Below are 57,181 nucleotides of genomic sequence, written 5' to 3'. Positions count from 1 at the left end.
GTGGTGCCCATGAACGGCAATTCCATATGCGTGTGCGGATCGATGCCGCCGGGCATCACGTACTGCCCGCCTGCATCGACGATCGTGGCGCCCGCCGGCGCCTCCAGATCCACGCCGATCTGCAGGATCGTGCCGCCGTCTTGCGGGTCCGCACACAACACGTCCGCACGATAGGTGCGCTCCGCGTCGATGATCGTGCCGCCGCGAATCAGGGTTGTCATGTTGCCGCCTCCTTATCAACTGCTGGTTTCGGTGTTACGTAGTTCATCTGCTTCATGAGCCTGCATCATGAGCCGGCTTCATAGGCCGGCGTCACAAGCCTGCTTCATCAGCTGGCTCACGCGCTCGCCACTCGCGCACTCGGTCCCTTGCTGAACTTCATCCACGCGCTATATACGATCGAAGCCAACGCGAGCCCGACAAACCACGCATACGTATAAAGCGTATTGAAGAACGCCGGCACATTCGGAAACGCTGCCGGAAATGCGGTATGCAGGAAGCCCGGCAGATTCGGCAGAACGCCGACCAGCAACGCGACCACCGCGCCGATATTCCAGCCGCCCGTGTAGCTGTACTCGCCGTTTTCGTCGAACAGTTCGCGCGCATCGAGCCGGGTGCCGCGAATCAGGAAGTAGTCGACCATCAGAATGCCCGCCACCGGCCCGAGCAACGCCGAGTAGCCGACCAGCCACGTGAAGATATAGCCTTGCGTGGTAGCGAGAATCTTCCACGGCATCATCACGATGGCGATCGTGGCGGTCATCATGCCGCCCGTGCGATACGAAATACCCTTCGGCCACAGGCTCGAGAAATCGTAGGCAGGGCCGACCAGGTTTGCCGCGAGATTGCAGGACATCGTATCGAGCGTCAGGATGAGCAGCGCGAGGCCGACGCCGATGCCGGTCATGCGGCTCGTCAGATCGATCGGGTCCCAGATCGCCTTGCCGTAGATCACGACGGTGGCCGAGGTCACCACCACGGAAATCACCGAGAGCAGCGCCATCGGCACCGGCAAGCCGATCGACTGGCCGACGACCTGGTCGCGCTGCGATCTGGCAAAGCGCGTGAAGTCCGGAATATTCAGCGCAAGCGTGGCCCAGAAGCCGACCATCGCCGTGAGCCCCGGCCAGAACGTCGCCCAGAAGAGCCCTTCCTTTTTGCCGCCGGCGACGAACTGCGACGGCGCCGACAGCATCGAGCCAAGGCCACCCGCTTTCGAGGTCGCCCACCACACCAGCGCGATACACATCACGATCTTGATCGGCGCGGACCAGCTTTCGAGCCAGCGGATCGAATCGGTGCCGTGCACGATGAAGTAGATCTGCAACGCCCAGAAGACGAGAAAGCACGCGAGCTGCGCGAGCGAGATGTCGAGAAACGGCAGCGCCGCGCCGTGCAGCGCGTTGCCGGTGAGAATGTTCAGCAGCGTATAGATCGCGCTGCCGCCGAGCCACGTCTGAATGCCATACCAGCCGCACGCGACGATCGCCCGCAGCATGGCCGGCAGTTTGGCGCCTTGCGTGCCGAACGACGAACGCACCAGCACCGCATACGGAATGCCGTGCTTCGCGCCCGCATGGCCGATCAGCAGCATCGGCACCAGCACGATCAGATTGCCGAGCAACACGGTCAGCACGGCCTGCCACGGCGACATGCCCTCTTCCGTCAAACCGGCGGCGAGCATGTACGACGCGATGTTCATCACCATCCCCACCCAGAGCGCGGCGAAGTGATACCACTTCCACGTGCGCTGCGCGACACCGGTCGGCGCAAGGTCGTCGTTGTAAAGACTGCTGCTGTGCGCGCCGGCCGCAAAGTGCGGGTCGGCGGGTTGCGCTGTCTGCTTCATCGAAAGATCTCCACTGGATCGTTGAGGCCCGCGCATCTTCTGGTGGTGCGTCAGGCCTTTTGGGGGAAACAAGGGTTCAGTACAACCGCATCATTCTTGTCGGGACTTCCTGTTTCAGGCTGCTTTCGCGGCTGCCGCGTCGGCATGTGCCTGCACGGCAGCGTCCGCCGTTTCCGCGATTTCCGACGTGCCGCTCTCGCCGGTGCTCACGCGCGACGGATTGTTCGGATGCGTGGTCCAGTTCGCATACTCGCCGTTGTCCACGCGCTCCATCGTGATGCATGCTTCGACGGGGCACACGTGCATGCACAGATTGCAGCCGACACATTCGGAGTCCATCACTTCAAAATGCCGGACGCCATCTTTTTCTTTCATGATGGCCTGGTGCGCAGTGTCTTCGCAGGCGATGTGGCACAGGCCGCACTGGATGCACTTGTCCTGATCGATGCGCGCCTTGATGTCGTATTTGAGGTTCAGATACTTCCAGTCGGTGACGTTCGGCACCGCGCGGCCGCGAATGTCGTCGAGCGTCACGTAGCCTTTTTCGTCCATCCAGTTCGACAGGCCGTCGGCGAGATCGGCAACGATCCGGAAACCGTAGTGCATCGCCGCCGTGCAGACCTGGACGCTACCTGCGCCGAGCACCATGAATTCCGCGGCATCGCGCCAGCTCGAAATACCGCCGATGCCGGAGATCGGCAGATTCGGCGTTTCCACGTCGCGCGCGATTTCGGCGACCATGTTCAGCGCGATCGGCTTCACCGCCGGGCCGCAGTAGCCGCCGTGCGTGCCTTTGCCGTCGACCATCGGCAAGGGTGACATCGCGTCGAGGTCGACGGCGACGATCGAATTGATCGTGTTGATCAGCGACACGCCGTCCGCGCCGCCTTTATAGGCCGCACGCGAACCGAGGCGAATGTCGCTGATATTCGGCGTGAGCTTCACGAGGCACGGCAGCTTCGTGCCTTCCTTGACCCAGCGTGTGACCATCTCGACATACTCGGGCACCTGCCCGACCGCCGCGCCCATGCCGCGTTCGCTCATGCCGTGCGGGCAGCCGAAATTCAGCTCGACGGCATCCGCGCCGGTGTCTTCGACGAGCGGCAGGATCCATTTCCAGTCGCGCTCGTTGCACGGCACCATCAGCGAGACGATCAGTGCCCGATCCGGCCAGTCGCGTTTGACTTGCGTGATTTCACGCAGGTTGATGTCGAGCGGACGGTCGGTGATCAGTTCGATGTTGTTCAGCCCGGCTATGCGCTGACCGTTCCATTGCACCGCGCCGTAGCGCGAGCTGACGTTCACCACATGCGGATCGAGACCCAGCGTTTTCCACACCACGCCGCCCCAGCCCGCTTCGAACGCGCGGTTCACGTTATAGGCTTTGTCGGTCGGCGGCGCGGAAGCGAGCCAGAAAGGGTTCGGCGACGTAATGCCGGCAATCGTACAGCGCAGATCGGCCATGTTCGGCTCCTTGGGGACTGCTGTTTTTAGTCTGGGTTCGGCGGCGAGCTGGTTGGCCCTTTCTTGAACCAACCAGGCGCCGGGCAAATGGCCAACTAAGCGGCTTTGACGGCCGTGCGGGCGAACAAAGCGTCGATCGCGGCGGCGGCGACCTTGCCGTCCTGCACCGCTTGCACCGTGAGATCGACGGCACCGGTCGCCGCGCAATCGCCGCCTGCCCACACATCCGGCAACGAGGTTTGCCCGTTGGCATCGACCGCGATGCGGTTGCCGTCCAATGTCAAAAGCTCGCGCTCGATGCCGACCGGCACCAGCGTCTGGCCGATCGCCTTGAGCACCATGTCGGCTTCAATCACGAAACGCTCCTGATTGCCCTCGCCCGACGTGCGTTCGAATTCGACGCCCGTTACCACGCCGCCAACGCCCAGCAAGCGCGTCGGTTTCGCATGCGTAATGAGCGTGACGCCGTTGGTCTGCGCGAATTCACGCTCGGCCCACGTCGCGCTCATCGATTCGACGCCGCGCCTATACACGATCGCCACCGACGTCGCGCCCAGCTTGCGGCTCTGCACCGCCGCATCTACGGCCGTATTGCCGCCGCCGATCACGACGACGCGCCGGCCCACCGGCACCGTGCCGACATCCGTTGCGGTGCGCACCTGTTCGATGAAATCCACTGCGTTCATCACGCCGCTCAGGTCCTCGCCTTCCATGGCCAACGCGCGCACGCCGGTGAGGCCGATCGCGAGAAACACCGCGTCATGTTCGTGGCGCAACGTGTCGAGGCTCACGTCACGTCCTAACGCCACGCCGTTCCTGATTTCGATGCCACCGACCGAGCACAGCCATTGCACTTCGCGCTGCGCAAAATCATCCACGGTCTTATAAGCGGCGATGCCGTATTCGTTGAGACCACCGGCTTTTTCGTGAGCGTCATACACGGTCACGGCGTGGCCTGCCAGCGCGAGGCGATGCGCGCAAGCAAGCCCCGCCGGCCCCGCGCCGACCACGGCGACATGCCGGCCCGTTTCGGCCGCACGCTTGAACAGCACCTCGCCGCGCGCCATCGCCCAATCGGTCGCATGACGCTGCAGCGCGCCGATCGCCACCGGCTTCGCGTCCTGATGGTTGCGCACGCAAGCGCCTTCGCAAAGAATCTCGGTCGGGCAAACGCGCGCGCACATGCCGCCCATTGGATTGGCCGACAGAATGTCGACGGCCGCGCCTTTCAGATTGCCGTTGCCGATCTTGCGAATGAAGCCTGGAATGTCGATTTGCGTCGGACACGCCTGCACGCAGGGCGCGTCGTAACAGTAGTGACAGCGGCTCGCCGCCGCGGCCGCGGCGCTCGCGTCGAGCAACGGCGCGATGTCGGCGAACTCGCACGAGAGCTGATCGGGCGACAGGCGCTGAGCGGCAATGTCGCCGGTTTGCTTGATGGCCATACACGTTCCTTCTTCGATATGAGGACGTAGCCGTACCTGCCGGCTGCGCGGACGCGGAGCCGGGACGGCGTGTTTTATGGGCACTACGGGTGAGGCTGGTTAGTCGGCAGCGACCACTGAAGCGTTATGAAACCGGCTCGCACGCGCGCTCCAGCATCGCATGCAGCAACACGTTGGCGCCCGCTTCGATCCATTCGAAGGTGGCGTCCTCGATCTCGTTGTGACTGATCCCGTCGATGCAAGGCACGAACACCATCGAAGTCGGCGCGACCTGCGACAGATAACAGGCGTCGTGTCCCGCACCGGAAACCATGTTGCGATGCGGATAGCCGAAACGTTCGGCTGCGGCGCGCACGGACTTCACGCAGGCTTCGTCGAAAGCGACCGGTGCGTAGTAAAAGATCTGCTCGAGTTCGGTTTCCAGACCGATGCCGCCTGCAATCTTTGCCACGCCTTCGCGCAACGCCGCATCCATCTTCGCGAGCACCGCATCGTCCGGATGACGGAAATCGACGGTGAAAAACACGCGGCCCGGAATCACGTTGCGCGAGTTCGGATAGACCTGCATCATGCCGACCGTCGCGCAGCCGAACGGCGCGTTGTCGAGGCCGATGCGGTTGACCAGATCGACCACGCGCGCGGCACCGAGCAACGCGTCGCGACGGCGCGGCATCGGCGTCGGACCCGCGTGCGCTTCCTGCCCCGTGAGCGTGATTTCGTACCAGCGCTGACCTTGCGCATCGGTCACGACGCCAATGGTCTTCTGCTCCGCTTCGAGAATCGGCCCTTGTTCGATGTGCAATTCGAACGCCGCATGTAGCGGACGCCCCCCGCACGGCAGATCGCCCGCATAGCCGATGCGCCTGAGTTCCTCGCCGATCGTCTTGCCGTCCACGTCCTTGCGCGAGAGGCCGTAGTCCAGCGTGAAGACGCCCGCGAATACGCCTGAAGCAACCATCGCCGGCGCGAAGCGCGAGCCTTCCTCGTTGGTCCAGATCACCACCTCGACCGGATGCTCGGTCTCGATGCCGTGATCGTTCAGGCTGCGGATCACTTCGAGCCCGCCCAGCACGCCGTAAATGCCGTCGAAGCGGCCGCCGGTCGGCTGGGAATCCGCGTGCGAACCGGTCATCACCGGCCAGGCATCAGCGTTGCGCCCGGCGCGGCGCATGAACACATTGCCCATCTGATCGACCGAGACCGTGCAACCCGCCTCCTTCGCCCAACTGACGATCAGATCGCGCCCTTCCTTGTCGAGATCGGTGAGCGCAAGGCGGCAGACACCGCCTTTCGGCGTCGCGCCGATCTTCGCCATCGTCATCAGACTGTCCCACAGCCGCTTGCCGTCGACCTTGATCGACGTAGCGGGTTGCGCGCCCCCGAAGGGCACTTCCTTCGGGGCGTGCTTCAGCGCTTCGGATACCGCGTCCATTCGTCTCGCTCCTTTCGGTGAACCGACATGAAACTGGTGCATCGGCGGCGGGTTTTGGGGCGTGGCCGCACGGCGGCGGTGCACATTCGATGCCTTCGATCGCCTCTTATACAGAGGGCAAACCCTGGGGCAACGCCCGCCCTCTCAATCCTGTCCAGTTGGACAGGTTGTAGACGATTAAACCCGCTAAATCAATGCATTTCGTACGGTAGGAAACATAGCGAGAAGCGTGCCATTGCGTTGCAGCATAAGTTTATCGGGCGCCGCGAATGCTTGTGTCCATCCGCGCCCAAACGACTAGAATGAAGCGCGACGCGGCACACATGCCGCTCAAGGCGAACCTGAGAGACGACGACGTGGCTGCCGACATCACCGAAAACGACGAAATAAACGAAGAAACCCGCGCACCTTTGCGGCGGCGCAAGGCGCACATTCGCGAGTCGAACGAAGCGCATCTGCTGGCCTGCGCCGAAGCGGTTTTCGCGGAGCGGGGACTCGACGGCACCAGCACCGCAATGATCGCGGAACGTGCAGGCTTACCGAAAGCCAACCTGCATTACTACTTCCCGACCAAGCTCGCGCTGTATCGGCGCGTGCTCGAAGATCTGTTCGAAGACTGGCATCGCGCCGCCGATACGTTCGAATGCAGCGACGATCCCGTCGAAGCGATCGGCGGGTACGTGCGCGCGAAAATGGAATTGTCGCGCCGCCGGCCGCTCGGCTCGAAGGTATGGGCGAGCGAGATCATTCACGGCGCGGAGCATATGCAGGACATCCTCACCGGGCGCGTGAAGCCGTGGCTCGACAGCCGCGTGACAGTCATCGACAGCTGGATCGCGCGTGGCCTGCTGGCGCCCGTGGACGCGCAAACGCTCATGTACATGATCTGGGCGACCACCCAGCATTACGCCGACTTCGACGCGCAGATTCGCGCGCTCAAGGGAAAGCGCGCGCTGTCGCAGAAGGCGTTCGAGGCGACGACCGAGGAAGTCGTGCAGTTGGTGATCCGGGCGTGCGGGGCGGTGTCGCCGGCGCAACGCGAAGACGGCGCCGACGCGGCAAGATAAAAAATGGCCGCGCTGCTTTCGGGAAGCAGCGCGGCCATTGCGCTATTGCGTTGTTTCGATGAAGGCGTGGCGCCTCAATACGTCTCCAGATGCAAGCGCCCTTCCCGCTTCAGCTTCATCCACAGCGCGTCCCAATCCATCTGGTGCTGCTCGCCGATTTCCTTGAGCGCCTGCAACACGCCGTCTTCCATGCCCTTCAAACCACACACGTAGATGTGCGTGTTGTCGTCCTTGAGCATGTGCGCGACGTCGACCGCGCGTTCGCGCATCGCGTCCTGCACATAACGCTTGGGCTGCCCCACCGTCCTCGAAAACGCCAGAGTGGTATCGATGAAGTCTTTCGGCAGATTCGTCAGCGGGCCAAAGTACGGCAGTTCCTCTTTCGTGCGCGCGCCGAAAAACAGCATCAGCTTGCCGGTTGCGCCTTTCAGACGCCGCCGCCGGCGATACTCGGTCATCGCGCGCATCGGCGCTGAACCGGTGCCCGTGCAAATCATCAGCAGATGCGAGCCAGGATGATTCGGCATCAGGAAGGTGCCGCCGAACGGGCCGATCACCTTGACCACGTCGCCCTTCTTCAGGTCGCACAGATAGTTCGAGCACACGCCGTCGATGGCGTCGCCATGCTCCTGGCTCACGCGCTTCACGGTCAGTGAGACGTTGTTGTAGCCAGGCCGCTCGCCGTCGCGCGGGCTCGCAATCGAATACTGCCGCGCGTGATGCACGCGGCCGTCGGCGGTCGAACCCGGCGGCAGAATGCCGATCGATTGACCCTCCAGCACCGGAAACGGCATCGAGCCGAAATCGAGCACGATGTGATGAATGTCGCTATCGGTCGAGCTGTCGGTGAGCCGGTAGTTGCCGACCACCGTTGCCGTGGTCGGGTCCTTATGCGTGTAGAGGTTCACATACGGCTTCGCGGCGGACCACGGCGGCACGACCGAACCGCGTACGGTATCGACTTCGATGCCGCTCGCCTGCGCAGACGTGTCGCCGGAATCCCCCGCCTCATCCGCGGCGGGCACGGCCATCGTATTCTGCTCGGGCAACACGTCCCATGTGAACTGCTCCTCGATCGAATACGCATCGGCCTTCAACACGGTGCGCCAGTTGTCGATCGCGCCGGTCGGACACGGCGGCACGCACGCCATGCAGCCGTTGCAGATATCCGCCTTGACCACATAGTTGTTCTCGTCGTGCGTGATCGCGTCGACCGGGCAAGTCTCTTCGCAGGTATTGCAGCGAATGCAGATTTCCGGATCGATCAGATGCTGCCTGAGAACCTCGATCGAGACTGGGCCGTTCATGACTTCCTCCACCTTATATTCGTGCGAATACGACGCTGCACGTCGAGGCACGGTGCTCAGTTAAAGCGCACGTATTCGAAATCGATCGGCTGACGATTCACACCCATCGCCGGCGGTGCGATCCAGTTCGCGAACTTGCCGGGCTCCGTGACGCGGCCCATCAGCGAGGCGACAAACGCGCGGTCTTCCGGGGTCGCGAGCCACTTCGCTTCGTTGGCGGCCCATTCCGTCTCGCTGATGACGCGGCCGTCCGGCGACACGCGCGTGCCCGCAAACGTACCGATCTGCCGGTTGAATGCTTTATGCGGCACCGTCATGCGGAAATCGATGCCGGCCTTTTCGAGCACCTTGTTCCAGCGCCCGACGCCCGCCACCGAGTCCTTGATGTAATCGTCGCGCAGCACTTCGTTCATCGCGTTGAGCATCGGCACTTCGCGCTCGACGAGCTTGCCGTCCTGCACGTCGAGCAGCTTGTAGCTCTGGCCGTTCAGTTGATGATCGTCGTCGCGCTTGCCTTCTTCGTAGCGGCCCTTCAGGCCCGAGCTGTAGAACGTGGCGGCATTGGACGAATGATCGGCGCCGAACAGGTCGATCGTCACCGAGTAGTGGAAGTTCAGGTAGCGCTGGATGGTCGGCAGATCGATCACACCTGCCGCGCGAATCTTGCTGACGTCGTCCGTGCCCAGTTCGTTCATCACCTGCGCGGTGCGCTGGATCACGCGCGACACACCCGATTCGCCGACGAACATGTGATGCGCTTCTTCGGTCAGCATGAATTTGGTGGTGCGCGCGAGCGGATCGAAACCCGACTCGGCAAGCGCCGACAACTGGAATTTTCCGTCGCGATCGGTGAAGTACGTGAACATGTAAAACGCGAGCCAGTCCGGCGTTTTCTCGTTGAATGCTCCAAGAATGCGCGGATTGTCTTCGTCGCCCGAACGGCGGCCGAGCAATGCCTCGGCCTCCTCGCGGCCGTCGCGGCCGAAGTAGCGATGCAGCAGATACACCATCGCCCACAAATGGCGCCCTTCTTCCACGTTCACCTGGAACAGGTTGCGCAGGTCGTACATCGAAGGCGCGGTCAGGCCGAGGTGCCGCTGCTGCTCGACCGAGGCCGGCTCCGTATCGCCTTGCGTGACGATAATGCGGCGCAGATTCGCGCGATGCTCGCCGGGCACGTCCTGCCATGCGGCCTCGCCCTTGTGCTCGCCGAAGTGAATCTTGCGGTCCTGCTCGCCGGGCGTGAGGAAAATGCCCCAGCGATAGTCCGGCATCTTCACATGATCGAAATGCGCCCAGCCGCCCGCATCGACGCTCACCGCGGTGCGCAGATACACGTCATAGCCGTGCGAGCCTTCCGGGCCCATATCGCCCCACCACGACAGAAAATTCGGCTGCCATTGTTCGAGCGCGCGTTGCAGCGCGCGGTCGTCGGCGAGATTGACGTTGTTCGGAATCTTTTCGCTGTAGTTGATCGTTGACATGGTCGGTTCCTTGGTCGGTTCCCGTACGGGAAACAGCAGTGCTTAAGATGAGAGGCGCGTATCGGGCAGCTGGCGTTGCGTCGCGTTGATCAGGTCCTAATGCGCATCAAGCGCGCATCAATCGCTTATCAATCGCTTATAAAGCGCTTATCAAACGCGCGAGACGTCGAATTGCGCCTTGCTGCCCTTGCCGTACACCTTGAGCGCGCCCTTCTCGCCCACTGCGTTCGGCCGGTTGAAGATCCAGTTCTGCCAGGCGGTGAGACGGCCGAAGATGCGCGTCTCCATCGTTTCCGGCCCGTTGAAGCGCAGATTCGCTTCGAGACCGGTCAACGCATCCGGCGACATCGCCGCGCGCTCTTCGAGCGCGATACGGATTTCGTCGGCCCAATCGATATCGTCGGGCGACGCGGTCACGAGACCCAGACGTTCGGCTTCGACCGGTTTGATCGCCTGACCGATCTTCGAGCGCACGGCGTCGAGCGGGCCGGCTTCTTCATAGAAGCGGCGCGCCAGACGCGATTGGTGCGTCACCATCGGATAGAGGCCGAAATTGACTTCCGAGAGCGTGATCGCCGGCTCTTCGTCTTCATTGCCCGGCAGCGCGGCCATGTAAGTGCGGTCGGCGGCGAACGCGAGTTCCGCGAACGTACCCGCAAAGCACGAACCCGGCTCGATCAGCGCGAACAGCGAGCGCGACGACACGTCGATGCGCGCCAGCGTGCGGCGCAACAGGCCGATCGTCTCGCGCACGAACCAGTGGCTCTTGTGTTGCATTAGCGCGGCATCCGCGGCGAGCACGTTGCGCGCATCGCCTTCGGTCTTGATGACCCACGTGCCGACCTCGAGCTCGTTGGTGCGCATCGACAGGATCGCGTCGTCCAGTTCGCGGGCGAATTGCAGCGGCCACCAGTTCGCGCCTGCAGCGACGATTGCGTCGATGTCAGCAGGTTGTTCCGCTTGCGGCGCTTTGGCGGTCAACGTTGCGATGCGCCTGGCACGATCGATCGTGACATCGAGCGTTTTGTAGGTGAGGCCGTCTTCGCGATCGGTGCGCTCGACCCGCGTCAGCATTACGCCCTGCGCATCCGACGGACGGTCGCTTTGCGCGGCAAGTTCGAGTGCGCGTGCCTGGATCGCCTGATCGAACTGGTTCGGCTTCACGACTTCATCCACCAGACGCCATTCTTTCGCGCGTTCGCCGCGAATCCCTTCGACCACCGTGCAGAAAATGTCGGCACGGTCGTGGCGCACGTGGCGCTTGTCGGTCACGCGCGTCAGGCCGCCCGTACCAGGCAGCACGCCAAGCAGCGGCACTTCCGGCAACGACACCGACGACGAGCGGTCATCGACCAGATAGATTTCGTCGCAAGCCAGCGCAAGCTCATAACCACCGCCGGCGCACGCGCCGTTCACGGCAGCGAGAAACTTCAGACCGGAATGACGCGACGAGTCTTCCAGACCGTTGCGCGTCTCGTTGGTGAACTTGCAGAAATTGACCTTCCACGCGTGGGTCGACAGACCCAGCATGAAGATGTTGGCGCCCGAGCAGAACACGCGGTCCTTCAGGCTCGTCAGCACGACCGTCCTGACTTCGGGATGCTCGAAACGGATGCGCTGTATCGCGTCATGCAGTTCGATATCGACGCCGAGGTCATACGAATTCAACTTCAGCTTGTAGCCGTCGCGAATCCCGCCGTCCTCGGCGATATCGATGCCGAGCGTCGCGACGGGACCATTGAAAGTCAGCTTCCAGTGCTTGTACTGCGAGGGATCGGTGCGGTAATCGACCGGCGCGATAGCGGTTGCTGCTGTGGGCATGGGGCGTCTCCTGACTGCACGAAGCAAAGCTTGTTTTTTGAACAATAGTGCATCGTCACACCCATGTAAAGCACTTTAGTGCATATTTGCTAGTAAACCCTGAGGCGCGACTGCACTTCAGCTTGCCCGGCCGTCGTCCGGCGTTTCGGCTGCGAGCCTTGCCGCAAGCCGGTCGCGCAATTGCAGGTAGGCGTCGGCGAGGGTTTTCTCGCTGGTGTCGAAGGCCATGTCGGCGCGGCCATATAGCTCGCTACGCCCCGCCAGGATGCGTTTCAGGTCGTCCATCGCCTCCTTGTTACCCGACATCGGCCGCAAGTCGCCCTGCGCGATCACCCGGCGCATATGCTCTTCCGGCGTGGCTTGCAACCACACCGTGAAGCAGTGCGAGAGCAGCGCGTTGAAGGTGCCCGACTCCGACACCAGCCCGCCCGGCGACGCGATCACCGCACGCTCGTGCTCGTGAATCACCGCCTCGAGCGCGCGGTGCTCGTAGCGCCGATAAGCGCTCGCGCCATAGAGCGAATGAATCTCCGACGGCGGACAGCCCGCGAGTTGCTCGATCACGCGCGTCAGCTCGACGAACGGCACCTTGCGCTCCTGCGCCAGCATCCTGCCGAAGGTGGATTTACCCGCGCCGCGCAGGCCGATCAACGCAATCCGGTCCTTGCGATGCGGGTCGCGCGGCGCCTGCGCGAACATCTCGGCCAGCGCCATGCGGGCCCGCTGCAACGCCGCCTGATCGCGTCCTTGCAGCAGTTCGCGGATCAGCAGCCACTCGACGGAAGCGGTAGTCTCGTCGCCGATCACTTCGGCCAGCGGGCAGTTCAGCGTCGCCGCGATCTGCCGCAGCACCAGCACCGACGCATTGCCCATCCCCGATTCCAGATTCGCCAGATGGCGCTCCGACAAGCCGGTCTCGCTCGCCAGCGTCTTGCGGGTCATGCCACGGCGCGCGCGCAGCAGGCGCACGCGTTCGCCCATCGCTGTCAGAAACGGATCGCGTTCCTCGCGCTCGCCGCCGCGCTCGGCCCCGCTGTCAGCCCGGCCCGCGCGGCTTGCGTCTTCACCGGCCGGCTCGTCCAGCGGCGCGGGAGTGTAATTTTGATTCATGTTTAACTACCTCTTGACTGCGGTATATGTACTATAGTGCTTGACACGTACAGGGTGAACGGTTAATTTTCGCCAAATATTGATCCAATAACAAACGCCGTCGCGATTTTCCGGCGGCGCAACGGAGACGGCGTTCGAACACGCATGAACTAAGGTGCGTGAGCGCGCTTATCTGGAGGTCTCATGTCCCCACATGATTTCCAACGCCTGATTGCGGGCGTGACAGAGCAACTCGCCGGCCGGCCGCTCGACAGCGCACTGGCCACATGGCTGAACGACGCCTATCCGGCCGACGGCGCAACCTTCCGCGAACTCGCGCAGGCCTGCCGCACGGGCGTCGCCGAAGGCTGGCTGTGCAACCGCGAAGGCGGCGGCATCCGCTATGGCCGCATCTTCAAGGCGCTGCCGGACACCCACGGCTTTTCCGTCGACGTGGTCGACATGAAGGATATTGCCGGTCCGCATCACGTTCATCCGCACGGCGAGATCGATCTGATCATGCCGCTCACCGAAGGCGCCACCTTCGACGGTCATCCGGCCGGCTGGTGCGTGTACGGCCCCGGCAGCGCGCATCGTCCGACCGTCGCGAACGGTCAGGCGCTGGTGCTGTATCTGCTGCCGCAAGGCGCGATCGAATTCACTTCCGCCTGACTCCCGCGAGATCCGCACCATGACCGAACTATTGAAGAACTATGTTGCCGGCCAATGGGTCGAGGGCAGCGGCGAAGGCGTTACGCTGACCGATCCGGTGACCGGCGAAGCACTGGTGCGTGTCTCGAGCCAGGGCCTCGACCTCGCACAAGCATTCGATTTCGCCCGCGAAACAGGGGGCGCCGCGCTGCGTGCGCTGACCTACTCCGCACGCGCCGCCCGCCTCGCCGAAATCGTCAAGCTGCTGCAGACGAGGCGCGACGACTACTACGCGATCGCCACCGCCAACTCCGGCACCACGCGCAACGATTCGGCGGTCGATATCGACGGCGCAATTTTTACGCTGTCGTACTACGCGAAACTCGGCGCGTCGCTCGGCGACGTGCATGCATTGCGCGACGGCCACGCCGTCTCGTTGAGCAAGGACCAAACCTTCAGCGTGCAACACGTGCTCACGCCGACGCGCGGCGTGGCGCTCTTTATCAACGCCTTCAATTTCCCCTCGTGGGGCTTGTGGGAGAAAGCGGCGCCTGCGTTGCTGTCCGGCGTGCCGGTCATCATCAAGCCCGCCACGGCAACCGCGTGGCTCACCCAGCGCATGGTCGCCGATGTGGTCGACGCGGGCATTCTGCCGACCGGCGCGTTGTCGGTGATCTGCGGCGCATCGGCGGGTCTGCTCGATCAGGTGCGGGCCTTCGATGTGGTGTCCTTCACCGGTTCCGCCGACACCGCTGCGACGCTGCGCGCCCATCCGGCATTCGTGCGGCGCGGCGCGCGTCTGAATGTCGAAGCGGACAGTCTGAACAGCGCGATTCTCTGCGCCGATGCAACGCCCGATACGCCGGCGTTCGAACTCTTCATCAAGGAAGTAGTACGCGAAATGACCGTCAAGTCCGGTCAGAAATGCACGGCGATCCGACGCGCGTTCGTACCGGAAGCCGCGCTCGAGGCGGTGCTCGACGCACTCAAAGCGAAACTCGCGAAGATCACCGTCGGCAATCCGCGCAACGAAGCCGTGCGCATGGGTTCGCTCGTGAGCCGCGAGCAATACGGGAACGTGCTAGCCGGCATCGCCGCACTGCGCGAGGAAGCGGTGCTCGCCTATGACGGCTCGGCTGTACCGCTCATCGATGCGGACGCAACGATCGCGGCTTGCGTCGCGCCGCATCTGTTCGTCGTCCACGATCCGGACAGCGCGACGCTGCTGCACGAGGTCGAGGTGTTCGGACCGGTGGCGACCGTCGCGCCCTACCGGGTCGCAAACGCCGACGCAAACGCCCTGCCGGAAGCCCACGCCGTCGCACTCGCGCGACGTGGCCAGGGTTCGCTCGTCGCCTCGATCTATTCGAACGACGACGCCCGTCTCGGCCGGCTCGCACTGGAACTCGCCGGTTCGCACGGTCGCGTGCATGCCATCTCGCCAGCCGTCCAGCAGAGCCAGACCGGCCACGGCAACGTGATGCCGATGTCGCTGCATGGCGGCCCGGGACGCGCGGGCGGCGGCGAAGAACTGGGCGGGATTCGCGCACTGGGCTTCTATCACCGGCGCTCGGCCGTTCAGGCATCGAGCGCGGCAATCGACGCCCTGACGCAGACGACGAATTTGCCCCCGGTGTAACAGCACGAGGTGCACCCAGGCGTGCAAGCAAGCATCGAGCGGATCATGAGCACATAACAGCCGGACCGCCCTCACCCGATGGAGGAGACATATGGAAGCCCTGCTGGAACCCGCTGCGAGTCAGCCCGCCGCGACGGTCGAGCCGCCGCCCGCGCAATTCAATTTCGCGGCCTATCTGTTTCACCTGAACGAAACGCGCGCGGCGAAGACGGCGTATATCGACGACGCCGGCACCATCACCTATGGCGAACTGGAAGAGCGTGCCCGGCGCTTCGCGAGTGCGCTGCGCACACTCGGCGTGCATCCGGAAGAACGCGTGCTGCTGGTGATGCTCGATACCGTCGAGTTGCCGATCGCCTTTCTCGGTGCGCTCCATGCGGGCGTCGTGCCGGTGGTGGCGAACACGCTGCTCACCGCCGCCGATTACGTCTACATGCTCACGCATAGCCACGCGCGCGCCGTGATCGCATCCGGCGCGCTGCTGCCGGCCGTCACCCAGGCGCTGGCTAGCGCCGAACATGACGGCTGCCAGCTGATCGTCTCGCAGCCGCCCGAAGGCCAGGCTGTTGCGGCGCCGCTGCTGAACGATCTGCTCGACGCCGCCACGCCCGCCGCCAAACCGGCCGCGAGCGGTGCCGACGACATCGCGTTCTGGCTGTATTCGTCGGGCTCGACCGGTAAGCCGAAGGGCACGGTGCACACCCATTCGAATCTGTACTGGACCGCCGAGTTGTATGCGAAGCCGATTCTCGGCATCGTGGAAAGCGACGTGGTGTTTTCCGCAGCCAAGCTGTTCTTTGCCTATGGTCTCGGCAACGGCCTGACGTTCCCGCTTTCGGTCGGCGCAACCGCGGTGCTGATGGCCGAGCGCCCCACCGCGGACGCCATTTTCACGCGCCTCGTCAAACATCGGCCGACCGTGTTCTACGGCGTGCCGACCCTGTACGCGAGCATGCTGGTGTCGCCCAATCTGCCCGCGCGCGCCGATGTCGCACTGCGCGTGTGCACGTCGGCCGGCGAAGCGTTGCCGCGCGAAATCGGCGAGCGCTTTACCGCGCACTTCGGCTGCGAAATTCTCGACGGCATCGGCTCGACCGAGATGCTGCATATCTTCCTGTCGAATCGCGCGGGCGCTGTCGAATACGGCACCACGGGACGGCCCGTGCCCGGCTACGAAGTCGAGCTGCGCGACGACGCGGGCCACCTCGTGCCCGATGGCGAAGTCGGCGATCTGTATATCAAGGGGCCAAGCGCCGCGCTGATGTACTGGAGCAATCGCGAGAAGTCGCGCGCCACCTTTCTCGGCGAATGGATTCGCAGCGGCGACAAGTATTGCCGCCTGGCGAACGGCTGCTATGTGTACGCGGGCCGCAGCGACGACATGCTGAAGGTGAGCGGCCAGTATGTGTCGCCGGTCGAAGTGGAGATGGTGCTGGTGCAGCACGACGCGGTACTGGAAGCGGCAGTGGTCGGCGTGGACCATGGCGGGCTTGTCAAGACGCGCGCGTTCGTCGTGTTGAAGCGCGAATTCGCGCCGTCTGAGATACTCGCGGACGAGTTGAAAGCCTTCGTCAAGGAACGGCTCGCGCCGCACAAGTACCCACGCGATATCGTATTCATCGACGACTTGCCCAAGACCGCCACCGGCAAGATTCAACGCTTCAAACTGCGCGAACAGTCCTAAGGTGATCCATGCAGAACCCCGCAACCGCAACCACGGAGAGCGACTTCGCCGAACTTCCCGCTACGGCGGCACATGGGCCTTTGCGCATCGAATATTGCTGGGTGAATGAGGCAGCCGGCGAGACGCCCGGCCATGCGCCGCTCGCCCTGTTCCTGCACGAAGGACTCGGTTCGCTTGCCATGTGGCGCGACTGGCCGCAGCGTTTGTGCGAGCGGCTCGGCATGCGTGGGCTGGTGTATTCGCGCCCCGGTTATGGAGGCTCGACGCCGCGTGCGCATCATGTGAAGTGGCCCGTCGATTTCATGACGGCGCAAGCGCGCGATATCCTGCCCGCTCTGCTCGATGCGCTCGCCATCGATATGGAGGAGCGCAAGCGCATGTGGGTGATCGGCCATAGCGACGGCGGCTCGATCGCGCTGCTGTACGCGGCGCTGTTTCCGGATGCATTGGCGGGCGCGGTGGCTATTGCGCCGCACGTATTCGTCGAAGACATTTCTGTGGAAAGCATCGCTCAAACCAAGGAGTTGTACGAGACCACCGATCTGCGCCGCAAGCTCAGCCGTTATCACGCCGACGTCGACTCGGCGTTCTACGGCTGGAACGATATCTGGTTGAATCCGGCGTTCAGGGCGTGGAACATCACCGGGGAACTGGCGGGTATCCGCAAGCCATTACTCGCGGTACAAGGCGATGACGACAACTACGGCACGATGGCGCAGATCGATACGATCGCCGAGCGCGTGCCGCATGCTGAACTGGTCAAACTCGATGCTTGCGGGCACTCCCCGCACCGCGATGCGCCGGATGCGTTGAACGAGGCGATAGCGGCGTTCGTTGCGAAACGGCGTTAGCTGCTGCTGCCCGACCCACGGGCAGCAGCACCCTCTCACCGCACCTTCACAAAAGTTACACGGGTAAGCGATTATTCTTCTGATCGCTGACCTGGGCACATGGATGTCCTCGCGCACCGTCCCCCGTGCCGGAGACATTCCATGTCCGTCTTGTCGAAGCCTGTTGCCGCATCACGTCGCAAACGTTTCGCAGGCGCGCTGATTGCCGCGTCCTTCTGCGCGCTGATCGGCGCATGCAGCAACGACGACAAGGCGCCCGGCACCAGCACCGCGAGTTCCAGCAGCACCGCCGATCAGAGCGGCAACACCGCGCAGGTCTTGTCGGCGAACCCGTCTTCCGCCTCACCCGCAGCACCCGCACTCACGATTCAAACCCCAGCGCGGCTTGCAGCAGGCGCCGACACCGCTCTGTCGGCCGCCGCGTCGGCGCCACTCGCCACACCCGTCATCCACACCGTAGATTGAGTTCCGTGACCCTCGCGACGCGCAGCTCACGCCAGGGCTGCGCGTTTCGTTCCTCTCCAGTGAAGATCGAAAGCCAACACCATGACCTCAAAAAATCGCCGTGATTTTCTGCGCTCCGCCGCGCATGCCGCCGGTTCCGTCACCGCGTTGAGCATGCTGCCGCTGGGCATCCGCAATGCGCTCGCGATCCCCGCCAACAACCAGACCGGCAGCATCCTCGACGTCGAACACATCGTCGTGCTGATGCAGGAAAACCGCTCGTTCGATCATTACTTCGGCACGCTCAAGGGTGTGCGCGGTTTCGGCGATACGCGCGCGATCAAGCTGCCCAACGGCAAGCCCGTGTGGTATCAGCCGCTCGCCGCGGATCTCGGCTACGTGCTGCCGTTCCGTCCGAGCGCGCCGAACCTCGGCCTGCAATTCCTGCAAGACCTCGCACACGACTGGAACAGCACGCACGCCGCGTGGAACGGCGGCCGCTACGATCAATGGGTGCCCGCCAAGAGCGCCACGACGATGGCCTACCTCACGCGCGACGACATCCCGTTTCACTATCAGCTCGCCGACGCCTTCACGATTTGCGACGCCTACCACTGCTCGCTGATGGGCCCGACCGATCCGAACCGCTACTACATGTGGAGCGGCTGGGTCGGCAACGACGGCAGCGGCGGCGGTCCGGTGATCGACAACTCCGAGCTCGGCTACGGCTGGTCGACCTATCCGGAAGTGCTGCAGAACGCGGGCATTTCGTGGAAGATCTACCAGGACGCCGGCACCGGGCTCGACGCGAACGGCTCGTGGGGCTGGACGCAAAACGCGTACATCGGCAACTACGGCGATAACTCGCTGCTCTACTTCAACCAGTACCGCAACGCGCAGCCGGGCAATCCGCTGTATGACAACGCCCGCACCGGCACGAACGCGGCCAGGGGCGACGGCTACTTCGACATTCTCAAGCGCGACGTGCAGAACAACGCACTGCCGCAAGTCTCGTGGATCGTCGCGCCGGAAGCGTATTCCGAGCATCCGAACTGGCCCGCCAACTACGGCGCGTGGTACATCGACCAGGTCTTGCAGGTTCTCACCTCCAATCCCGCGGTGTGGAGCAAGACGGTGCTGTTGATCAACTACGACGAGAACGACGGCTTCTTCGATCACATGGCGCCGCCGTTCGCGCCGGCGTCGAGTGCGAACGGTCTGTCGACGGTCGACACCAGCAATGAAATCTATCCGGGCAACGCGAAGACGGCCGCCGGCCCGTACGGTCTCGGCCCGCGCGTGCCGATGCTGGTCGTCTCGCCGTGGTCGAAAGGCGGCTACGTGTGTTCGGAAGTGTTCGACCATACGTCGGTGATCCGCTTCATCGAAAAGCGCTTCGGCCAGCAGCACAATCTCGGCGAATCGAACATCACCCCGTGGCGCCGCGCCGTGTGCGGCGACCTGATGTCGGCGTTCAACTTCAGCAACCCGAACGACGCCTTCCCGACGCTGCCGAGCACGAGCGCCTATGTACCGCCCGATCAGAATCGCCACCCTGACTATGTTCCGCTGCCGCCGGCCGTCCAGGCCGTGCCCAGGCAGGAACCCGGCGTGCGCCCGGCTCGCGCGCTGCCGTACGAACTGTTCGTGCGGGTGCACGGCGAGGGCGCGGCCGGCAAGCTGGCAATGCGTTTCGTCAACACGGGCCGCGCCGGCGCGGTGTTTCTCGTTTATACGGCGTTTAGCCTCGACGCGCCGCGCACCTATACGGTCGAAGCGGGCAAACGACTTCAGGACCAGTTGCCGCTGAATCCCGACGGCTCGTACGATTTCACCGTGTACGGTCCGAACGGCTTTCTGCGGCGCTTCTCGGGCACGCCGATTGCCAGAAGCTGGTGGAACGGGGGCGATATCGCACGGCCCGAAGTCGCCGAAGGCTACGACGTCGCGAACGGGAATCTGCAACTGCGTCTCGCGAATGTGGGCAGCGAGCGTTGCCAGTTCACCATCGTCAACGCGTATGACCCGCAAAACGTGATGAGGCACGCGGTGCGCGGCGGCGATACCGAACAGCTGTACCTCGATCTGCGCAACGCGCATGGCTGGTATGACCTGGCGATCACGGTCGATACCGATCCCACCTTCGCACGACGCCTTGCCGGACACGTGGAAACCGGCAACAGCAGCATGAGCGATCCGGCGCTCGGCGCTTGAGCTTGAGCTTGAGCTTGAGCTTGAGCTTGAGCTTGAGCTTGAGCTTGGGCTTGGGCTTGGGCTTGGGCTTGAGCTTGAGCTTGAGTTAAACGCCTTGCCGGCACCAACGGTCGCTGCGATAAAAACGCAGCGGCCGTTTTTTCGCCCCTCATGCGCTTGCGAGCGTCCGCCTCAGGCCGCCACAGCCGCGCTCATCGAAGCGCGTTGCCGCTCCTTCTCGCGAATCGCCTGCACGATGAACCCGGCATCGCGCGCGACGCCGGAGAAGCGCCCCGAGCCCCACGTGTGCAGCCACGGCAAGCCGACGAAATACAAGCCGTCGATCGGCGTAATGCCGCGCGTATGCGCCGGATAGCCGCGGCCGTTGAACACCGGCGCGTCGAGCCAGCTGAAGTCCGGCGTAAAGCCGATGCACCAGATGATCGCCGAGATACCGCTCGCGTCGAGATCGAGCGCCGTACGTTCCTCGGCCGGTTGCCAGACCCGTTGATAGACGCCGCCCGCGGGCGCGTCGATTCCATGCCTGTCGATGAAGCCGTCGATGCTCGCGTTGATCCGGTTATACGTGTCGTCCGCGGCGTCGAGACTCGCGGCAAGCGTCGGCGCAAAGCGCAGTTGAGCGTCGCGCAGATCGTCGAGCCGGCCGTACAACTCCATGCCTTCGCTGGCGAACTTGCGCAGATCGATATCGCGCCCGCCGTCGCGTCCGGTCACATAGTGATTGGTGTTGTCGCGCACGCCTTCACGCAGCGGATGCTTTTCGACCGGCATGTCGTAGTACTGCATGTCGGCGAGCCAGTCGACCACATCGCGGCCCCGATAGAAACGCGCGCAGCGCGGCGCCTCGCCCACCGCGAGGATCACCTTGCGTCCGGCGAGATGCAGGTCCTCCGCGATCTGCGCGCCGGATTGCCCGGTGCCGACCACCAGTACCGCGCCGTCCGGCAACGCGTCGGGATTGCGGTACGCGGACGATTGCAGTTGCGCGATCCGCGCGGGCAAACGCTCTGCGAGGCGCGGTACGATCGGCGTGTGATAACCGCCCGAGGCGACCACCACGTGATCCGCGGTGAAATCGCCTCGGGTCGTCGCGATCGTATAGGTGCCGTCGTCGCGCTGCTTCACGCGTTTGACTTCCGTATGTTCGATGACCGGCGCAGCGACATGCGCGATGAAACCATCGAGGTACTCGACGATTTCATCCTTCTTCATGAAACCGTGCGGATCGTCGCCACGGTACGGGTAGTCCGGCAAATCGCACTGCCAGTTCGGCGTCACGAGACAGAACGCGTCCCAGCGTTGCTGACGCCACGTGTGCGTCACCGTGTTCTTCTCCACAACCAGATGGTCGATACCCGCCTGCTTGAGGTAGTAGCTGACCGACAGGCCCGCCTGCCCGCCGCCGACGATGAGCACGCGATAGTGCCCGTCCGTGCTCGCGTGAGGTGTTGGATTCGACATGATGCGTCCTCTGTAAAGGTAAGCGTTCAGCTGAATTCGAGAACCTTGACGGTCGCCTCGGGCCGGTCGCGAAACCGCTCGGCGTCGCGCTCGATCTGCGCGAGCTGATCCAGCGCCGCCGAACAGGCAAAGCCGTATTTTTCGCGCACCCGCTCCGACGCGATGCCTAACGCCTGCCTCGAACGTTCGACGAAATCGTCCAGCGCATAGGCCTCGCCAGGCTTGAAGAAATCGCCGATGACAAGCGACGGCGAATAACAGTTCGCTTCGTCGCCATCGGGCCATTGAATCCGAAAATGCATCACAGGCATTGCCAATCCCCAATCAATAAAAAATCACATAGCCGAAGCTGGGAAACGCGGTGAGCCAGCGCTCCAGCGGCACATCAGCGGGTTTCGGAATCCGCTCGAGATCGATCCGCGCGCCGCCTTGCGAGCACTCGAGCAACATCAAAGCGGTGCCGAGCGTGCCGGCCATGCTGATATCCTTCGCGGTGTCGCAGAGCCCGCTTTCGGCCAATTGCGGCAGGAGTTCGAGATCGGCTCTCAAACGCTCACCGGGTGCCTCCACCGACGCGTTCCAGAACGGATAAGGTTCTTCGAAGCGGCCGCGCAAATCGACCGCCATCATCAGGCGGTCGCCGGGCTTCGCATTGAAACTCGACAACAACGCCTTTGCGCGCCCCACAATCGATACCGCCAATTGCGCCGCATCGCTGCGCGTGTTCGTATGACCGCCGACGATCGGCACGCCATAAGCCATCGAAGCCGCCGCCATGCCGGCCAGAACGTCATGCGCCGCTTCGATGCCCTGACTCCATAGCGCGTCGACCACCGCCAACGGCCTGCCGCCCATCGCGTAGATATCGCTGACGTTGACCATCACGCTGCTGTAGCCGGCGAACCACGGCATCGCACTCACGAAATCGCTGACCATGCCCTCGATCGCGAACAGCAGATAGCCGTCGCCGTCGGCGAGCGCCGCGCAATCGTCGCCGAGGGCGACGGCCTGAGCGAGATCGCGCGTGCCGCCCGGCAAACGCCGCGCCAGCGAGCCGACGACATCGACGATATCGGTCTTATGCCGAAACCCTCGGCTCTCGCGCAAGCCGGCGACCAGATCGGCCACGCTCATGCCGCGCTCCGCGCCGCAACCCGGGCGACAGGAGCGGCGTGCGTGACAAAGCCGCTATATGGGCTCACGCACGGCGGATACCGGTCCAGTTGCGCCTGCATCAAATGATGCGGCCGTCCGAGCAGCATTTCTTCGGCGAGCACATCCCAATGCATCGCGCGAAAGAGCGGTACATTCTGGCTCTGCACGTGCGCGAGAAATGTCTCGCAACCGAGCGCATGCGCGCTGCTCACCGCAAGCCGGATCAGCGTCGCACCGATCTTGCCGTGGCGGCGAAACGCGGCATGCACGGCAAGCCGCGAGCCGAACCACACGCTGCCTTCGTCACGATGAATCCGCACCGTGCCGACCACCTGCTCCGGCATGCCGGCCACGCAACTCACCGCCACCAGTTGTTGCGCGTGTTCGTCGATAGCATCACGATCGTCGCCGACGAAAATGCCCTGCTCGATGCAGAACACCACGCGCCGCAGCTGGTACGCTTCGCCGGCTTCCCAATCGAGCGTCGTCCACTTGATGCGGAATTCGCTGGGCGCGTAAGGCATGGCGTCAACTTCGCCGTCCAGTGCAGCGCCCGCAATCGCTTCGCCGAACATGATCACTCCTCGTACGATGACAGCGACGAACACGCGCCGCATTTGCCGCAGCCCGCCTTGATATCGCTCGAACGCAGCGCGGCGGCATTGAGCATCGCGCCGAGCGGTTGCAGTACCGCTTTCATGAATTCGGGCGTCGGCGCCGGATGGTCCTCGAGCGGCGTGCCGCTGATCGGCACGAAGGGCACCACGAACGGATAGACGCCGAGTTCGATCAGCTCGCGCGACATCGCGAGAATCGCCTCCGCGCTGTCGCCCAGGCCCGCGAGTATGTAAGTGCTGACCTGGCCACGTCCGAACACGGCAACCGCCGCCTTGAACGCTTCCATGTAGCGCGACAGCGGCACGCTCGCCTTGCCCGGCATGATGCGTTCGCGCAATGCGGGCGTCACCACTTCGAGATGCATGCCGAGCGTATCGATGCCGCTCGCTTTCATGCGTGCGAACCAGCGGTCGTCGTCGGGCGGCTCGCATTGCGCCTGGATCGGCAGATCGACCGCGGCCTTGATCGCGAAAGCGCTTTCACACAGAATCTGCGCGCCGCGATCGGACGTGGGCGGTGTGCCGGTCGTCAGCACCATGTGCTTGACGCCGTCGAGCAGCACCGCCGCGCGCGCCACTTCAGCAAGCTGCTCCGGCGTCTTGCGCGCGATCGTGCGGCCCGCCGCCAGCGACTGGCCGATCGCGCAGAACTTGCAGCTCTTGCGGCGGCTCTCGTAGCGGATGCAGGTTTGCAGCACGGTCGTGGCGAGCACGTCCGCGCTATGCAATGCGGCGATGGGCGAATACGGCACGCCGTCGAGCGTCTGCATGCGATAGAAACGCGGGGCTTTCGGAAAGCTGATGGTGGCAATCGGAATCGCGCCGCGCAGCAACGCGCTCGTGCCGTTCGCGTCCGGCGTCTGCGCGACGAACGGCGAGTGCCAGGCCGTGCTCGTATGCACCGGCACCATGATCGTCACGCCGTCCACCGTCACCGCCTTGTGATCCGACGGCCCGGCGCCGCCGCGCCGGCTGGCGGCGCCCGCATCCGGCGCGACGAGGCGCAGACCCGCCGACTGCAATTCAGTCATCAATTGCCGGCTCGCTGCCGACAACGTCTCGCTGGAGTTCATCGCGCCATCCCACGGTTGAGTTGAAATCGGTGTTCGAAGCAGTCGACCACACCGGCATCGGCGCCACGGTTTCCGCCGGCCGCCGGTTGATCGCGAGGCTCAGCAATTCGGGTCGCGCGTAGTGGCCGACCGAATCCATCATGCGTTTGCGTTTGGTGATCAGGCTCATGTCGAGATCGGCGATCACCATGCCCTCGCCCTCGCGCAGCGGTTCAGCCAGATGCTGTCCTTCCGGCGACACGATCGCGGTATGGCAGCCGCCGCGCAGCGCCTTTTGCAGACCAGGATCCGCCGTGACCGACGCAATCTGCGCTTCGCTCAGCCAGCCCGTTGCATTGACCACGAAGCAGCCCGACTCCAACGCGTGATGCCGGATCGTCACCTCGATCTGCTCAGCGAAGATCGGCCCCACCAGCGAGCCGGGAAACTGGCTGCAATGAATCTCTTCGTGCTGCGTCATTAATGCATAGCGGGCGAGCGGGTTGTAATGCTCCCAGCAGGCCAGCGCGCCTACCCGCGCCACCGCCGTGCGCGCCACTTTCAAACCGGCCGCGTCGCCCTGGCCCCAGATCATCCGCTCATGAAACGTCGGCGTGATCTTGCGGCGCTTGAGCAACAGCTGGCCATCCACGTCGAAGATCAGTTGCGTGTTGTAGAGGCTGCCGTGATCGCGCTCGTTGACACCGAGCACCACCACCATCCGATGCAAACGCGCCCGTTCGGCCACCGCTTGCGTCACGGGACCCGGCACGACCACGGCCTCCTCATAGAGCTTCATGTGATCGGCGCCGGAGACGACCGGCGGCCGCACGAAAGAAAAGTACGGGTAATACGGCACGAAGGTTTCGGGGAACACGATCAGTTGCACGCCTTCGCGCGCCGCCTGCTCGATGGCCTCGCACACCTTGTCGAGGGTGCCGCCGCTGCGTTCGAAGTCCGGTGCGATCTGGACCGCCGCGGCACGCACGATGCGTTTGTCGGACATAGTGGTCACCCGTATCCCGTCAAACCGTCCACGTGTGGATGATCAGCGCGTTGTCCTTGCGATGAAGCAGCTGGATGTCGAGCACGTCGAGCGGACTGATCGGCCGGATGCCTTCGATGAGCGACGCTTCGCCGTGCCCGTACAGCGCTTGCAGCGCGAAACGGCATGCGTACACCTTGCCGCCCTCTTCCATGAACTTCACCAGTTGCTTGTTGAAGTTCAGATGGCCGGGGAACGCCTCGTCGCCGAGCGTCGGAAAGCCGCGTTGCAGACCGAGCGTGACACCCGGCCCGTACAGCAGCACCGAAGTCTCGAAGCCCTTGCGTTGCAGGCGCGTGGCTTGCAGCAGATTGACGAAGCCGATCGACCCTTCGAAGGCGACCGTGTGAAACGTGACGAGCGCCTTTTCGCCCGGTTCCGCTTTCACGTCTTCGAAGACTTTCTCTTCGTAGTCGACAAGGTAATCGCCTTTCTGATGCAGCGGTTTGTTGACGGCTGGCATGACACTCTCCGATCAGGTTTGCTAAGTAAAAGATGACGCGCCGTTCAGGCTGTGCGCGCTTCTTCCAATGCAACGCCCGTGCCATTGATCGGCCACACCAATGCGATCAATCAGCAATCAATTCCGCCTCGATTCGGAGTGCGACTCGAAAATTTTTTTGGCGCGAAGTTTGCGTGGAGCCTCGCCGTGTCGAACAACAACGCCCGGCAGCGCGTTATCGCACCAGCCGGGTGCGGTTTGACGCAGCGAACGTGTCGGCGTGGTGCACTCATTCACCACGGACGATCAATCCGATCATTGACCGACGAAATATGCGATCAACTTTCACCACCTTCATCCGAAGCCGCCAATGAGCAGCCCGACACACCACTGGATCAAACGGCTCGCCGATATCCGCAAGCCGGCCTACCTCGCCATTCCCGATCTGATCGAGGAGGATCTCGCCACCGGCCGTCTGCGTCCGCGCGACCGTCTGCCGGGACTACGCGACCTCGCACTGGAACTCGCGCTGAACTACACCACCGTGGCGCGCGCGTATGCCGAAGCGAAAAAGCGCGGCCTGCTCGATTCGCGCGCCGGCAGCGGCACGTTCGTGCGCGGCCGTACGGCCACCCTGCCGTTGGCCGGCGGCAGCAGCATCGAGATGTCGATGAACACGCCACCCGAGCCGCCCGACTACGCCGCGCGTTTGCGCGACTCGGCGGCGAGGCTGATGACCGACAGCGATCCGTATCAGTTGCTGCGTTACCAGGACTTCGGCGGCTCGCCCGCGGACAAGGAGGCGGGCGCCGCATGGCTGAAACGCCGCGTGCCGCATTGCGACGCGCAGAATGTGCTGGTGTGCCCCGGCATCCATAGCGCGCTGGTGGCGCTCGTCTCGCAACTGGCGCGGCCCGGCGCCACGATCTGCCTCGACACGCTCGCGTACCCCGGCATCAAGGCGATCGCCGCGCAACTCGGCGTGCGTCTGCAAGCCTTGCCGCGCGACGACGAAGGCCCGCTCGCGCACGCCTTCGAAGCGCTCTGCAAGACCGACAAGCCGAGCGCGTTCTATTGCAACCCCACGCTGCAAAACCCGAGCACGCTGACGCTCACGCATAAGCGGCGCGAAGCGCTCGCCGACGTCGCGCTGCGCTATAGCATCCCGATCATCGAAGACGACGCCTACGCGATGCTGCCGCAAAGCGCGCCCGACGCGCTCGCGAGCTTCGCGCCCGAACTCACCTACTACGTGACGGGTTTGTCGAAAAGTCTCGGCGCCGGCTTGCGGGTGGCGCATCTGCATGCGCCGACGCCGCGCCAGACACAGCGTCTGGCCGGCGCGTTGCGCGCAACGACAGTGATGGCGAGCCCGTTCACCGTCACGCTCGCGACGCAATGGCTCACCGACGGCACCGCGCTCGATATGCTCAACGCGATCCGCGCCGAATCGCGCGCACGCCAGGCGATTGCGTCGCGCCTGCTCGAAGCGTGGCCTTACGAAGCGAATCCGGACGGCTTTCATCTATGGTTGCCGGTGCAGGTCGAAAGCGGCTGGAGCGCCTCCGAACTCGCGTTGCAACTGCGCAATCAGGGCATCGCCGCGGTCGCGGGCGCGGCATTTTCGACCGACGGCAATCCGCCCAACGCGATGCGTGTGTGTCTGGGCGGCTCGAAGACGCGCGACGAATGCGAAGAGGCGCTGCGCATCGTGGGCGAAACGCTCGACCATCCGCATCATCTGCATTCGCCGGTGATGTGAAATGATCTGACGCTCACGCGCGGCGAGCGTTATCGTCAGACGAATACAGCGCTTACCGCTGCTTTTTGCGGCTTGTTGCGACTTATTGCCCGTTCACGCGGTCGTCCATGTATGCGCCTTTGCAAGCGCTGCTTCAGCGCCCATTGAATATCCCGCTTCAAGCGAAAAACCTTCGAGCGAAGGTTCGGGCGCCGTGCGTGGCTTGCGCGGCGCTTACGACTCGAAGTCGAGTCCGCCGATCAGCGCCACGGCGTCAGCCTGCGTATGCGAGAGAAAATCCAGTTGGCGCGCATGACGCCATGCGTCGAGCTTGCGCGGCAGCGCCGCCAGGTAGCCGGCAAAGCGCGCCTGCCCTCCCGCCCCCATCAGCCGCTCGATCTCGTCGCTGTCCCACGTCAAATACAGGTTCAGCGGATGAGGATAGTGGCCCAGCGGTTCGAGCGGCGCAGCGTGAATGCGCAGGCGCGTCGGATGTCCATGCCCGCCGTAGGGCAGCACTTCGGTGTGCACGGTCGTGGCGAAACAGGCGGCAATGGCCTCGGCGATCCGAGGTGCGAACTGTTGATCGAAGCGGGCGGCACTCTCTGGACTCATCGATGTCTCCGGCGTTGCGCATCATGTGCGAAATAGGCAGTGTACCGGCGGTGCAGGATCGACGGCAGCCGGTCCTTCATCCTGCGCGTTTGTTCCGGGCAGCCCGACTCGCGCGCCACCGAAGCAGCCACCCGACGAGAGCCGCGAACGCGGCGGTCGCTGCATAGCCGGCGACCCGAATGGCGTCTTCGCTGGGCAGGCGGGAGATCAGTACGACGACAACGGCTAGCGCAAGCAGCGCTAGCAATCCGACCATCAATTTCATCGCCCTCTTCACCCCGAATGTTTTGAAGGACTACCCCGCACCGCCGCAGAGAACGGCACCACGACGACAGGCAACCCAAGCATACCTGTGGGCAACCCACACGGTGCAGTCGGGGAAACCAGACACGGCACCTCCGGGCTCAGGCGCTCAGGTGATCAACCGCGCCCACTCCCTCTCGCCTGCTCCAGCACAAACTCGATAAACGTCGAAGCGGCCCGGGTGTGATGCCGATTCGGCATGTACAGCATGTACATATGCGTTCCAAAGATACTGAGCCGCCACTCATCGAGCGCAGTCACCACATCGCCGCGGCGAAGATCCTCCTGCACCACGTAATCGGGCACGAGCCCCACACCCAGTCCCGCCAGCACAGCCTGGCGCAAAAACAAAAAATTCTCGGAAATGATCGTCGGCTCCAGCAGCACTTCATGCCGCTCGTCGCGCAGATAGGCTGCAACGCGCAGCTGTTTGCCGACCACCGCCGCGGTAATCAGCGGCGCGGTGCGCAGATCGTCGAGCTTGCCGGGCATGCCATGCCGCTCAGCAAAGGCCGGTGACGCACAGGCGACGTAGCTCACCGAACCCATATCGCGAGCCACAAGATTCTGCGGCGGCTCCGACATGACCCGCACCGCGATATCGACCTCGTCGCGCATCAAGTCTTCGACGCGATTCTCGAACATCACGTCCAGCACGATGCCCGGATAGAGACGCTTGAACGCAATCAGCCAGTCCGCCATCACCAGTTGCCCGTAACCGCTCGGCACGCTCAACCGCACCCGCCCCTGCAAGCTTTGCCCAAGCGTCGTGACCGACTCGTGCGCGGCGAGCAGCGCGTTCTGGATCGTGCGGCCGTGTTCGTACAGTTGCAGACCGATTTCGGTCGGCTCGACCCGGCGTGTCGTGCGCCTCACCAGCTGCAAGCCGATCGAGCGCTCGAGCTGGTTCAGGTGATAGCTCACGTTCGCGCGGCTCATCTTCAGCCGCCGCGCGGCTTCGCTGAGATTGCCCGCGTCGAGGATATCCACCAGCAAGGTCAGCGAATTGACGTCCATGGCGACACCTTTGTCAAAATTATTTTGACAGTCTGTCAACCGCCCATGTAATTGTCAATAAACCTTGTCCACCCGACAATCGCGACATTCAGAGAATCCGCCGGACCGGCATGCCTCGATCACAGTCAGGAGACGAAACCATGAACCTCAACCCTTCGGCCGACGTCGTGACGCGCGAATTGCGCGGCAAGGTGCTGCTGGTGACGATCGACCATGCGCCCGTCAACGCGCTTGGCGCCGATGTGCGGCGCGGCCTGCTCGCCGCGATCGAAGCCGCGGACGCCGAGCCGGCCGTCGAGGCGGTGCTGATCGTCGGCGCCGGCCGCAACTTCGTCGCCGGCGCGGATATTCGCGAGTTCGGCAAAGCGCCGGTTCCGCCTTCGCTGCCGGACGTGTGCAACCGCATCGAAACGTGCGCCAAGCCGGTCGTGGCGGCGATTCACGGCGCTGCGCTCGGCGGCGGCCTGGAAGTGGCGCTGGCGGCACATTACCGACTGGCCGTCGACGGTGCGAAGCTCGGCTTGCCGGAAGTGCAGCTCGGTCTGCTGCCCGGCGCGGGCGGCACGCAACGCACGCCGCGTCTGATCGGCGCGCAGGCCGCGCTCGATCTGATATTGAGCGGCCGCCACGCCGGCGCGAAGGAGGCGCACGCGTTGGGTCTCGTCGACCGGCTCGGCAGCAGCGGCGACGTTCTTGCCGAGGGCCTTGCCTACGCGCACGAACTGCTGGCCGCGCACGCGCCGGTGCGCCGCACGCGCGACGCCGCCGCGCTGAGCGATCGCGCAGCGAACCTCGCCGCGGTCGCTGCGGCGCGGGCGGAAACGGTGAAGAAAGCGCGCGGCCTGTTCTCGCCGATGAAGATCGTCGAGGCGGTGGAAGCCGCCGTCGACCAGCCGTTCGAAGACGGCCTGCGGCTCGAGCGCAAGCTCTTTCTGCAATGCCTCGACAGCCCGCAGCGCGCGGGGCTGATCCACGCGTTCTTTGCCGAACGCGAGGTGCTCAAGGCGCCGGAAACACGCGACGCGAAACCGCGCGCGCTCGGCAAGATCGGCGTGGTCGGCGGCGGCACGATGGGCGCGGGCATCGCGGTCGCGGTGCTCGACGCGGGGCTGCCGGTGACGATGATCGAACGCGACGACGCATCGCTCGCGCGCGGCCGTGCGCACATCGAAAAGGTCTACGACGGCCTGATCGCCAAAGGCCGCATGAGCGCCGCCGCGAAAACGGACGTGATGACGCGCTGGAGCGGCAGCATTTCGTACGACGCGCTCGCCGACGCCGATCTGGTGATCGAAGCGGTATTCGAAGACATGTCGGTCAAGCAGGCGGTGTTCGCCGAACTCGACCGCGTCTGCAAGGCGGGCGCGGTACTCGCGACCAACACCTCGTATCTCGACATCGACGCGCTCGCGGCGAGCGTTGCGCGTCCGGCCGACGTGATCGGCCTGCACTTCTTCTCCCCCGCCAACCTCATGAAGCTGCTGGAGGTGGTGGTGCCGAAGCAGGTCAGCGCGGACGTGGTCGCCACCGCGTTCGAACTCGCGAAGAAGCTGAAGAAGACGCCGGTGCGCGCGGGCGTGTGCGACGGGTTCATCGGCAATCGCGTGCTCGCGGTGTATCGCGCCGCCGCCGATGCCATGATGGAAGACGGCGCATCGCCCTATCAGATCGATGCGGCCGTGCGCGCTTTCGGCTTTCCGATGGGACCGTTCCAGGTGGTCGATCTGGCCGGCGGCGACATCGGCTGGGCCACGCGCAAGCGGCGCGCCGCCACGCGTCATCCGCAAGCTCGCTACGTGCAGATCGCCGACCGTCTTTGCGAACGCGGCTGGTTCGGCCAGAAGACGGGACGCGGTTTTTATCTGTATCCCGAAGGATCCCGCAGCGGCATGCCCGACCCCGAAGTCGAGGCGATCATCGAGACCGAGCGCAAACGCGCCGGCATCACACCGCGCAACTTCACCGACGAAGAAATCATCCGCCGCTATATGGCCGCGATGATCAACGAAGGCGCCAACGTCGTGCATGAAGGCATCGCGCTACGGCCGCTCGATGTGGATGTCACCTTCCTGTACGGCTACGGCTTTCCGCGTTACCGCGGCGGTCCGATGCACTATGCCGACATGACAGGTCTGCCGACGATCCTCGCCGATATCCGCGAGTTCGCCAAAGAAGACCCGCTGTTCTGGCAGCCGTCGCCGTTGCTGGTGGAGCTGGTCGAACGCGGCGCCGATTTCGCGAGCCTCAATCAGACGGTTTGAAACGGCGCGTCTGACAGCACATCGACAGGCTGCGACGCGCTCGCCGCCTGTCTGCCCAATCTCTACGGAAGAACCCGCTATGGATCTGAACTTCACTCCTGAGGAAGAAGCCTTCCGCGCCGAAGTCCTCGGCTTTCTGCGTGACAAGCTCCCGCAGCGTCTCGCCGACAAGGTGCACGGCGGCCGGCGCCTGACGCGCGCCGACATGGCCGAGTGGCACGCGATCCTCAACGCACGAGGCTGGCTAGCCAATCATTGGCCGAAAGAGTACGGCGGCCCCGGCTGGAACGCAGTGCAGAAATTCATCTTCGAGAACGAATGTGCATTGGCGGGTGCGCCGCGGGTCGTGCCGTTCGGCGTCAACATGCTGGGTCCGGTGCTGATCAAATACGGCAACGAAGCGCAAAAGCGCCACTGGCTGCCGCGCATTCTCGACGGCTCCGACTGGTGGTGTCAGGGTTACTCGGAACCCGGCGCGGGCTCCGACCTTGCCTCGGTGAAAACCACCGCCTTGCGCGGCATCGATGCGCAAGGCGAGCACTACATCGTCAACGGCCAGAAGACGTGGACCACGCTCGGTCACTACGCGAACATGATCTTCTGTCTGGTCCGCACCGCTACCGATGTGCGCAAGCAGGAAGGCATCAGCTTCCTGCTGATCGACATGAATACGCCCGGCGTCGAAGTACGGCCGATCATCACGCTCGATGGCGAGCATGAAGTCAACGAAGTGTTCTTGACCGATGTGCGCGTGCCGGCTGAGAACCTCGTCGGCGAAGAGAACAAGGGTTGGACCTACGGCAAATACCTGCTCACGTATGAGCGCACCAATATCGCGGGAGTCGGCTTCTCGGTCGCCGCGCTCAATCGGCTGCGCATGATCGCCGCGAAACAACTGCGCAATGGCCGGCCGCTCGCGGAAGATCCGCAGTTCGCGGCTCGCATGGCGCGCGTCGAGATCGACCTGGAGAACATGAAGACCACCAATCTGCGTGTGATCGCAGCGGTGGCCGGCGGCGGCGTGCCCGGCGCGGAGAGTTCGATGTTGAAGATTCGCGGCACCGAGATCCGCCAGGAAATCTCGTCGCTCACGCGGCGCGCGATGGGACCCTACGCGCAGCCCTTCATCGAGGAAGCCTTGCACGACGGATATGAAGGCACGCCGGTCGGCCCGGATGAAGCCGCAAGCGCCGCTTCCTTGTATTTCAACAATCGCAAGCTGTCGATCTTCGGCGGCTCGAACGAAATCCAGAAGAACATCATTTCCAAAATGATCCTGGGACTGTAAGAAGGCGCAATCCATGAATTTCCAGCACACCGAAGACCGCCGCATGCTGGCGGATACGCTCAATCGCTTCATCAGCGAGCAATACGGCTTCGAGACGCGCGACAGGATCGCGCGTTCGGCGGAAGGGTTCAGCGCCGAACTGTGGAATCGCTTCGCCGAACTCGGCATGATCGGCGCGTTGTTCGGTGAGACGCAGGGTGGCTTTGGCGGCGGCGGCTTCGATATCGCCGTGGTGTTCGAGAGCCTGGGCCGCGGTCTCGTGGTCGAGCCGTTTCTCGACACGCTGATCGTCGGACAGGCCATTGCACGCAGCGGCAACGAGATGCAGAAAGCGACGCTTGCCGGATTGATCGACGGCTCGCGGCTCGTCGCGCTGGCGCATGGCGAACCCGATAGCCACTACGAACTTGCGCGCGTGACGACGCGTGCCGCGCGCAGCGGCGACGCATGGCGGCTGAACGGCGCGAAGGCGGTGGTTCAGCAAGGCGAGAGCGCCGGGTCGTATCTGGTCTCGGCGCGCACGCACGGCGCGGACGATGCTGAAGACGGCATCACGTTGTTTCTCGTGCCTCGCGACGCAGCGGGCGTGAACGCGCGCGGCTATCGCAAGATCGATGGCGGCCGCGCCGCGGAAGTCACGTTCGACGACGTCGCACTCGATGACGACTGCTTGCTCGGCGCGGCCGGCGATGGTTTTGCGACGCTCGAATACGGCATTGGCTGCGGCGTGCTCGCGCTGTGTTCCGAGGCAGTCGGCGCGATGGATGTCGCGAAGGACGCTACGCTCGAGTATCTGCGCACCCGTCTGCAGTTCGGCGTGCCGATCGGCAGCTTCCAGGCCTTGCAGCACCGGATGGCGGATCTGTTGCTCGAGATCGAGCAGGCTCGCTCGGCGGTCATCAATGCCGCTGCGGCGCTCGAGGGTGAGCGCAAAGTGCGGGAAAGGGCGCTCTCAGCGGCCAAATACAGCATCGGGCGGATTGGCGCGCGGGTTGCCGAGGAGTGCATTCAGTTGCACGGCGGCATCGGCATGACCTGGGAATTGCCGCTTGCCCATTATGCGAAGAGGTTGGTGATGATCGATCATCAGCTTGGGGACGAAGATCATCATCTGGAACGGTATGTCTCGCTTGGGCGCGGTTGAAGTACGCCGGCGGTAGTGGCACACAGACCCGCAGCGCCGTCGAACCAAGGCCGTCAAGCCGGCACCCTTCGCCTCAAACTCGCGCCGACATGCTCATCGGGCAAATACGCGCGCCCACGCCCGAACAATTTTTCGCGCAGCGTCCCTTCGGCGTAAGCCGTCTTGTAAGCGCCTCGTTCCTGCAACTCGGGGATCACCAGATCGATGAAATCGCTATAGCATTCCGGCATCACAGTGCGGGCCAGATTGAATCCGTCGATATCGGTTTGCTCGATCCAGCCGATCAACTCATCGGCAACCTGAGCGGGTGTGCCGACAATTGCCGGATAGCGGCCGCCCAATTGCAATTCTTCGCGCAGGATCTGCGCGACAGTGCGCTCCTTGCCCGCGCCGGTGAGATTCTTCATCACTGATTCGATCGCGTTGTTCTTTGCGTAGCGAATCGGCTCGTCGGGCGCGTAGCGGGAAAAATCGATGCCGCTCGAACTGGCATAGTGCGCAAGGCCCGCTTCCGGGCTCGCATAGCGCGCGTATTCCGCGTACTTCTCACGCGCTGCTTTTTCGGTCGGCGCCACGATGACGGACAAGCCCATGAAGAACTTGATGTCCTCGGGATTGCGGCCTTCGTTACGCACTGCCGCGCGTACGTCGGCCACCAGTTGCCTCAGCGCGGCCGGTTTCTGCTGCGAAACGAACACGCACTCCGCATGGCGCGCCGCAAACTGCTGGCCGCGCCCCGACGAGCCCGCCTGAAAAAGAACCGGCGTGCGTTGCGGCGACGGCTCGGACAGGTGATAGCCGTCGACGTTGTAATACTGCCCGCGATGGTCGATCCGATGCACCCTGGCAGGATCCGCATAGATCCGGGACTCGCGGTCGGCGCGCACCGCGCCCTCCTCCCAGCTGCCTTCCCACAGCTTGTAGGTCACTTCCAGGAATTCGTCGGCGCGATCGTAGCGCTCGTCATGCGCGATCTGCTGATCGAGACCCATCGCCCGGGCCGCGCTTTCGAGGTAACCGGTGACCACGTTCCAGCCGATCCGGCCGCCGCTCAGATGATCGAGCGTGGAGAAGCGGCGCGCGAGCAGATACGGCAGGTCATAAGTCAGATTGACGGTTACGCCGAAGCCGAGATGCTGTGTGACGGCCGCCATCGCCGATACGGTCAGCAAGGGATCGTTGACCGGCAGCTGGATCGCTTCCTTCAGCGGCAGTTCGACCGAATGCCGATACACGTCGTACACGCCGACGATATCCGCGATGAACAGGCCGTCGAACAGGCCGCGTTCGAGCAGCTTCGCGAGATCGGTCCAGTACGACAGCTTCTTGTAGTCCACCGAACGGTCGCGTGGATGAGTCCACAATCCGTGATTGATATGGCCCACGCAATTCATGTTGAACGCGTTCAGCAGAATCTGTTTCGTCATGACGATATGTTCCGAAGTGGGCTGTGAGCCGCGGGAGACTCAGGTCGGGTCGCTCGGCGCCGCATCGCCGGCCTTGACCGGCGCCCATGCATCGTGCGGCGACCGGCCGCCTGCATAGGACAAGCCGGCTTGGTCCGCACGGGTGCGCGCCGCCTCGAGCAGCGCGTGGGTGAGGCGTTGCTCGAGTTCAGGCGTCAAGACGTCTCCTTCGATATCGCGCGAGCCAGTGCGCGCAGGTTCCGGCTATCCGCTCACGCCACCGCCGCCACCGCCTTTAGCCATCGGGAGTCACTATGAGAGAGATGTGGCCGAACCCGAACCAATTAATTGTCATTTCTTAAGAAGTGTCGGTTCGGCCGATGGCGCGTGGGCCTTTACCCTCAGGCCGGCTTGTCACGCACTCGACGCGGCGTCGCGCGCCTGGCTGTCATTCAGGCGGGATGTCGAGCGGCACGACGAACATGCCGGCGGTGTAATCCATATGAAAATAACCGCTGCGCGCGTACGCGGCGATGCGCTCCAATTGCTCAGGCGAATGACGGCCGTGCGCCGCCACTGCCGTCGCTTCATGCGAGAGCCCTTGTGTGGTGGGTTCATGCGTTTTCCAATGCTTCAGCACGGTACGTGCCGGATGTCGAAAACCGTCCCAGATAAGCGCCGCTGCGTTTGCCATGATGCGACTCCATTGATTCGATGCTCTGTTAAATAATCTAGCTATTCGAATCGAGGAGTGCAAAGAAGCTTTTGTGGATTGCTTTAGGGCGCTTTAGGGCGGGTTGATCCGACCCTGATCCTGATGGATGCACCGTCACGCCGCAACTATGCGTTGCTGGCGTGCCGCCAGCGGGCGACGGCATGAAGTGGCTACTAGATTAGGCGGCCCCCGCTGGTGTCGCTTGTCGCCTGCTGTGGTGCTGCCGATCATAGCTGCAGCCCGCGTGCAATTGACCGCAATCGCGCGGACGCGTGCAGCGTCAGTTTGGGAAGGCAATCAAGCAGGTTGGCGGCGGTTATCGCGATTCAATGTAATCAGCATATAGAACGGCAAAGCGCTTTATATTGCCCGTTGATTTATCTGATAATTTGCGCTCCTACGTTTCTCGCTTTAATGAGATAACGGCTTCTACAGTCAGACAAGGAACGCTTATGCCGTGGTCATATCAGCAAAGCACGGGAAACCTTTCGTTTAATGGTGAATTCGTTGAACGCGGTTACTCCGGCGCTGCGACAGGCAAAAACAATCCAGCCATGCAGACGGTTCCGAACATCGGGCCAATCCCACGCGGGAATTATCAGATTGGCGAGCCCCATACCTCTCCTCACACGGGAACCTACACACTCAATCTAACGCCGACTGCTGGCACCAATACATTTGGGCGAAGTGCTTTCAGGATTCACGGCGATAGCCTGCACCACCCGGGTACAGCGTCTGAGGGCTGCGTTATCATGGGCGCTCAAACTCGTCATCGCATATGGGCGAGCGGTGATCGTCGGCTAGAGGTCATTCAATGAAGCGCGCATTCGGTTTCACATTCGTATTCGCCTTGGCCTGCGTCTGCTCGACAGCAATTGCAGGCACAGCACAATCAGTCCCTTCCGTTTTGGCCAGACAACTTGACGATAAAGGCGCAAAGGCGACGGTAAGCAGCATGTCAGAGTCAGAATGGGACAGCGTGCTCACCCATATCGACTCCGGTAACGCTGCATGGGTCGCACTTGTACCCAAGCTGGCAGCAGGGACGGACGGCGGAAATTCGGAAGACCTAGGAATTGGATTGGCCTACGCGCTTCCCAAAAATCCCAAGGCGGTTCTGCAGGCCATCGACCCCGACAACGGGCCGGTGCTGGGCGTCAGTCGCGTTTGCTCCGCGCCCTTCATCGAAGACACTGTTAAAGATATTCCCGCGTACATCAAGCGCGCCAAAGTGGCTCTAAGCAAAGTCCGCGACCCTTCGTTGCAGGACGTTAAAAAGGCTTGTCTGGCCGAACTGGCAAAGCCGTAAACTGAATGCGCCGCCTCGGTGGCTGTGCAATTGATCGCATTGGGACGGCGCAACGCCGTCCCCCAATGCGTCACCACTCTTTTGGGACGTTAGCGTTAATCCAGTCCCACGCGGGTTGTGGAAGCCACCCTGCGGCCGGCCCCTTGGCGGGCATGATCAGCAGCCGGTCTGTGTCAAATGTCAAAGGAAGCAGTTTCTGTTGAAGCTCCGCGTTCACCGTCAACGCTGACGGCGAACTGATGACGCATATCGAGCATTACAGGAAGCGCATTCAGGATCAAACCGGCGTACGCCTGTCGTTGAGCCAAGCGACTGCCGGCATTCTGCGCCATGGACTTGAAGCGATAAACGCAGAGGAACGATTCACCCCGGCATACCCTCTGCTCCAAGGGGCGTCGCAGCGGGCAAACTGCGATAACTCGGGCGTCCCCCGGTTGGCCCTGTTTGCCGAGGGGTGCTGTGACGGGTAAATCACACTGATTCGGCTCTCGTTCGCGCTGGCCCCGACGCCGGAAGTATCGGGACACTCACCATCACTCTGCTGCGATGCGATCCGCGAACGCGCCAAAGTACGGCGTCAACGCCGCTCGAATCCGCTTCACGTCTGAGCCAGCGACGAGGCGCATTACCAGTTGGGGCAATTCCTTGTTACCAAGGCCGAATACTGCCCCGATCTGCGACGCCAGTGACTTTCGGTTGTAGTAACGGAGCACGGCTCGATAGTCCTCCTGCCCCGTTGCAGTTGCGAAGGTCGCCTCGCTCTCCTTATAGAGCGAGGAAACATCGATCCCGGATACCAAATCAGTCAACGACTGGGCGATAGCAGCTTCGCCTTTGGCCTTGTCGTTGAATAGGTTCAGCCGAAACTTTACTTCTGCAGAAACACGCATCGAAACTTGGCCTTCAAATTCTGAGCCGAGTCTGTCAAAAACAACCTTCGACGCAGCGGCCAAATCAACTTGAGCGTCGCGGGCTAAGCGCTCGCTACAGAGCGCCAAGATTTCCGGCACGCAAAAAAGGTTTTCGACTTCGGCAACGTCGAGCACGAAGACCCCACTCTTTTCAAGTGACGCAATCTCCACATCGCCGCGCCGATCGCGATCGACAATCCCAACAACTTCGAGATGATGGAACTGCGGGTGAGAACGAAGCGCTCGGACACCCTCGATAACACTAGAGCAACTACCGCGAGGCATAACCAAATAGCCCGGCAGCATGGCTCGGTAAAGTGCCACGTCGAAACTACCGTTCTCACCCTCGACAAACGCGACAGGTTTGCGACTTCCAAGCACCTCTATAACCAAATCCTCTGGCAAAGCTGCCGAAGGTTCGAGGACTTCCCAGTCCCACGCGTTACCATTGAACGACTTGAGCCATACCTTTGTCGCGGAAACTTGGGACGCCGCAAAATCGACGTCATGGGTGATATAGACGAACGCGCAATCTTCGCGAAGCTTCTCCACCGCCGCCCAAAGTGGCGCTTGGACGGACTTGTGGAGGTGAAGTTCAGGTTCGTCGACGACGATAATTCCGTCCTTTGGAGCGGCAAGACACTGCCCGATTAGATAGAGAGCAACCCGCTCTCCATCGCTCATCTGGGACGCAGAGTAACGTGTGTCGTCATCCGCAGTCGTCGCGTGCAGCTCGGCAGCGCCCACGTCCAATTTACGATGCGGATAGATAGCTTCCCATGTGCGCTTCAGCTTCAGGAGCTTCGTGTCTGGAGGCGGTAGATAGCCTTGATGGATTCGCACGGCTTCAACGTATCTCGTTGCTTCCTCTGAACTGCTAGAAAAAGTTGAGCAACTTGCCGAAGTCGGCGAGTGGATAGATAGCGCCTTTGCCGCCCCAGCGCGTGACCATTTTGTGAGTCTCTTGCTGCACTTCCTCTATATCACTGTAGCCGTACAAGAGGTCTGACTCGGCCCTCGAAGTAGAGATGATCACGGAATTGTCCGGCATCACAAGTGACTTCTGTGCCGAAATGCGAAACGTCGTCATGCGCTGCGGGGAGTAGAGGTCCAGCCAAGTGCCAAGCCGAGTCTTTCCTGAGCCGTTCGCCCCGACAAGCACAATGCTCTGCTCAACTTCGATCTGAGCACAAGCTTCGGCGGGCGCGTGCGAGTTATGGACGGCGAAATGTGGTGCTGGGAATGTGAGAAGGTGGCTCATAACCGTGATCGGGAATGTATGAACAAATCCGCACAACGATAGCCCCGCGGGTATAAAGGCTCACGTGGCACCAAAGACTTGAGACGAGATTTGAGAAACTTCAGTTACACCTGGATGATGCAGGGAAAAAATCGTTTTCAGGCACAGTTCGGGCACGGCAACTGAAAAAAGAAAAAGGCCTTACAAGCATTGCTTGTAAGGCCTTGATTTCTTTGGTCGGGGCGAGAGGATTTGAACCTCCGACCACCTGCACCCCATGCAGGTACGCTACCAGGCTGCGCTACGCCCCGAACAGCACAAAATTATAACAGACACTTCATTCGATTAGAACCGCTTCGCGCTAACAAAGCGAACTAGTGGCTCAACAAATCGATCACCTGCAGCAACTCTTTGCGTAACTGGTCGACATCGACCGCGGCCGTTGATGCTGCCGGCGCCGCTACGCCCTCGCCTTCCTCGATCGCCTCAGCCGATTCGCCATGCGCCCCCCCGCCGGGTGATTCAAGCCGATTGCGTGCTCCGTTGATCGTGAAGCCCTGCTCATACAGCAACTCACGAATCCGCCGGATCAACAGCACCTCGTGGTGCTGGTAATAGCGGCGATTGCCGCGCCGCTTGACCGGCCTCAACTGCGTGAACTCCTGTTCCCAATAGCGCAGCACATGCGGTTTCACACCGCACAGTTCGCTGACCTCACCAATCGTGAAGTAGCGCTTCGCCGGAATCGGAGGCAAGACGACTTTTTCGATCGTCGCTGTCATCGTCAGTTAGCCGTCGTGGTGGGTTGCGCAGGAGCGCGCCGATCGATCAGCGCGCGAAGCTCGCTTCAGCGCCGTTCTCGACCAGCGCTTTCAGCTTTTGACTTGCATGGAACGTCACGACGCGGCGCGCGGCGATTGGAATCGCCTCGCCGGTCTTCGGATTTCTGCCGGGACGCTGGGGTTTGTCGCGCAACTGAAAGTTGCCGAACCCCGACAGCTTCACGCTATCGCCACTCTCCAGCGCATCGCGGATCACCTCGAAGAACGCTTCGACCATGTCTTTGGCTTCCCGCTTGTTGAGTCCGACATTGTCGAACAACAACTCGGCAAGTTCCGCCTTGGTGAGCGTCGGCGTTTCGCTGGAAACGGCGGCGGGTGATGTCGGAATATCGCGAATCATGGCGCTGCGTTGCGCCGTAAGAAGGGCTTCGAAATCACTCGAGTTCATTTCATTCATATCTATCAAATGGCGCGCCAAGCAGAAACGAAGGTTGCGAAAAAATGCCGTGCAAGTGTTAAATGCGGGTTATCCACGCAACCGTGCGCCATATACTCGAGCCAGACGTTCCACCAGAGTTTGAATGGCCAAATCGACCGTTTCATCCTGAAGGGTTCCGCCAGTATCTTGCAAGGTCACACGGAACGCAAGGCTTTTCTCATGCGCAGCCAGACCACCGGAAGTGTTTGATTTTGGACGGAATTCGTCAAAAAGCGCAACCCTCTGAACAGTCTTGCAGGCCTCCTCGGACTGGGCTTTTTGCAGCTCGTCCAACAGCGCCTGAACCTCGATTTTCTGATCGACGACCACAGCAATATCGCGGCGCACCGGCGGGAATTTAGACACTTCCGTCGGTGTCGGCAATACCCGCTGCATTAATGCTTCCGCTTCGATTTCAAAAAGAATCGGCGCATGCGGCAAATCATATTTCTGCATCCAGCGAGGATGCAATTCGCCAATCCAGCCGACCACGCGCCCATCCAGCTCAATGCGCCCGCTGCGGCCCGGATGCAGCGCCGGATGCTCCGCCTTCACGAAACGCGCCACCGCCGGCGCCAGCAGCGCTTCCAGATCGCCCTTCACATCGAAGTAGTCGACCGTGCGGGTTTGCGCGCCCCACTGCTCGTCGAGCGCGGGACCATAGGCGAGCGCTCCGATCATCTTCGGCTGCGCGAAACCTTCGACCGTCAGTTCGCCCGCCTTGATCGACGGATCATTCAGGAAGACGCGACCGGCTTCGAACACGCGCACGCGATCGGCCGCGCGGCGGTTCAGATTCATGCGCAGCACGTCGAGCAGACTGCCGAACAACGTGGTGCGCATCACCGAATACTGACTCGCGATCGGATTCAGCAGACGTACAGGCTTGTCATTGCCCGCGAAGTCCTGCTCCCACTCGGCATCGACGAAACTGAAATTGACCGTTTCCGCGTAATCACGCGCAGCGAGCGTGTGACGAATCACGTGGATCGAGCGCTGGGTTTCGTTGGTCGCGCGCATTTCGCTGGTCGCAACGGGCGGGCGCGCCGGAATCTTTTCGAAGCCGTAGATGCGCGCGACTTCCTCGATCAGGTCTTCTTCGATTTCGATGTCGAAGCGGTACGACGGTGGCATCACCGAGAACGTATCGCCATCGCGTTCGAACGTGAGGCCGAGGCGCGTGAAGATCTGCGCGATTTCGTCCGCATCGATCCGAATGCCGATGATGCGGTTCGCACGCGCGACACGCATCTTCACCGGCGCGCGTTGCGGCACATTGACAGTTTGATCGTCGACCGGGCCGGCTTCGCCGCCGCAGATATCGAGGATCAGTTGCGTGATGCGCTCGATATGCTCGACGGTGGTCGCATAGTCGACGCCGCGCTCGAAGCGATGCCCTGCATCGGTCGAGAAGTTGTACTTGCGCGAACGGCCACGAATGCTGTCGGGCCACCAGAACGCGGCTTCGAGATAGATGTTGGTGGTGTCGAGCGTGACGGCGGTGCTGTCGCCGCCCATGATGCCCGCAAGGCTCTCGATGTGCTGCTCGTCCGCGATCACCCCGACGGTTTCATCGAGTTCGACGGTGTTGCCGTTCAGCAGCTTGAGCGTTTCGCCTTTGCGGCCCCAGCGCACGTCCATGCCGCCGTGGATCTTGTCGAGATCGAACACGTGCGACGGGCGGCCGAGTTCGAGCATCACATAGTTCGAGATATCGACGAGCGCGGAAATGCTGCGCTGACCCGAACGCTCCAGACGCTGAACCATCCATTGCGGCGACTTCGCGCGCGCGTTCACGCCGCGAATCACGCGGCCCGAAAAACGGCCGCACAGATCGGGCGCCGAGATTTTGACGGGCAACGTTTCGTCGAGCTTGACGGGCGCCGGCTTGATTTCGAGTGGACGCAGCGAAGCGCCCGTGATCGCCGAGGTTTCACGCGCCACGCCGAACACCGACAGGCAGTCCGCCTTGTTCGGCGTCAGCTTGATTTCGAAAATCGTGTCGTCGAGATTGAGCGTCTCGCGGATGTCCTGGCCGATCGGCGTATCTTCCGGGAGGATCATCAGCCCGCTATGATCTTCCGACAGCTTCAGTTCGCGCGCCGAGCACAGCATCCCCTGGCTTTCCACGCCGCGCAGCTTCGAGAGCTTGATCGCGAACGGCGCGCCGCCCTCTTCGGCCGGCGGTAGTTGCGCGCCGACCAGCGCAACCGGTACCTTGATGCCCGGCGCGACGTTCGGCGCCCCGCATACGATGTTCAGCGCCGCGCCCGTGCCGGCGTCGACCTGACACACATTGAGCTTGTCCGCGTCCGGGTGCTTGACGACTTCCAGCACCTGGCCCACGACGATCTTCGAGGTCGGCGGCGCGGCCGGCCGCAGGTCTTCGACTTCGAGACCCGCCATCGTCAACGCGTGCGACAGTTCATCGGTCGTCAGTTGCGGGTCGACAAAGGTTCTCAGCCAGGATTCCGGGAATTGCATGGTTCTGTGTACGTTCTCAGGTTAGGTCCACGTCCGGCGGTGCTTGATACTCTTGATTCGCCAGGCACTGCCGGGGACGCTGCTGGCGGCACTGCGTACAGCGCCGCGCTCTATGCTTGTCGCGTTCGTACGCGCCGGTTCACGCGAATTGACGCAGGAACCGCAGGTCGTTTTCGAAGAACAGGCGCAGGTCTTGCACGCCGTAACGCAACATCGTGAGCCGTTCGAGACCGCTGCCGAAGGCAAAGCCGATGTAGCGCTCGGGGTCGAGGCCCATGTTGCGGATCACCGTGGGGTGAACCTGCCCGGAACCCGAAATTTCGAGCCACTTGCCGGCGTTCTTGCCCGTTTCGAACAGCATGTCGATCTCGGCCGACGGTTCGGTAAACGGAAAGTACGACGGACGGAAGCGCACCTGAATATCGTCGCGCTCGAAGAATTTCTTGAGGAAATCGGTATAGACGCCCTTCAGATCCGCGAAGCTGATGTTCTCGTCGATCCACAGGCCTTCAACCTGGTTGAACATCGGCGAATGGGTCGCATCGCTGTCCACACGATACGTGCGGCCCGGCACGATCACCTTGATCGGCGGCGTGTTGGTACGCGCATAGCGCACCTGCATCGGGCTGGTATGCGTGCGCAGCAGCAGCTGGCGGCCGTCGGCATCTTTGCCGTCGACGTAGAAAGTGTCCTGCATCGAACGCGCCGGATGATTTTCCGGGCTGTTCAGCGAGGTGAAGTTGTACCAGTCGGTTTCGATCTCGGGGCCGTCGGCCACGTCGAATCCGATCGTACGGAAAATCTGTTCGACGCGCTCCCATGTACGCATCACCGGGTGCAGGCTGCCTGCACCGGCGCCGCGGCCGGGCAGCGTGACGTCGATCGCTTCAGCGGCGAGGCGCTGGTTCAGCAACGCGTCGGCCAGCGCCTGACGGCGGGCCGTCAACGCGGCTTCCACTTGTTGCTTGACGAGGTTGATCCGTGCGCCTTCGGTCTTGCGCGTTTCGGGATCGAGTTTGCCAAGGCCCTTCAACAGCTCGGTCAGCGCACCCGATTTGCCGAGAAAGCGTGCTTTCTCGTTCTCGAGGGTGGTGACGTCGGAGGCTTCTGCGAAGGCTTTTTGCGCGTCGGCGACAATCTGGTCCAGATCCATTGATCCCATCATTTCAACGTCAGTGTTCAATCGAAGCAAAACTGGTTCTACCAACAAAAACGGGGCTCGGTGAGGAGCCCCGTTATTGCTGCAGCGTCACCGAGACTACCGGATGTTCGCTGCAACGAACCACGCAGTACTAGTTGCCAAATGCGCAATCAGGCTGCAACGGCGGCTTTCACCTGCTGAACGATCGCAGCAAAAGCGGCCTTGTCGAACACAGCCATGTCGGCCAGCACCTTGCGGTCGAGTTCGATCGAAGCCTTCTTCAGGCCGTTGATGAACACGCTGTACGTCATGTCGTGCTGACGCACCGCCGCGTTGATACGCGTGATCCACAATGCACGGAACACACGCTTCTTGTTGCGGCGATCGCGGTAGGCGTATTGGCCTGCGCGCATGACCGCCTGCTTGGCGATGCGATAGACGTTATTGCGACGGCCGCGGTAACCCTTGGCCAGCTTGATGATTTTCTTGTGACGGGCCCGTGCGGTAACCCCACGTTTTACTCGAGGCATGTTTCGCTCCTATGAGTTTCAGTTAAGGGTTAAGCGAACGGCAGCATTGCGCGTACGGAGTTCAGATCGGAATCATGAACTGCCGTCGAACCGCGCAGATGGCGTTTGTTCTTGGTGGTCTTCTTGGTAAGAATGTGGCGCTTGAAGGCTTGACCGCGCTTGACGGTACCACCCGGACGCACCACGAAGCGCTTTGCAGCACTCTTCTTGGTCTTCATCTTAGGCATGACGAACAACTCCATTATTAGATGGATATGGGTGTGCGGTCGGCCTGATGGCCACAACCCGCCCTTCGAAACCCACTCCACTTGGTATGCAGACCGCCGATACCGCCGACGGCCGCTTTTCAGGAACGATGCCCATTTGCATAAGCGCCGCTCCGAAACCTGCCGATGCTGGACCGGACACCCGGCGCAACATCGTGTGAATCCTGTACAACGAATCTTGCACAACTGAAGCGCGCGCCACATGGCGCGCAGCCACTTACTTCTTTTTCTTCGGAGCGAGCACCATGATCATCTGGCGCCCTTCCATTTTCGGCATCTGTTCGACCTGACCGACTTCGTCCAGGTCCGTGCGCAGGCGCTCGAGCATGCGCATACCGATTTCCTGGTGAGCCATTTCGCGGCCACGGAAACGCAACGTGATTTTCGTCTTGTCGCCGTCTTCCAGGAAGCGGACGAGGTTGCGCAGCTTGACGTTGTAATCGCCGTCATCGGTACCCGGGCGGAATTTGACTTCCTTCACCTGGATGACCTTCTGCTTGAGCTTGGCCTCGTGCTGCTTCTTCGCTTCCTGGTACTTGAACTTGCCGTAGTCCATCAAACGGCAAACCGGCGGGACCGCCTGCGGAGCGATTTCTACGAGATCCACGTCCTGCTGCTCAGACAAACGGAATGCATCAGCAAGTTTCACGATGCCGAGCGGTTCGTTCTCGACTCCGACCAGACGCACCTCGGGTGCAGTAATTTCACCGTTGATGCGGTGCGCAGACTTATCAGTAGCGATGTTACGTTTCCTCTAAAAATTAAAAAAACGAGCCGCGCTGCCAAGTGGCTCAGTTGAACGACTGCACGTCCTGACGCAGACGCTCAATGAAGGCGTCGACAGGCATCACGCCCAGATCGACACCACCACGGGCACGCACGGCTACCGTTTGGGCATCACGCTCTTTGTCGCCGACCACAAGGAGATACGGCACCTTTTCCAGCGTGTGCTCGCGTATTTTATAGCTAATCTTCTCGTTGCGCAAATCAGCCTCCACTCTAACCCCTTGTTTTTGCAACGATTGAGCTAGAGACTGTGCATATTCGGCCTGACTTTCCGCGATATTCATCACCACAACCTGCATCGGCGCGAGCCATGAAGGCATTGCACCAGCATGGTGCTCAATCAGAATACCGAGAAAACGCTCCATTGATCCGACGATTGCCCGGTGCAGCATGATCGGCCGCCGGCGGCCGTTGTCTTCAGCCACGTATTCGGCGCCCAGACGCTCCGGCAGCACCATATCGAGCTGCAACGTGCCGCATTGCCAGGAACGGCCCAGCGCGTCCTTGATGTGGTACTCGACCTTCGGACCGTAGAACGCGCCTTCGCCCTGCAACTCTTCCCAGATCACGCCGCAGGCGGTCAGCGCTTCGCGCAGACCCTGCTCCGCACGATCCCACGTTTCGTCCGTGCCGGCGCGCGCATCCGGGCGCAGAGACAGCTTGATGTCGATGTCGTCGAAGCCGAAGTCCTTGTAAACGCTCATCGCAAGCGTGTTGAACGCGATCGATTCGCTGATGAACTGGTCTTCGGTACAGAAAATGTGTGCGTCGTCCTGCACGAAGCCGCGCACGCGCATCAGGCCATGCAGCGCGCCCGACGATTCATTGCGATGGCACGAGCCGAATTCCGCGTAACGCAGCGGCAGATCGCGATACGAGCGCAGACCGTGATTGAACACCTGCACATGCCCCGGACAGTTCATCGGCTTGATCGCGTAGTCGCGCTTTTCCGATTCCGTCGTGAACATGTTTTCACGATAGTTCTGCCAATGACCCGACGCCTCCCACAGCGAGCGGTCCATGATCATCGGCGTCTTGATTTCGAGGTAGCCCGCATCGTTCACGCGGCGGCGCATGTACTGCTCGACCTGCTGCCACAGCGTCCAGCCGCGCGGGTGCCAGAACACCATGCCCGGCGACTCGTCCTGCATGTGGAACAGGTCGAGTTGCTTGCCGAGCTTGCGGTGATCGCGCTTCTCCGCTTCTTCAAGCATGTGCAGATACGCTTCCTGGTCTTCCTTCTTCGTCCAGGCCGTACCGTAGATGCGCTGCAGCTGTTCGTTCTTCGAATCGCCACGCCAGTAGGCGCCTGCCACCTTCATCAGTTTGAAGACCTTCAGCTTGCCGGTGGACGGCACGTGCGGGCCGCGGCACAGATCGGTGAAGCCGCCATGCGAGTACAGCTTGATTTCGTCCATGGCGGGGATCGATTCGATGATCTCGGCCTTGTACTTCTCGCCGATGCTCTTGAAGTAGTCCACCGCTTCGCCGCGCGACACTACACGACGCGAGACCGGCTCGTCTTTCTTCGCGAGTTCCTGCATGCGCTTCTCGATCTTCTCCAGATCTTCCGGCGTGAAGGGACGGCTGTACGCGAAGTCGTAGTAAAAGCCGTTGTCGATCACGGGACCGATCGTAACCTGCGCTTCCGGGTACAGATCCTTCACCGCGTACGCGAGCAAGTGCGCCGTAGAGTGACGAATGATGTCGAGACCGTCTGCATCTTTTTCGGTGACGATGGCGAGCGCCACGTCGCGATCGATCAGCGTCGACGTATCGACGAGCTCTCCGTCGATCTTGCCGCCAAGCGCGGCTTTCGCGAGGCCGGGGCCGATCGACGCGGCCACTTCGGCGACGGTCACCGGATGCTCGTACTGTCGAACAGAACCGTCAGGCAGACGTATCGAAACCATTGTGTTCTCCGTGGTGCCGACCGGCGGCGGCACATACAACCATCAAATAAGCCAAAAAAAATGCGGCCCCGCTTTCGAGGGGCCGCATTCACATTTTCTGCAAACTACATTGGCGAACTTGGTCCTCGACTAGCGTCGCTCCGAAGTGGTTTCGGTCAACGTTCGCGGTGTCATAACCGTATTCGCCTTTTTTGCGCCGAGGCGCTTACTGCAGCTTGCGAAACCCCGGAACAACCGGAATTTCTCTTTCGTTGGTAGGCTCGATTGGACTCGAACCAACGACCCCCACCATGTCAAGGTGGTGCTCTAACCAGCTGAGCTACGAGCCTGAAGAAACGAGATTATATGGAGCCCCACACCGCTTGGCAAGTACTTTTATGCATCGACTTTAAATTTCTACTCGCACGCTCAAGCGTGCCGGCGAATGCCTGCTCACATCCGCCCGCCTCCCCCGCGCGTCAATTCTTGCGCGAAGCGCGCATCACGCCCGTCACTTCGCCGAGCAGCGTGCACGCGCGCTGAATCTGCGCGGCACTCGACACCTCGACAGTGAACTGCATGAACGCGGCATTGCGACGCGTCTGCGTCTTCACGCCGATCACGTTCATCTTTTCGCGCGCGAACACTTCGGAGATATCGCGCAGCAGACCTTGCCGATCCGTTGCTTCGATGCTGAGGTCGACGGGATAGACGGACTGGCCGCGGCCGCTCATCACGTCCGCGGACCACGCGGTTTGCAGCACGCGCTCCGGCGCACGTTCAGCCATGCGCAGGAAAGTCGGGCAATCGCTGCGATGAATCGACATGCCCTTGCCACGCGTGACAAAGCCGCTGATCTCATCGGGCGGTGCAGGCCGGCAGCAGCGCGCCAATTGCGTCAGCAAGGCGTCGACGCCGACCACCAGCACGCCCGTGGAAGCCCCGCGCGCGACGCTCGCGCCGCTGCTGCGCTTCTCGAACTGCTCCGGCGCTTCGACAACAGGCTCGGGCGGCGGCGCATCGTGCAGCGCCTGCTCGACGAGCCGCAGACTGAACTCTTCCTTGCCGACCACAGAGAAAAGATCGTCGGTGGTCTTGAAGCCCAGTTTCGCGGCAAGCTGATCGAGATTGACCGATGTCTTGCCCTCGCGCTGCAAGGTTTTTTCGACCATCGCCCGGCCGCTCGCGATGTGCTCCTGCACTTCGACCGCATTGAACCACGCGCGCACTTTCTGCCGTGCCCGCGGACTCTGCAGATAACCCAGCTGCGGGTTGAGCCAGTCGCGCGAAGGACCACCCTCTTTCACCGCGACGATCTCGACCGTCTGACCGTTTTGCAACGGCGTATTGAGCGGCACCATCGTGCCGTCGACACGCGCGCCTCGGCAACGATGCCCGAGTTCGCTATGCAGGTGATACGCGAAGTCCACTGGCGTGGCGCCGTGCGGCAACGGAATCACGCGCGCCTGCGGCGTGAGCACGTAGATGTGGTCGTCGTCGAGCGTGGCCTGGCGCAGTTGCTCCCACGGCTGCGCGGCGCGCTTCTCGCCGTGCTCGCCTTCGGATACTTCGTCTTTCCACGCGAGCAGCTGACGCAGCCATGCAATCTTCTCGTCGTACTTCTCATTGGCGCTGAACTGGCCGCCGTAGCCGCGCGTGCCCGCTTCCTTGTAGCGCCAGTGCGCCGCCACGCCGTACTCGGCGAACTGATGCATTTCATGCGTGCGGATCTGCACTTCGAACGCGCGGCCGTCGTCGCCGATCACGACCGTGTGCAAGGATTTATAGCCGTTCGGCTTGGGCCGCGAGATGTAGTCATCGAATTCTTTCGGCACCGGCTGCCACAGGTTGTGCACGATGCCGAGCACGGTGTAGCAATCCTTGATGTCCGGCACGATCACGCGAAACGCACGCACGTCGTACAGCTCGGCGAAGTCCAGCTCCTTGCCGCGCATCTTGCGCCAGATGCTGTAGATATGTTTTGGCCGGCCGCTCACTTCCGCGCGAATATGCGCGGCAGCCAGCTCCTGCTGCAAGCGCTCGATTGCCTGCGCAACATAGCTTTCGCGCTCGACACGCTTCTCGTCGAGCAGCTTGGCGATACGCTTGTAGGTGGCAGGTTCTTCGAAGCGGAACGCGAGGTCTTCGAGCTCCCACTTCAGTTGCCAGATACCGAGACGATTGGCGAGCGGCGCATAAATATCGAGCGTCTCGCGTGCCACGTCCGGCGACGGCGTCACTTTCGCCGCCGCGTAATAACGCAGCGATTGCAGCCGCGACGCGAGCCGGATCAGCACCACGCGAATGTCTTGCGCGAACGCGAGCAGCATCTTGCGCAGCGCCTCGACCTGCTGGCGGCGCGCCGCTTGCGCGTCACGCCCGGCTTCGGGAATGGCATTCTGCGCGGCGCGCAAGCTCACTGTGCCGAGGCGCAGCAACTTGCGCACGTCGCCGACAAGTTGCGCAACCTCTTCGCCGAAGTTGTCGGCGATCACGCGCTCCGGTTCTTGCAGATGCGGCGTCAGCGCGAACAGCGCCGCCGCCAGCACCGCCGGCGGATCGACGTTGAGCGTGCGCATGATCGACGCCGTTCCCGCCGCATGATCCGCCAGCAACTCGCCCGAGGACAGTCGCACCTCGCCCGCATGTTCGCGCACGAACGCCATCGCTTCGTCGAAGGAAGGAAGAGGCGTTGGCGCGGGTGGAACAGATGTTTCGGTAGTCATGGTGCGGCGTGCCGCGAGGCGGGACGGATCAACGGAATTTCAACAACAGAAACAACAACGGCTTAGCTGCGCTGCGCAGCGACCACGACCACTTCGACGAGGCACTTCGGGTTCGCGAGCTTGGCTTCGACGGTGGCGCGCGGCGGCGTGGCGCCTTGTGCGACCCATTCGTCCCACACGGCGTTCATGCCGGCGAAGTGCGCCATGTCCGAAATGAAGATCTGCACCGACAGCAAGTGCGCTTTGTCGCTGTTCACTTCAGCCAGCAGACGGTCGATGTGGCCGAGCACTTCGCGCGTCTGACCCGTGATGTCCTGATCCGCGTCTTCGGCGATCTGGCCGGCGAGGTACACGGTGCCGTTGTGCACGGCGATTTCCGAGAGGCGCTTGCCGACGTGGTGACGAATGACTGCCATGAAGAATCCTGAGGTTGATTGAGCGTTGATCGAAGATGCGTTCCACATTGCGCGCCGTCGAGGACGCGGCACGCAACTGCATATTATGACGCGTTAGCGGCCGGGCCGATAAAGAACTGCCTCGCGATGCCGATCTGATCGGCCGACAGAAACGCCGGCGCATGCCCGACGCCGGCGATTTCCACGCTCGATGCCGCGCGCCCGGTCTCGACCATCTTCGCCACGGTTTCACGCGACAGGAGATCCGATTGCTCGCCGCGCACCACCAGCACCGGCCCTTGGAATGTCGCCAGCGAATGCCATAGCGCGGCCTCGCCGAGTTTCGTCGCCTCTTCGTTGGTTGCGGCAAACGGCTGCGCGATACGCGGGTCGTAGCGGAATTGCCAGCCGCCGTCCTGCTCGCGCAAAAGCGGCGTGTTGATCTCACGCCATTCGTCCGGCGTGAGCGGGCCGAAGGTCTGCGCGAGCAACGCGGCGTAGTCGATGCCTTGCTGCAGCGTTTCGAAACGCACCGGCTTGCCGAGATAGTCACCGATGCGCTGAACGGCCTGCGGCTCCAGATGCGGACCGACGTCGTTCAGCAGCATCTTGCCGATCGGTGTTTCCGGCAGACCGGCAAGCGCGAGGCCGATCAGGCCGCCCATCGAGGTGCCGAACCAGTCCACCGTTTCGACGTTCAGGCGCGCGATCAGCGTGACCGTGTCGGCAACGTATTGCGGCACGCCATAGAAGTTGGGGTTGGCGAGCCACGATGACAAGCCCCGCCCCGCCACATCCGGACACACCACGCGATAGGTGGCGGCGAATTCCGCCGCGAGGCGGTCGAAATCGCGCCCCGAGCGCGTCAAGCCATGCACGCAGACCAGCACGCGCGGATTGGCCGGATCGCCCCACTCGGTGTAGGCAATACGATGCAAACCGGCGGGACTCGCGCACTGCACATAACGTTGGCGTGGCGCGGGCCGCTCGGCGGCGGAAGCAAACGTTGCGGTCATCGGGGATTCCTTGCAAAAGCGCTGCGCGGTCCAAAGGCAGAGCGGATGAATGAGCGTCCAGGCTGCAAACGATTGTAAACCGCTTTGCCGCGCGGCAAGGATCGGCCGAACGGCTTAGGACGAGCGACCCGGAACAAACACGCGCCGCATGAAACAAAGCGGGCGAGACTCACGCCTCGCCCGCTTCGGATCAAGCCTGCCGCGCCGGTCACATGGACCGGGGCCGCTCACAGCACCATTCAGCTCACCGCGCTCACATCGAGCGGCGCGCCAGTCTTCGCCTTGATTTCCTCGACGCTGACTCCCGGCGCCAGCTCAGTCACCTTCAGGCCGTCGTCCGTCACCTCGATCACGCCGAGGTCGGTGATGATCTGATCGACCACGCCCACGCCCGTCAAAGGCAGCGTGCATTCCTCCAGAATCTTGTGCTGGTCGCCCTTTGCGACGTGCTCCATCAGCACGACCACGCGCTTGACGCCCGCCACCAGGTCCATCGCGCCGCCCATGCCCTTGATCATCTTGCCCGGGATCATCCAGTTCGCCAGATCGCCCTTCTTGCTGATCTGCATTGCCCCGAGAATCGCCAGGTTGATGTGGCCGCCGCGGATCATCGCGAACGAATCCGCCGACGAAAAAATCGACGAGCCGGGCAGCGTGGTCACCGTCTGCTTGCCGGCGTTGATCAGGTCGGCATCCACTTCGTCTTCGGTCGGCGACGGGCCAATGCCGAGCAGGCCGTTTTCCGACTGCAGCCACACTTCGACATCCGGCGGCACGTGGTTCGCCACCAGCGTCGGCAGGCCGATGCCGAGGTTCACGTAAAAGCCGTCCTGCAATTCCCGCGCCGCGCGCGCGGCCATTTCGTCACGAGTCCATGCCATGATCAGTCTCCTTTCGCGCGAACGACGCGTTGTTCGATGCGTTTTTCCGGATGCGCATTGAGCACGATGCGCTGCACGAAGACACCCGGCGTATGGATCGCGTCCGGGTCGAGTTCGCCCACTTCGACGATTTCCTCGACTTCGGCGACGGTAATCCTGCCGGCCATCGCGCACATCGGGTTGAAGTTGCGCGCCGTGCGGCGATAGATCAGGTTGCCCGACTTGTCGGCTTTCCAGGCCTTGACGAGCGCGACGTCGGCGGTCAGGGAATGTTCGAGCACGTAGTGGTTCTCGCCGAACTGGCGGGTTTCCTTGCCCTCGGCGATCAGCGTGCCATAGCCGGTATTCGTGAAGAACGCCGGAATGCCCGAACCGCCGGCGCGCAGCTTCTCGGCGAGCGTGCCTTGCGGCGTGAATTCGAGCTCGAGTTCGCCGGCCAGATACTGGCGTTCGAACTCCTTGTTCTCGCCGACGTACGACGAGATCATTTTCTTGATCTGCCGCGTTTCGAGCAGCAGGCCGAGGCCGAAACCGTCAACGCCCGCATTGTTGCTGATGCAGGTGATGCCTTTGACGCCGGCATCGCGCAGTGCCGCAATCAGCGCTTCCGGTATGCCGCACAGCCCGAAGCCGCCGACGGCAAACGTCTGCCCGTCCTTGACGATGTCTTTCAGCGCTTCAGCCGCGCCTGGATAGACCTTGTTCATCGTTTGTCCCTTCCTTTATGGAAACCCGAAACCGGATTGTTGCGGCTGGGTATGACGTTCGGCGAGCCCTGGCCCGACACGTCATTCTAGTCATCCGCGGCCGGCCGTGCGCTCAGATTGCCAGGATTGCCCGCCGGGGTGGGCTGACCGGGGGTGACTTGACCCGGAGTGACCTGGCCGGGGTCGACCTGACAATTGGCGCCGATGACCGCCGCGGACGGCTTCGCCGCGTTGTGATGTGCCCGAAAGATTACGCTGGGCGCGCTGTACGGCACAATACGCAAAAATACATAAGTACTTGCCGCCTGACCATGCCCGCCCTGGATTACCAAACCGCGTTTCAACTCGCCCCGATCGGACTCGTGCTGTCGCGCGAACGAATCATCGAAGACTGCAACGACGAGTTGGCGTCGATATTCGGCTGTCCGCGCGAGGCGCTGCTCGGCCAGTCGTTCCAGGTGCTGTATCCGTCCGAGGACGAATTCGAGCGGATCGGCGCGCGGATTCCGCCGATCATGACCGCGCAAGGCAGTTACGCGGACGACCGCATCATGAAGCGGGCCAACGGGGAATTATTCTGGTGTCATGTGACAGGCCGCGCGCAGCGGCGCGCCGACCCGCACGCAGTCGGCGTCTGGACCTTCGAGGATCTGAGCGCCACCCGGCGCGTCGCGGTCGAGTTGACGCCGCGCGAAAGGGAAATCGCCGCACAGCTGGTGACCGGCAAAACCAGCAAACAGATCGGACGTGCGCTGGCTATCAGCCCGCGCACGGTCGATGTCTACCGCGCACGGCTGATGCGCAAATACGATACGGGTAACGCCACCGAGCTGTTGCAGCGTCTGCTCGGGCACTGAGGCGCGGCCGCCGTGGCGCCGCCTGCAACACTGCCGGACGGTGGGCGGATCGGGCTATTTTTGGCTATCAAGCCGCTCTGACCAGCGCGCCGCGCTCGATCGTCGCGCGCAACAGATCGGGTACCGGCACCGCCTTGCCTGCCGCGTAGTCGATCCACACGCAGCGCGCGGCGCCGCGCGCATAGACGGTGCCGGGGTCGTCGGCGCGCACGAGCTCGAAAGCCGTGTCGAAGCTGCTGCGGCCGGGCGTGGCCACCGTCATCCGGCCGATCACGTCGCCGGGATAGTGCAGCTGCTTGAGAAACTCCATCGACGCATTGACGATTACCGGCCCTTGCCCGTCAGCGTTGCTGCCGGCGAGACCCAGTTGCTCGAACCAGGAAATCCGCACCTGCTCCATGTAACGGAAATAGACCGTGTTGTTCACGTGGCCGAATGCGTCCATGTCGCCCCAGCGGATCGGCATCGACATCTCGAAAACTGCGTGAAAATCGCTCATCGCACTTCTTTTGCGGGTTGAAACGAGGTTAAAACCGGCATGTGAGCCGGTGCTGCAAGGATAGGTACGATCGCGTGGGTCCTCGCCGTGCGGAAAGACCCGTGCGCATGAAACCGCATCTTCGGGCGTGCGCCGATCCGCGGCGGCGCTGAGCCGTACAAAGGCGCGCAAAGCGGCACAAGCCGAGTTCAGGCCAGTCCGAAACCGTCGTCGGCGGCGATCACCGAGCCGTTGATGAACTGCGACTCGTCCGCCGCCAGCAGCAGCAACAGGCCGTCCAGATCCTCCGGCTTGCCGACGCGATGACGCGGGAGCATCGACACCAGCTTCTGCCCCTGTTCGGTCGACCAGTGGTGATGGTTGATCTCGGTATCGATATAGCCTGGGCAGATCGCGTTCACGTTGATGCCGTGCTTGCCCCATTCCAGCGCCATGGCCTTCGTCATATGGACGACGGCCGCCTTGCTGATCGAGTACAGGCCGATCTGAGGCAGCACGCGCAAGCCCGCCATCGACGCGATATTGATGATCCGGTACGACGGCTTCTGCGCGTTGTTGCCGCGCATGATCATGCGCTTGGCAACTTCCTGAGCGACGAAAAACGCGCCGCGCGTGTTGGTATCGAACACGTATTCGAAATCCGCCGGCGTGACCTCCGTGAGCTTTTGCGTGGTCGATACGCCTGAATTGTTCACCAGAATGTCGATCGTGCCCGCTTCGGTTTCCGCGTGAGCGACCGCTGCCTTGATGCTCTGATAATCCGTCACGTCCAGCGAGACCACATGCGCCGCGCCGCCGGACGCCTCGATCTCGGCGCGCAACTCCTTCAAACGCTCGGTGCGGCGGCTTGCCAGCACGACCTTGGCGCCCGCTTGCGACAACACCTGAGCAAAGCGCTTTCCCAACCCGCTCGAGGCGCCTGTAATCAGCGCGACCTTGCCTTCCAGATTGATCGAACGGCCCATTGTCGTTCCCTTGTTCGGTTGTAGTGCAGATGCGGTTGACAGGTGCGGTAAGACCATCAGTACGGGTCAATACCGCATCACAAAATAGAACGATCGTGCTAATCTCTGTTCATTTGGTTGCAGTGCAGGAATCGATCGCCCACAATACGATCCCGAAAAAAGCATTCTAACGGTAAGAGGAGCATCAATGACCCCCGCAAGTCTCATTGAGCAGTACGGTCCGCGCGAGTCGATGGAATACGACGTGGTGATCGTCGGCGGCGGCCCGGCCGGGCTGTCCGCAGCGATCCGCCTGAAGCAGCTGGCGGCTGAAAAAGGCGTCGAGATTGGCGTCTGCGTACTGGAAAAAGGCTCGGAGATCGGGGCTCACATCCTCTCGGGCGCGGTCATGGATCCGCGCGCGATCACCGAACTGATTCCCGACTGGAAGGAAAAAGGCGCGCCGCTGACGGTCGAGGTGACCGAGGACCGTTTCCTCTTCCTGACCGAAACCGGCTCGAAGAGCGTGCCGGTCTGGGCGCTGCCGGATAACTTCAAGAATCACGGCAACTACGTGATCAGCCTCGCGAACGTCACGCGCTGGCTTGGGACAATGGCCGAGGCGCTGGGCGTC

At 62.5% G+C, this 57,181-nt stretch carries 52 protein-coding genes, 2 tRNA genes and 1 pseudogene (1 of these 55 cut by a window edge); 15 read left to right on the top strand and 40 right to left on the bottom strand.

Annotation, left to right across the window (positions count from 1 at the left end; all coding sequences use genetic code 11):
• From hydA to DLM46_RS34060, 5 genes are all read right to left on the bottom strand, one after another.
• A protein-coding gene (gene hydA / locus DLM46_RS34080; RefSeq protein ID WP_115108431.1) for a dihydropyrimidinase crosses the window boundary here: on the bottom strand, window positions 1-221 show its 5' end (the start). The gene continues 1,231 nt to the left of window position 1, outside the view; only the first 221 of its 1,452 coding nucleotides appear in the window; the start codon lies at window positions 219-221; its stop codon lies beyond the left edge, outside the window.
• Window positions 222-337: 116 nt separating this feature from the next.
• Entirely contained in the window at window positions 338-1,849 is a 1,512-nt protein-coding gene (locus tag DLM46_RS34075; RefSeq protein ID WP_115108428.1) for an NCS1 family nucleobase:cation symporter-1, read from the bottom strand.
• A 114-nt stretch (window positions 1,850-1,963) separates the two neighbouring features.
• Entirely contained in the window at window positions 1,964-3,313 is a 1,350-nt protein-coding gene (preA, locus tag DLM46_RS34070; protein ID WP_115108426.1) for an NAD-dependent dihydropyrimidine dehydrogenase subunit PreA, read from the bottom strand.
• A 95-nt stretch (window positions 3,314-3,408) separates the two neighbouring features.
• Window positions 3,409-4,758, bottom strand: a complete 1,350-nt coding sequence (locus DLM46_RS34065) for an NAD(P)-dependent oxidoreductase (protein ID WP_115108424.1) — start codon at window positions 4,756-4,758, stop codon at window positions 3,409-3,411.
• Between the two features lie 124 nt (window positions 4,759-4,882).
• Entirely contained in the window at window positions 4,883-6,190 is a 1,308-nt protein-coding gene (locus tag DLM46_RS34060; protein WP_115108421.1) for a Zn-dependent hydrolase, read from the bottom strand.
• A gap of 302 nt (window positions 6,191-6,492) precedes the next feature.
• Here DLM46_RS34060 and DLM46_RS34055 point away from each other — a divergent pair, with 302 nt between their 5' ends.
• On the top strand, window positions 6,493-7,257 hold the full coding sequence (locus DLM46_RS34055) for a TetR/AcrR family transcriptional regulator (protein WP_115108418.1): 765 nt from the start codon (window positions 6,493-6,495) through the stop codon (window positions 7,255-7,257).
• A 74-nt stretch (window positions 7,258-7,331) separates the two neighbouring features.
• Here the strand turns inward: DLM46_RS34055 and boxA are convergent, their stop codons facing one another.
• The 4 genes from boxA to DLM46_RS34035 form a co-directional block, all read right to left on the bottom strand.
• Window positions 7,332-8,564, bottom strand: a complete 1,233-nt coding sequence (boxA, locus tag DLM46_RS34050; protein ID WP_115108415.1) for a benzoyl-CoA 2,3-epoxidase subunit BoxA — start codon at window positions 8,562-8,564, stop codon at window positions 7,332-7,334.
• A 56-nt stretch (window positions 8,565-8,620) separates the two neighbouring features.
• Window positions 8,621-10,048 carry a benzoyl-CoA 2,3-epoxidase subunit BoxB gene (gene boxB / locus DLM46_RS34045; RefSeq protein WP_115108413.1) on the bottom strand — a complete coding sequence of 476 codons (1,428 nt, stop codon included), beginning with the start codon at window positions 10,046-10,048 and terminating at the stop codon, window positions 8,621-8,623.
• A 150-nt stretch (window positions 10,049-10,198) separates the two neighbouring features.
• Entirely contained in the window at window positions 10,199-11,869 is a 1,671-nt protein-coding gene (boxC, locus tag DLM46_RS34040) for a 2,3-epoxybenzoyl-CoA dihydrolase (protein ID WP_115108410.1), read from the bottom strand.
• Between the two features lie 117 nt (window positions 11,870-11,986).
• Window positions 11,987-12,979, bottom strand: coding sequence for a helix-turn-helix transcriptional regulator (locus DLM46_RS34035; protein WP_115108407.1), 993 nt, complete (start codon window positions 12,977-12,979; stop codon window positions 11,987-11,989).
• A gap of 183 nt (window positions 12,980-13,162) precedes the next feature.
• Between DLM46_RS34035 and DLM46_RS34030 the strand changes: the two genes are divergently transcribed.
• The 6 genes from DLM46_RS34030 (at window position 13,163) to DLM46_RS34005 (ending at window position 20,441) form a co-directional block, all read left to right on the top strand.
• Window positions 13,163-13,630, top strand: coding sequence for a DUF4863 family protein (locus DLM46_RS34030; protein WP_115108405.1), 468 nt, complete (start codon window positions 13,163-13,165; stop codon window positions 13,628-13,630).
• A 19-nt stretch (window positions 13,631-13,649) separates the two neighbouring features.
• Window positions 13,650-15,248 carry a 3,4-dehydroadipyl-CoA semialdehyde dehydrogenase gene (locus DLM46_RS34025; RefSeq protein WP_115108403.1) on the top strand — a complete coding sequence of 533 codons (1,599 nt, stop codon included), beginning with the start codon at window positions 13,650-13,652 and terminating at the stop codon, window positions 15,246-15,248.
• Between the two features lie 91 nt (window positions 15,249-15,339).
• The gene (locus DLM46_RS34020) at window positions 15,340-16,932 is read left to right on the top strand and encodes a benzoate-CoA ligase family protein (protein ID WP_115108400.1); all 1,593 of its coding nucleotides are present in this window, start codon (window positions 15,340-15,342) and stop codon (window positions 16,930-16,932) included.
• A gap of 8 nt (window positions 16,933-16,940) precedes the next feature.
• Complete coding sequence (locus DLM46_RS34015; RefSeq protein ID WP_115108398.1) at window positions 16,941-17,783, top strand: alpha/beta fold hydrolase; 843 nt, start codon at window positions 16,941-16,943, stop codon at window positions 17,781-17,783.
• A 141-nt stretch (window positions 17,784-17,924) separates the two neighbouring features.
• Window positions 17,925-18,248: a hypothetical protein gene (locus tag DLM46_RS34010; RefSeq protein ID WP_115108396.1), complete on the top strand. Its 324-nt coding sequence runs from the start codon at window positions 17,925-17,927 to the stop codon at window positions 18,246-18,248.
• An 81-nt stretch (window positions 18,249-18,329) separates the two neighbouring features.
• Window positions 18,330-20,441 (top strand): phosphocholine-specific phospholipase C, encoded by a 2,112-nt coding sequence (locus tag DLM46_RS34005; protein WP_115108393.1) that lies wholly within the window; start codon window positions 18,330-18,332, stop codon window positions 20,439-20,441.
• Window positions 20,442-20,612: 171 nt separating this feature from the next.
• Here the strand turns inward: DLM46_RS34005 and DLM46_RS33995 are convergent, their stop codons facing one another.
• From DLM46_RS33995 to DLM46_RS33965, 7 genes and pseudogenes are all read right to left on the bottom strand, one after another.
• Window positions 20,613-21,902 carry an MSMEG_0569 family flavin-dependent oxidoreductase gene (locus tag DLM46_RS33995; RefSeq protein ID WP_115108391.1) on the bottom strand — a complete coding sequence of 430 codons (1,290 nt, stop codon included), beginning with the start codon at window positions 21,900-21,902 and terminating at the stop codon, window positions 20,613-20,615.
• Between the two features lie 26 nt (window positions 21,903-21,928).
• The gene (locus DLM46_RS33990) at window positions 21,929-22,213 is read right to left on the bottom strand and encodes an MSMEG_0570 family nitrogen starvation response protein (protein WP_115108389.1); all 285 of its coding nucleotides are present in this window, start codon (window positions 22,211-22,213) and stop codon (window positions 21,929-21,931) included.
• Between the two features lie 22 nt (window positions 22,214-22,235).
• A pseudogene (locus tag DLM46_RS33985) lies at window positions 22,236-23,036 on the bottom strand (sll0787 family AIR synthase-like protein); the annotation flags it as partial.
• A complete protein-coding gene (locus tag DLM46_RS33980) occupies window positions 23,033-23,632 on the bottom strand; it encodes an MSMEG_0567/Sll0786 family nitrogen starvation N-acetyltransferase (RefSeq protein ID WP_115108387.1) in 600 nt (199 codons plus the stop codon). The pseudogene DLM46_RS33985 and the gene DLM46_RS33980, both read right to left, overlap by 4 nt.
• A 2-nt stretch (window positions 23,633-23,634) precedes the next feature.
• On the bottom strand, window positions 23,635-24,705 hold the full coding sequence (locus DLM46_RS33975; RefSeq protein WP_115108384.1) for an MSMEG_0568 family radical SAM protein: 1,071 nt from the start codon (window positions 24,703-24,705) through the stop codon (window positions 23,635-23,637).
• A complete protein-coding gene (locus DLM46_RS33970) occupies window positions 24,698-25,732 on the bottom strand; it encodes a Nit6803 family nitrilase (RefSeq protein ID WP_115108382.1) in 1,035 nt (344 codons plus the stop codon). Before DLM46_RS33970 ends, DLM46_RS33975 begins: the two co-directional genes overlap by 8 nt.
• A 19-nt stretch (window positions 25,733-25,751) precedes the next feature.
• Complete coding sequence (locus DLM46_RS33965) at window positions 25,752-26,234, bottom strand: MSMEG_0572/Sll0783 family nitrogen starvation response protein (protein WP_115108380.1); 483 nt, start codon at window positions 26,232-26,234, stop codon at window positions 25,752-25,754.
• 349 nt (window positions 26,235-26,583) lie between these two features.
• Between DLM46_RS33965 and DLM46_RS33960 the strand changes: the two genes are divergently transcribed.
• Window positions 26,584-27,975 (top strand): aminotransferase-like domain-containing protein, encoded by a 1,392-nt coding sequence (locus DLM46_RS33960; protein ID WP_115108377.1) that lies wholly within the window; start codon window positions 26,584-26,586, stop codon window positions 27,973-27,975.
• 213 nt (window positions 27,976-28,188) lie between these two features.
• Here the strand turns inward: DLM46_RS33960 and DLM46_RS33955 are convergent, their stop codons facing one another.
• Together DLM46_RS33955 and DLM46_RS33945 are read right to left on the bottom strand one after the other, a co-directional pair.
• Entirely contained in the window at window positions 28,189-28,569 is a 381-nt protein-coding gene (locus tag DLM46_RS33955) for a DUF5594 family protein (RefSeq protein ID WP_115108374.1), read from the bottom strand.
• 420 nt (window positions 28,570-28,989) lie between these two features.
• Window positions 28,990-29,889 carry a LysR family transcriptional regulator gene (locus tag DLM46_RS33945; protein ID WP_115108369.1) on the bottom strand — a complete coding sequence of 300 codons (900 nt, stop codon included), beginning with the start codon at window positions 29,887-29,889 and terminating at the stop codon, window positions 28,990-28,992.
• A gap of 140 nt (window positions 29,890-30,029) precedes the next feature.
• Here DLM46_RS33945 and DLM46_RS33940 point away from each other — a divergent pair, with 140 nt between their 5' ends.
• The 3 genes from DLM46_RS33940 (at window position 30,030) to DLM46_RS33930 (ending at window position 34,582) form a co-directional block, all read left to right on the top strand.
• Window positions 30,030-32,150, top strand: coding sequence for a 3-hydroxyacyl-CoA dehydrogenase NAD-binding domain-containing protein (locus tag DLM46_RS33940; RefSeq protein ID WP_115108367.1), 2,121 nt, complete (start codon window positions 30,030-30,032; stop codon window positions 32,148-32,150).
• Between the two features lie 79 nt (window positions 32,151-32,229).
• The gene (locus tag DLM46_RS33935) at window positions 32,230-33,438 is read left to right on the top strand and encodes an acyl-CoA dehydrogenase family protein (protein WP_115108364.1); all 1,209 of its coding nucleotides are present in this window, start codon (window positions 32,230-32,232) and stop codon (window positions 33,436-33,438) included.
• A gap of 13 nt (window positions 33,439-33,451) precedes the next feature.
• Window positions 33,452-34,582: an acyl-CoA dehydrogenase family protein gene (locus DLM46_RS33930; protein ID WP_115108361.1), complete on the top strand. Its 1,131-nt coding sequence runs from the start codon at window positions 33,452-33,454 to the stop codon at window positions 34,580-34,582.
• 53 nt (window positions 34,583-34,635) lie between these two features.
• On the opposite strand, the gene DLM46_RS33925 is transcribed toward DLM46_RS33930, so the two are convergent.
• The 3 genes from DLM46_RS33925 to DLM46_RS33915 form a co-directional block, all read right to left on the bottom strand.
• Window positions 34,636-36,009: an LLM class flavin-dependent oxidoreductase gene (locus DLM46_RS33925; protein WP_115108359.1), complete on the bottom strand. Its 1,374-nt coding sequence runs from the start codon at window positions 36,007-36,009 to the stop codon at window positions 34,636-34,638.
• Window positions 36,010-36,048: 39 nt separating this feature from the next.
• Entirely contained in the window at window positions 36,049-36,207 is a 159-nt protein-coding gene (locus DLM46_RS33920; RefSeq protein WP_208866394.1) for a hypothetical protein, read from the bottom strand.
• 229 nt (window positions 36,208-36,436) lie between these two features.
• Window positions 36,437-36,682 (bottom strand): hypothetical protein, encoded by a 246-nt coding sequence (locus DLM46_RS33915; protein ID WP_115108356.1) that lies wholly within the window; start codon window positions 36,680-36,682, stop codon window positions 36,437-36,439.
• Window positions 36,683-37,155: 473 nt separating this feature from the next.
• Here DLM46_RS33915 and DLM46_RS33910 point away from each other — a divergent pair, with 473 nt between their 5' ends.
• Both DLM46_RS33910 and DLM46_RS33905 read left to right on the top strand, forming a co-directional pair.
• Window positions 37,156-37,521, top strand: coding sequence for a tlde1 domain-containing protein (locus DLM46_RS33910; protein ID WP_115108354.1), 366 nt, complete (start codon window positions 37,156-37,158; stop codon window positions 37,519-37,521).
• A complete protein-coding gene (locus DLM46_RS33905; protein ID WP_115108352.1) occupies window positions 37,518-38,012 on the top strand; it encodes a hypothetical protein in 495 nt (164 codons plus the stop codon). Before DLM46_RS33910 ends, DLM46_RS33905 begins: the two co-directional genes overlap by 4 nt.
• Before the next feature lie 533 nt (window positions 38,013-38,545).
• On the opposite strand, the gene DLM46_RS33895 is transcribed toward DLM46_RS33905, so the two are convergent.
• The 17 genes from DLM46_RS33895 to DLM46_RS33815 all read right to left on the bottom strand — a co-directional run bounded on the left by DLM46_RS33895 (window position 38,546) and on the right by DLM46_RS33815 (window position 54,247).
• Window positions 38,546-39,766: a DUF4435 domain-containing protein gene (locus tag DLM46_RS33895; protein ID WP_208866391.1), complete on the bottom strand. Its 1,221-nt coding sequence runs from the start codon at window positions 39,764-39,766 to the stop codon at window positions 38,546-38,548.
• Between the two features lie 34 nt (window positions 39,767-39,800).
• Complete coding sequence (locus tag DLM46_RS39945) at window positions 39,801-40,184, bottom strand: hypothetical protein (RefSeq protein WP_208866390.1); 384 nt, start codon at window positions 40,182-40,184, stop codon at window positions 39,801-39,803.
• 213 nt (window positions 40,185-40,397) lie between these two features.
• Window positions 40,398-40,474 (bottom strand) — tRNA-Pro (locus tag DLM46_RS33890).
• A 63-nt stretch (window positions 40,475-40,537) separates the two neighbouring features.
• Window positions 40,538-40,945, bottom strand: a complete 408-nt coding sequence (locus DLM46_RS33885) for a MerR family transcriptional regulator (protein WP_115108348.1) — start codon at window positions 40,943-40,945, stop codon at window positions 40,538-40,540.
• A 46-nt stretch (window positions 40,946-40,991) separates the two neighbouring features.
• Complete coding sequence (locus DLM46_RS33880) at window positions 40,992-41,402, bottom strand: integration host factor subunit alpha (protein ID WP_093643287.1); 411 nt, start codon at window positions 41,400-41,402, stop codon at window positions 40,992-40,994.
• A gap of 69 nt (window positions 41,403-41,471) precedes the next feature.
• Window positions 41,472-43,907, bottom strand: a complete 2,436-nt coding sequence (gene pheT / locus DLM46_RS33875) for a phenylalanine--tRNA ligase subunit beta (RefSeq protein ID WP_115108345.1) — start codon at window positions 43,905-43,907, stop codon at window positions 41,472-41,474.
• Between the two features lie 139 nt (window positions 43,908-44,046).
• The gene (gene pheS, locus DLM46_RS33870; RefSeq protein WP_165848119.1) at window positions 44,047-45,060 is read right to left on the bottom strand and encodes a phenylalanine--tRNA ligase subunit alpha; all 1,014 of its coding nucleotides are present in this window, start codon (window positions 45,058-45,060) and stop codon (window positions 44,047-44,049) included.
• Window positions 45,061-45,218: 158 nt separating this feature from the next.
• Window positions 45,219-45,578, bottom strand: a complete 360-nt coding sequence (gene rplT / locus DLM46_RS33865) for a 50S ribosomal protein L20 (RefSeq protein WP_006052502.1) — start codon at window positions 45,576-45,578, stop codon at window positions 45,219-45,221.
• Window positions 45,579-45,607: 29 nt separating this feature from the next.
• Entirely contained in the window at window positions 45,608-45,805 is a 198-nt protein-coding gene (gene rpmI, locus DLM46_RS33860) for a 50S ribosomal protein L35 (RefSeq protein ID WP_006052501.1), read from the bottom strand.
• A gap of 256 nt (window positions 45,806-46,061) precedes the next feature.
• Window positions 46,062-46,586, bottom strand: coding sequence for a translation initiation factor IF-3 (gene infC, locus DLM46_RS33855; RefSeq protein ID WP_115108343.1), 525 nt, complete (start codon window positions 46,584-46,586; stop codon window positions 46,062-46,064).
• Window positions 46,587-46,635: 49 nt separating this feature from the next.
• Window positions 46,636-48,543 (bottom strand): threonine--tRNA ligase, encoded by a 1,908-nt coding sequence (gene thrS, locus DLM46_RS33850; protein ID WP_115108453.1) that lies wholly within the window; start codon window positions 48,541-48,543, stop codon window positions 46,636-46,638.
• A 252-nt stretch (window positions 48,544-48,795) separates the two neighbouring features.
• Window positions 48,796-48,872: transfer RNA gene (locus tag DLM46_RS33840), tRNA-Val, on the bottom strand.
• Between the two features lie 129 nt (window positions 48,873-49,001).
• Window positions 49,002-51,248, bottom strand: coding sequence for a RelA/SpoT family protein (locus DLM46_RS33835; protein ID WP_115108341.1), 2,247 nt, complete (start codon window positions 51,246-51,248; stop codon window positions 49,002-49,004).
• A 62-nt stretch (window positions 51,249-51,310) separates the two neighbouring features.
• A complete protein-coding gene (locus tag DLM46_RS33830) occupies window positions 51,311-51,664 on the bottom strand; it encodes a RidA family protein (protein WP_115108338.1) in 354 nt (117 codons plus the stop codon).
• Between the two features lie 83 nt (window positions 51,665-51,747).
• Window positions 51,748-52,659 (bottom strand): alpha/beta fold hydrolase, encoded by a 912-nt coding sequence (locus DLM46_RS33825; protein ID WP_115108337.1) that lies wholly within the window; start codon window positions 52,657-52,659, stop codon window positions 51,748-51,750.
• A gap of 239 nt (window positions 52,660-52,898) precedes the next feature.
• Window positions 52,899-53,540: a CoA transferase subunit B gene (locus DLM46_RS33820; RefSeq protein WP_115108334.1), complete on the bottom strand. Its 642-nt coding sequence runs from the start codon at window positions 53,538-53,540 to the stop codon at window positions 52,899-52,901.
• 2 nt (window positions 53,541-53,542) lie between these two features.
• Window positions 53,543-54,247, bottom strand: coding sequence for a CoA transferase subunit A (locus tag DLM46_RS33815; protein WP_115108332.1), 705 nt, complete (start codon window positions 54,245-54,247; stop codon window positions 53,543-53,545).
• Window positions 54,248-54,558: 311 nt separating this feature from the next.
• Between DLM46_RS33815 and DLM46_RS33810 the strand changes: the two genes are divergently transcribed.
• Entirely contained in the window at window positions 54,559-55,104 is a 546-nt protein-coding gene (locus DLM46_RS33810; protein WP_115108330.1) for a PAS and helix-turn-helix domain-containing protein, read from the top strand.
• 67 nt (window positions 55,105-55,171) lie between these two features.
• Here DLM46_RS33810 and DLM46_RS33805 read toward each other — a convergent pair whose 3' ends face one another.
• Both DLM46_RS33805 and DLM46_RS33800 read right to left on the bottom strand, forming a co-directional pair.
• Window positions 55,172-55,603: an acyl-CoA thioesterase gene (locus DLM46_RS33805; protein ID WP_115108327.1), complete on the bottom strand. Its 432-nt coding sequence runs from the start codon at window positions 55,601-55,603 to the stop codon at window positions 55,172-55,174.
• A 188-nt stretch (window positions 55,604-55,791) separates the two neighbouring features.
• Complete coding sequence (locus DLM46_RS33800) at window positions 55,792-56,568, bottom strand: SDR family oxidoreductase (protein ID WP_115108325.1); 777 nt, start codon at window positions 56,566-56,568, stop codon at window positions 55,792-55,794.
• A gap of 187 nt (window positions 56,569-56,755) precedes the next feature.
• Here DLM46_RS33800 and DLM46_RS33795 point away from each other — a divergent pair.
• On the top strand, window positions 56,756-57,181 hold a 426-nt coding region (locus DLM46_RS33795), incomplete at its 3' end, for an NAD(P)/FAD-dependent oxidoreductase (RefSeq protein WP_133300425.1).

The sequence above is a fragment of the Paraburkholderia lacunae genome (assembly GCF_003353175.1).
Taxonomy (GTDB): Bacteria; Pseudomonadota; Gammaproteobacteria; order Burkholderiales; family Burkholderiaceae; genus Paraburkholderia; species Paraburkholderia lacunae.
Note: the sequence above shows the minus strand (reverse complement) of the source record. Positions and strands in the feature narration are given on the sequence as shown.

Bases quoted from the DNA above. Each gene is read 5' to 3' on its own strand.
- DLM46_RS33980 (WP_115108387.1), bottom strand. From the start codon at position 23,632: ATGTTCGGCGAAGCGATTGCGGGCGCTGCACTGGACGGCGAAGTTGAC.
- DLM46_RS33835 (WP_115108341.1), bottom strand. From the start codon at position 51,248: ATGACTACCGAAACATCTGTTCCACCCGCGCCAACGCCTCTTCCTTCC.
- DLM46_RS33820 (WP_115108334.1), bottom strand. From the start codon at position 53,540: ATGGCATGGACTCGTGACGAAATGGCCGCGCGCGCGGCGCGGGAATTG.
- DLM46_RS33805 (WP_115108327.1), bottom strand. From the start codon at position 55,603: ATGAGCGATTTTCACGCAGTTTTCGAGATGTCGATGCCGATCCGCTGG.
- DLM46_RS33915 (WP_115108356.1), bottom strand. From the start codon at position 36,682: ATGGCAAACGCAGCGGCGCTTATCTGGGACGGTTTTCGACATCCGGCA.
- DLM46_RS33945 (WP_115108369.1), bottom strand. From the start codon at position 29,889: ATGGACGTCAATTCGCTGACCTTGCTGGTGGATATCCTCGACGCGGGC.
- DLM46_RS33810 (WP_115108330.1), top strand. From the start codon at position 54,559: ATGCCCGCCCTGGATTACCAAACCGCGTTTCAACTCGCCCCGATCGGA.
- DLM46_RS34075 (WP_115108428.1), bottom strand. From the start codon at position 1,849: ATGAAGCAGACAGCGCAACCCGCCGACCCGCACTTTGCGGCCGGCGCG.
- DLM46_RS34065 (WP_115108424.1), bottom strand. From the start codon at position 4,758: ATGGCCATCAAGCAAACCGGCGACATTGCCGCTCAGCGCCTGTCGCCC.
- DLM46_RS34030 (WP_115108405.1), top strand. From the start codon at position 13,163: ATGTCCCCACATGATTTCCAACGCCTGATTGCGGGCGTGACAGAGCAA.
- DLM46_RS34010 (WP_115108396.1), top strand. From the start codon at position 17,925: ATGTCCGTCTTGTCGAAGCCTGTTGCCGCATCACGTCGCAAACGTTTC.
- DLM46_RS33880 (WP_093643287.1), bottom strand. From the start codon at position 41,402: ATGAATGAAATGAACTCGAGTGATTTCGAAGCCCTTCTTACGGCGCAA.
- DLM46_RS34055 (WP_115108418.1), top strand. From the start codon at position 6,493: ATGAAGCGCGACGCGGCACACATGCCGCTCAAGGCGAACCTGAGAGAC.
- DLM46_RS33885 (WP_115108348.1), bottom strand. From the start codon at position 40,945: ATGACAGCGACGATCGAAAAAGTCGTCTTGCCTCCGATTCCGGCGAAG.
- DLM46_RS33925 (WP_115108359.1), bottom strand. From the start codon at position 36,009: ATGACGAAACAGATTCTGCTGAACGCGTTCAACATGAATTGCGTGGGC.
- DLM46_RS33970 (WP_115108382.1), bottom strand. From the start codon at position 25,732: ATGTCCGACAAACGCATCGTGCGTGCCGCGGCGGTCCAGATCGCACCG.
- DLM46_RS33975 (WP_115108384.1), bottom strand. From the start codon at position 24,705: ATGACTGAATTGCAGTCGGCGGGTCTGCGCCTCGTCGCGCCGGATGCG.
- DLM46_RS33830 (WP_115108338.1), bottom strand. From the start codon at position 51,664: ATGGCAGTCATTCGTCACCACGTCGGCAAGCGCCTCTCGGAAATCGCC.
- DLM46_RS34060 (WP_115108421.1), bottom strand. From the start codon at position 6,190: ATGGACGCGGTATCCGAAGCGCTGAAGCACGCCCCGAAGGAAGTGCCC.
- DLM46_RS34015 (WP_115108398.1), top strand. From the start codon at position 16,941: ATGCAGAACCCCGCAACCGCAACCACGGAGAGCGACTTCGCCGAACTT.
- DLM46_RS33905 (WP_115108352.1), top strand. From the start codon at position 37,518: ATGAAGCGCGCATTCGGTTTCACATTCGTATTCGCCTTGGCCTGCGTC.
- DLM46_RS34035 (WP_115108407.1), bottom strand. From the start codon at position 12,979: ATGAATCAAAATTACACTCCCGCGCCGCTGGACGAGCCGGCCGGTGAA.
- DLM46_RS39945 (WP_208866390.1), bottom strand. From the start codon at position 40,184: ATGAGCCACCTTCTCACATTCCCAGCACCACATTTCGCCGTCCATAAC.
- DLM46_RS34020 (WP_115108400.1), top strand. From the start codon at position 15,340: ATGGAAGCCCTGCTGGAACCCGCTGCGAGTCAGCCCGCCGCGACGGTC.
- DLM46_RS33965 (WP_115108380.1), bottom strand. From the start codon at position 26,234: ATGCCAGCCGTCAACAAACCGCTGCATCAGAAAGGCGATTACCTTGTC.
- DLM46_RS33815 (WP_115108332.1), bottom strand. From the start codon at position 54,247: ATGAACAAGGTCTATCCAGGCGCGGCTGAAGCGCTGAAAGACATCGTC.
- DLM46_RS33995 (WP_115108391.1), bottom strand. From the start codon at position 21,902: ATGTCGAATCCAACACCTCACGCGAGCACGGACGGGCACTATCGCGTG.
- DLM46_RS33800 (WP_115108325.1), bottom strand. From the start codon at position 56,568: ATGGGCCGTTCGATCAATCTGGAAGGCAAGGTCGCGCTGATTACAGGC.
- DLM46_RS34005 (WP_115108393.1), top strand. From the start codon at position 18,330: ATGACCTCAAAAAATCGCCGTGATTTTCTGCGCTCCGCCGCGCATGCC.
- boxC (WP_115108410.1), bottom strand. From the start codon at position 11,869: ATGCCCACAGCAGCAACCGCTATCGCGCCGGTCGATTACCGCACCGAT.
- DLM46_RS33955 (WP_115108374.1), bottom strand. From the start codon at position 28,569: ATGAGTCCAGAGAGTGCCGCCCGCTTCGATCAACAGTTCGCACCTCGG.
- thrS (WP_115108453.1), bottom strand. From the start codon at position 48,543: ATGGTTTCGATACGTCTGCCTGACGGTTCTGTTCGACAGTACGAGCAT.
- pheS (WP_165848119.1), bottom strand. From the start codon at position 45,060: ATGGATCTGGACCAGATTGTCGCCGACGCGCAAAAAGCCTTCGCAGAA.
- DLM46_RS33935 (WP_115108364.1), top strand. From the start codon at position 32,230: ATGGATCTGAACTTCACTCCTGAGGAAGAAGCCTTCCGCGCCGAAGTC.
- boxA (WP_115108415.1), bottom strand. From the start codon at position 8,564: ATGAACGGCCCAGTCTCGATCGAGGTTCTCAGGCAGCATCTGATCGAT.
- DLM46_RS34025 (WP_115108403.1), top strand. From the start codon at position 13,650: ATGACCGAACTATTGAAGAACTATGTTGCCGGCCAATGGGTCGAGGGC.
- boxB (WP_115108413.1), bottom strand. From the start codon at position 10,048: ATGTCAACGATCAACTACAGCGAAAAGATTCCGAACAACGTCAATCTC.
- rplT (WP_006052502.1), bottom strand. From the start codon at position 45,578: ATGCCTCGAGTAAAACGTGGGGTTACCGCACGGGCCCGTCACAAGAAA.
- DLM46_RS33960 (WP_115108377.1), top strand. From the start codon at position 26,584: ATGAGCAGCCCGACACACCACTGGATCAAACGGCTCGCCGATATCCGC.
- rpmI (WP_006052501.1), bottom strand. From the start codon at position 45,805: ATGCCTAAGATGAAGACCAAGAAGAGTGCTGCAAAGCGCTTCGTGGTG.
- preA (WP_115108426.1), bottom strand. From the start codon at position 3,313: ATGGCCGATCTGCGCTGTACGATTGCCGGCATTACGTCGCCGAACCCT.
- DLM46_RS33940 (WP_115108367.1), top strand. From the start codon at position 30,030: ATGAACCTCAACCCTTCGGCCGACGTCGTGACGCGCGAATTGCGCGGC.
- DLM46_RS33990 (WP_115108389.1), bottom strand. From the start codon at position 22,213: ATGCCTGTGATGCATTTTCGGATTCAATGGCCCGATGGCGACGAAGCG.
- DLM46_RS33930 (WP_115108361.1), top strand. From the start codon at position 33,452: ATGAATTTCCAGCACACCGAAGACCGCCGCATGCTGGCGGATACGCTC.
- DLM46_RS33825 (WP_115108337.1), bottom strand. From the start codon at position 52,659: ATGACCGCAACGTTTGCTTCCGCCGCCGAGCGGCCCGCGCCACGCCAA.
- pheT (WP_115108345.1), bottom strand. From the start codon at position 43,907: ATGCAATTCCCGGAATCCTGGCTGAGAACCTTTGTCGACCCGCAACTG.
- DLM46_RS33910 (WP_115108354.1), top strand. From the start codon at position 37,156: ATGCCGTGGTCATATCAGCAAAGCACGGGAAACCTTTCGTTTAATGGT.